The organism is uncultured Alsobacter sp. (genome assembly GCF_945952055.1).
Taxonomy (GTDB): Bacteria; Pseudomonadota; Alphaproteobacteria; order Rhizobiales; family Beijerinckiaceae; genus Alsobacter.
Window position 1 is genome coordinate 1 of record NZ_CAMFHB010000029.1, and the last position, 57,671, is coordinate 57,671.

General features: G+C 68.6%; 44 protein-coding genes and 1 pseudogene (1 of these 45 running past the window's edge). 21 read left to right on the forward strand and 24 right to left on the reverse strand.

Going from position 1 to position 57,671, the window contains the following annotated elements:
* The first annotated feature begins 8 nt into the window (after positions 1-8).
* The 3 genes and pseudogenes from Q0Q47_RS19675 (at position 9) to Q0Q47_RS19680 (ending at position 15,477) form a co-directional block, all read left to right on the forward strand.
* Positions 9-6,659, forward strand: coding sequence for an autotransporter-associated beta strand repeat-containing protein (locus tag Q0Q47_RS19675; protein WP_293863654.1), 6,651 nt, complete (start codon positions 9-11; stop codon positions 6,657-6,659).
* A 1,033-nt stretch (positions 6,660-7,692) separates the two neighbouring features.
* Positions 7,693-8,055: pseudogene (locus tag Q0Q47_RS31185) on the forward strand (hypothetical protein); the annotation flags it as partial.
* A 477-nt stretch (positions 8,056-8,532) separates the two neighbouring features.
* The gene (locus Q0Q47_RS19680) at positions 8,533-15,477 is read left to right on the forward strand and encodes an autotransporter-associated beta strand repeat-containing protein (RefSeq protein ID WP_293863513.1); all 6,945 of its coding nucleotides are present in this window, start codon (positions 8,533-8,535) and stop codon (positions 15,475-15,477) included.
* A 54-nt stretch (positions 15,478-15,531) separates the two neighbouring features.
* Here the strand turns inward: Q0Q47_RS19680 and Q0Q47_RS19685 are convergent, their stop codons facing one another.
* Both Q0Q47_RS19685 and Q0Q47_RS19690 read right to left on the reverse strand, forming a co-directional pair.
* Complete coding sequence (locus Q0Q47_RS19685) at positions 15,532-17,133, reverse strand: DHA2 family efflux MFS transporter permease subunit (RefSeq protein ID WP_293863515.1); 1,602 nt, start codon at positions 17,131-17,133, stop codon at positions 15,532-15,534.
* A 25-nt stretch (positions 17,134-17,158) separates the two neighbouring features.
* Positions 17,159-18,442 (reverse strand): HlyD family secretion protein, encoded by a 1,284-nt coding sequence (locus tag Q0Q47_RS19690; protein ID WP_293863517.1) that lies wholly within the window; start codon positions 18,440-18,442, stop codon positions 17,159-17,161.
* A gap of 181 nt (positions 18,443-18,623) precedes the next feature.
* Between Q0Q47_RS19690 and Q0Q47_RS19695 the strand changes: the two genes are divergently transcribed.
* A complete protein-coding gene (locus Q0Q47_RS19695) occupies positions 18,624-19,301 on the forward strand; it encodes a TetR/AcrR family transcriptional regulator (protein ID WP_293863519.1) in 678 nt (225 codons plus the stop codon).
* Positions 19,302-19,336: 35 nt separating this feature from the next.
* Here Q0Q47_RS19695 and Q0Q47_RS19700 read toward each other — a convergent pair whose 3' ends face one another.
* From Q0Q47_RS19700 to Q0Q47_RS19715, 4 genes are all read right to left on the reverse strand, one after another.
* Complete coding sequence (locus tag Q0Q47_RS19700; protein ID WP_293863521.1) at positions 19,337-20,920, reverse strand: CopD family protein; 1,584 nt, start codon at positions 20,918-20,920, stop codon at positions 19,337-19,339.
* 10 nt (positions 20,921-20,930) lie between these two features.
* The gene (locus Q0Q47_RS19705) at positions 20,931-21,461 is read right to left on the reverse strand and encodes a YcnI family protein (protein ID WP_293863523.1); all 531 of its coding nucleotides are present in this window, start codon (positions 21,459-21,461) and stop codon (positions 20,931-20,933) included.
* Between the two features lie 89 nt (positions 21,462-21,550).
* The gene (locus tag Q0Q47_RS19710) at positions 21,551-21,922 is read right to left on the reverse strand and encodes a hypothetical protein (protein WP_293863525.1); all 372 of its coding nucleotides are present in this window, start codon (positions 21,920-21,922) and stop codon (positions 21,551-21,553) included.
* A gap of 91 nt (positions 21,923-22,013) precedes the next feature.
* A complete protein-coding gene (locus Q0Q47_RS19715; protein ID WP_293863527.1) occupies positions 22,014-22,331 on the reverse strand; it encodes a hypothetical protein in 318 nt (105 codons plus the stop codon).
* A 372-nt stretch (positions 22,332-22,703) separates the two neighbouring features.
* Here Q0Q47_RS19715 and Q0Q47_RS19720 point away from each other — a divergent pair, with 372 nt between their 5' ends.
* The 5 genes from Q0Q47_RS19720 to Q0Q47_RS19740 all read left to right on the forward strand — a co-directional run bounded on the left by Q0Q47_RS19720 (position 22,704) and on the right by Q0Q47_RS19740 (position 28,194).
* Positions 22,704-23,504, forward strand: coding sequence for an MBL fold metallo-hydrolase (locus tag Q0Q47_RS19720; RefSeq protein ID WP_293863529.1), 801 nt, complete (start codon positions 22,704-22,706; stop codon positions 23,502-23,504).
* Positions 23,505-23,604: 100 nt separating this feature from the next.
* Positions 23,605-25,884, forward strand: coding sequence for a beta-glucosidase BglX (gene bglX / locus Q0Q47_RS19725; protein WP_293863531.1), 2,280 nt, complete (start codon positions 23,605-23,607; stop codon positions 25,882-25,884).
* A gap of 226 nt (positions 25,885-26,110) precedes the next feature.
* A complete protein-coding gene (locus tag Q0Q47_RS19730; protein WP_293863533.1) occupies positions 26,111-26,641 on the forward strand; it encodes a ferritin-like domain-containing protein in 531 nt (176 codons plus the stop codon).
* 132 nt (positions 26,642-26,773) lie between these two features.
* Complete coding sequence (locus tag Q0Q47_RS19735) at positions 26,774-27,103, forward strand: hypothetical protein (RefSeq protein ID WP_293863535.1); 330 nt, start codon at positions 26,774-26,776, stop codon at positions 27,101-27,103.
* 59 nt (positions 27,104-27,162) lie between these two features.
* Positions 27,163-28,194, forward strand: coding sequence for a cysteine synthase A (locus Q0Q47_RS19740; protein WP_293863537.1), 1,032 nt, complete (start codon positions 27,163-27,165; stop codon positions 28,192-28,194).
* A 111-nt stretch (positions 28,195-28,305) separates the two neighbouring features.
* Here the strand turns inward: Q0Q47_RS19740 and Q0Q47_RS19745 are convergent, their stop codons facing one another.
* On the reverse strand, positions 28,306-28,656 hold the full coding sequence (locus Q0Q47_RS19745; protein WP_293863657.1) for a DUF2794 domain-containing protein: 351 nt from the start codon (positions 28,654-28,656) through the stop codon (positions 28,306-28,308).
* A 482-nt stretch (positions 28,657-29,138) separates the two neighbouring features.
* On the opposite strand from Q0Q47_RS19745, the gene htpG reads away from it, so the two are divergent.
* Positions 29,139-31,040 carry a molecular chaperone HtpG gene (htpG, locus tag Q0Q47_RS19750; RefSeq protein ID WP_293863539.1) on the forward strand — a complete coding sequence of 634 codons (1,902 nt, stop codon included), beginning with the start codon at positions 29,139-29,141 and terminating at the stop codon, positions 31,038-31,040.
* Positions 31,041-31,091: 51 nt separating this feature from the next.
* On the opposite strand, the gene Q0Q47_RS19755 is transcribed toward htpG, so the two are convergent.
* The 9 genes from Q0Q47_RS19755 to Q0Q47_RS19795 form a co-directional block, all read right to left on the reverse strand.
* Positions 31,092-31,598, reverse strand: a complete 507-nt coding sequence (locus Q0Q47_RS19755) for a DUF934 domain-containing protein (RefSeq protein ID WP_293863541.1) — start codon at positions 31,596-31,598, stop codon at positions 31,092-31,094.
* Positions 31,598-32,326 carry a phosphoadenylyl-sulfate reductase gene (locus Q0Q47_RS19760; RefSeq protein WP_293863543.1) on the reverse strand — a complete coding sequence of 243 codons (729 nt, stop codon included), beginning with the start codon at positions 32,324-32,326 and terminating at the stop codon, positions 31,598-31,600. Before Q0Q47_RS19760 ends, Q0Q47_RS19755 begins: the two co-directional genes overlap by 1 nt.
* Entirely contained in the window at positions 32,310-33,977 is a 1,668-nt protein-coding gene (locus tag Q0Q47_RS19765; protein ID WP_293863545.1) for a nitrite/sulfite reductase, read from the reverse strand. The genes Q0Q47_RS19760 and Q0Q47_RS19765 overlap by 17 nt, the downstream gene beginning before the upstream one ends.
* A gap of 24 nt (positions 33,978-34,001) precedes the next feature.
* Positions 34,002-34,325 (reverse strand): DUF2849 domain-containing protein, encoded by a 324-nt coding sequence (locus Q0Q47_RS19770; RefSeq protein WP_293863547.1) that lies wholly within the window; start codon positions 34,323-34,325, stop codon positions 34,002-34,004.
* Between the two features lie 13 nt (positions 34,326-34,338).
* Positions 34,339-35,145: a uroporphyrinogen-III C-methyltransferase gene (gene cobA, locus Q0Q47_RS19775; RefSeq protein ID WP_293863549.1), complete on the reverse strand. Its 807-nt coding sequence runs from the start codon at positions 35,143-35,145 to the stop codon at positions 34,339-34,341.
* A 147-nt stretch (positions 35,146-35,292) separates the two neighbouring features.
* A complete protein-coding gene (locus Q0Q47_RS19780; RefSeq protein ID WP_293863551.1) occupies positions 35,293-35,808 on the reverse strand; it encodes an isoprenylcysteine carboxylmethyltransferase family protein in 516 nt (171 codons plus the stop codon).
* Entirely contained in the window at positions 35,805-36,860 is a 1,056-nt protein-coding gene (locus tag Q0Q47_RS19785) for a type III polyketide synthase (RefSeq protein ID WP_293863553.1), read from the reverse strand. The genes Q0Q47_RS19780 and Q0Q47_RS19785 overlap by 4 nt, the downstream gene beginning before the upstream one ends.
* A 174-nt stretch (positions 36,861-37,034) precedes the next feature.
* A complete protein-coding gene (locus Q0Q47_RS19790; protein ID WP_293863555.1) occupies positions 37,035-37,607 on the reverse strand; it encodes a sigma-70 family RNA polymerase sigma factor in 573 nt (190 codons plus the stop codon).
* Positions 37,604-37,789 (reverse strand): NepR family anti-sigma factor, encoded by a 186-nt coding sequence (locus Q0Q47_RS19795; protein ID WP_293863660.1) that lies wholly within the window; start codon positions 37,787-37,789, stop codon positions 37,604-37,606. The genes Q0Q47_RS19790 and Q0Q47_RS19795 overlap by 4 nt, the downstream gene beginning before the upstream one ends.
* Positions 37,790-38,067: 278 nt before the next feature.
* On the opposite strand from Q0Q47_RS19795, the gene Q0Q47_RS19800 reads away from it, so the two are divergent.
* Positions 38,068-38,868: a response regulator gene (locus tag Q0Q47_RS19800; protein WP_293863557.1), complete on the forward strand. Its 801-nt coding sequence runs from the start codon at positions 38,068-38,070 to the stop codon at positions 38,866-38,868.
* A gap of 182 nt (positions 38,869-39,050) precedes the next feature.
* Here Q0Q47_RS19800 and Q0Q47_RS19805 read toward each other — a convergent pair whose 3' ends face one another.
* The 3 genes from Q0Q47_RS19805 to Q0Q47_RS19815 form a co-directional block, all read right to left on the reverse strand.
* The gene (locus tag Q0Q47_RS19805; RefSeq protein WP_293863559.1) at positions 39,051-39,482 is read right to left on the reverse strand and encodes a hypothetical protein; all 432 of its coding nucleotides are present in this window, start codon (positions 39,480-39,482) and stop codon (positions 39,051-39,053) included.
* Entirely contained in the window at positions 39,482-39,820 is a 339-nt protein-coding gene (locus Q0Q47_RS19810; RefSeq protein WP_293863561.1) for a hypothetical protein, read from the reverse strand. The genes Q0Q47_RS19805 and Q0Q47_RS19810 overlap by 1 nt, the downstream gene beginning before the upstream one ends.
* A 266-nt stretch (positions 39,821-40,086) precedes the next feature.
* Positions 40,087-40,311: a hypothetical protein gene (locus Q0Q47_RS19815; protein ID WP_293863563.1), complete on the reverse strand. Its 225-nt coding sequence runs from the start codon at positions 40,309-40,311 to the stop codon at positions 40,087-40,089.
* A gap of 133 nt (positions 40,312-40,444) precedes the next feature.
* On the opposite strand from Q0Q47_RS19815, the gene Q0Q47_RS19820 reads away from it, so the two are divergent.
* The 3 genes from Q0Q47_RS19820 (at position 40,445) to Q0Q47_RS19830 (ending at position 43,813) form a co-directional block, all read left to right on the forward strand.
* Positions 40,445-40,675, forward strand: coding sequence for a hypothetical protein (locus Q0Q47_RS19820; protein ID WP_293863565.1), 231 nt, complete (start codon positions 40,445-40,447; stop codon positions 40,673-40,675).
* A gap of 195 nt (positions 40,676-40,870) precedes the next feature.
* On the forward strand, positions 40,871-42,991 hold the full coding sequence (locus Q0Q47_RS19825) for a hybrid sensor histidine kinase/response regulator (RefSeq protein WP_293863567.1): 2,121 nt from the start codon (positions 40,871-40,873) through the stop codon (positions 42,989-42,991).
* A gap of 321 nt (positions 42,992-43,312) precedes the next feature.
* Positions 43,313-43,813, forward strand: coding sequence for a response regulator (locus Q0Q47_RS19830; RefSeq protein WP_293863569.1), 501 nt, complete (start codon positions 43,313-43,315; stop codon positions 43,811-43,813).
* A gap of 99 nt (positions 43,814-43,912) precedes the next feature.
* On the opposite strand, the gene Q0Q47_RS19835 is transcribed toward Q0Q47_RS19830, so the two are convergent.
* On the reverse strand, positions 43,913-44,611 hold the full coding sequence (locus tag Q0Q47_RS19835) for an outer membrane protein (protein ID WP_293863571.1): 699 nt from the start codon (positions 44,609-44,611) through the stop codon (positions 43,913-43,915).
* A gap of 338 nt (positions 44,612-44,949) precedes the next feature.
* Between Q0Q47_RS19835 and Q0Q47_RS19840 the strand changes: the two genes are divergently transcribed.
* The 3 genes from Q0Q47_RS19840 (at position 44,950) to Q0Q47_RS19850 (ending at position 48,872) form a co-directional block, all read left to right on the forward strand.
* Positions 44,950-45,981, forward strand: a complete 1,032-nt coding sequence (locus Q0Q47_RS19840) for a Ku protein (RefSeq protein ID WP_293863573.1) — start codon at positions 44,950-44,952, stop codon at positions 45,979-45,981.
* An 87-nt stretch (positions 45,982-46,068) separates the two neighbouring features.
* Positions 46,069-46,224, forward strand: a complete 156-nt coding sequence (locus tag Q0Q47_RS19845) for a hypothetical protein (RefSeq protein WP_293863575.1) — start codon at positions 46,069-46,071, stop codon at positions 46,222-46,224.
* 110 nt (positions 46,225-46,334) lie between these two features.
* Positions 46,335-48,872, forward strand: a complete 2,538-nt coding sequence (locus tag Q0Q47_RS19850) for a PAS domain-containing protein (RefSeq protein ID WP_293863577.1) — start codon at positions 46,335-46,337, stop codon at positions 48,870-48,872.
* Between the two features lie 43 nt (positions 48,873-48,915).
* Here Q0Q47_RS19850 and Q0Q47_RS19855 read toward each other — a convergent pair whose 3' ends face one another.
* The gene (locus Q0Q47_RS19855; RefSeq protein WP_293863579.1) at positions 48,916-50,223 is read right to left on the reverse strand and encodes a family 1 glycosylhydrolase; all 1,308 of its coding nucleotides are present in this window, start codon (positions 50,221-50,223) and stop codon (positions 48,916-48,918) included.
* A gap of 131 nt (positions 50,224-50,354) precedes the next feature.
* Between Q0Q47_RS19855 and Q0Q47_RS19860 the strand changes: the two genes are divergently transcribed.
* Positions 50,355-50,678: a hypothetical protein gene (locus Q0Q47_RS19860; protein ID WP_293863581.1), complete on the forward strand. Its 324-nt coding sequence runs from the start codon at positions 50,355-50,357 to the stop codon at positions 50,676-50,678.
* 36 nt (positions 50,679-50,714) lie between these two features.
* Here Q0Q47_RS19860 and Q0Q47_RS19865 read toward each other — a convergent pair whose 3' ends face one another.
* On the reverse strand, positions 50,715-53,459 hold the full coding sequence (locus Q0Q47_RS19865; protein WP_293863583.1) for a glycoside hydrolase family 2 protein: 2,745 nt from the start codon (positions 53,457-53,459) through the stop codon (positions 50,715-50,717).
* A gap of 41 nt (positions 53,460-53,500) precedes the next feature.
* Positions 53,501-53,872 (reverse strand): hypothetical protein, encoded by a 372-nt coding sequence (locus Q0Q47_RS19870; RefSeq protein ID WP_293863585.1) that lies wholly within the window; start codon positions 53,870-53,872, stop codon positions 53,501-53,503.
* A gap of 189 nt (positions 53,873-54,061) precedes the next feature.
* Between Q0Q47_RS19870 and Q0Q47_RS19875 the strand changes: the two genes are divergently transcribed.
* The 3 genes from Q0Q47_RS19875 (at position 54,062) to glf (ending at position 57,498) form a co-directional block, all read left to right on the forward strand.
* Entirely contained in the window at positions 54,062-54,910 is an 849-nt protein-coding gene (locus Q0Q47_RS19875) for an SDR family oxidoreductase (RefSeq protein WP_293863587.1), read from the forward strand.
* Positions 54,911-55,115: 205 nt separating this feature from the next.
* Positions 55,116-56,375 carry a glycosyltransferase gene (locus tag Q0Q47_RS19880; protein ID WP_293863589.1) on the forward strand — a complete coding sequence of 420 codons (1,260 nt, stop codon included), beginning with the start codon at positions 55,116-55,118 and terminating at the stop codon, positions 56,373-56,375.
* A complete protein-coding gene (glf, locus tag Q0Q47_RS19885; RefSeq protein WP_293863591.1) occupies positions 56,368-57,498 on the forward strand; it encodes a UDP-galactopyranose mutase in 1,131 nt (376 codons plus the stop codon). The genes Q0Q47_RS19880 and glf overlap by 8 nt, the downstream gene beginning before the upstream one ends.
* 124 nt (positions 57,499-57,622) lie before the next feature.
* On the opposite strand, the gene Q0Q47_RS19890 is transcribed toward glf, so the two are convergent.
* On the reverse strand, positions 57,623-57,671 hold the 3' portion of the coding sequence (locus tag Q0Q47_RS19890; RefSeq protein WP_293863593.1) for a chemotaxis protein CheW. The gene runs 416 nt beyond the window's last position; only the last 49 of its 465 coding nucleotides appear in the window; its start codon lies beyond the right edge, outside the window — the gene reads right to left on this strand; its stop codon occupies positions 57,623-57,625.

Genomic DNA, 57,671 nt, shown 5'->3' on the forward strand with positions numbered 1-57,671 from the left:
TCCTGACGCTGACCGGTACGAACACTTACGAAGGCGCGACCACCGTGAATGGCGGTATCCTGCGTCTGGGCACCAATGGATCTCTGGCGAGCGCGACTTCGCTCGTGATGGGCACGGCCACCGGAGCGGCTTTCGATCTTAACGGCCGTAGCCAGGAGGTGGCTTCGCTGAGCGGTGGCGGCGCAACGGGCGGCAACGTGACGCTCGGTTCGGGCACGCTGACGGTCAACCTGGGCAGCGCGGCCAGCTACGCCGGCGCGATCTCGGGAGGTGGGGGGCTCACCAAGACCGGTTCGGCCATCCTGACGCTGACCGGTACGAACACTTACGAAGGCGCGACCACCGTGAATGGCGGTATCCTGCGTCTGGGCACCAATGGATCTCTGGCGAGCGCGACTTCGCTCGTGATGGGCACGGCCACCGGAGCGGCTTTCGATCTTAACGGCCGTAGCCAGGAGGTGGCTTCGCTGAGCGGTGGCGGCGCAACGGGCGGCAACGTGACGCTCGGTTCGGGCACGCTGACGGTCAACCTGGGCAGCGCGGCCAGCTACGCCGGCGCGATCTCGGGAGGTGGGGGGCTCACCAAGACCGGTTCGGCCATCCTGACGCTGACCGGTACGAACACTTACGAAGGCGCGACCACCGTGAACGGCGGTATCCTGCGTCTGGGCACCAATGGATCTCTGGCGAGCGCGACCTCGCTCGTCCTGGGGACCGCGTCCGGCGCGGCTTTCGATCTCAACGGCCGTAGCCAGACCGTGGCCTCGCTCAACGGCGGCGGCACATCGGGCGGCAACGTAGCCCTCGGCACGGGCAGGCTGACCGTCAACGGCGGCGGCACGTTCGGTGGCGTGATCTCCGGGCAGGGGGGCCTGACCAAGACCGGGACGGGCGTCCTGACACTGACCGCTGCCAACACCTACCAGAACACGACCAACATCGACGGCGGCGTCCTGCAACTTGGTGCCGGCGGCTCGCTTCTCAGCACGGCGACGGTGCTTCTCGGCACCGCATCGGGGGCGGCATTCGATCTCAATGGCCAGAACCAGACGGTTGCTCAGTTGAGCGGTGGTGGGACCACGGGCGGCAACGTGACGCTCGGCTCGGGCACGCTGACGGTCAACCTGTCCGGCAGCGCCAGCTTCGGCGGCGTGATGTCCGGGACGGACGGGAAGCTGGTGAAGACGGGCGGCGGCACCTTCACGCTCACCAACGCCAACACCTACACGGGCACGACGACGATCTCGGACGGTGTCCTCAATCTGGGTGTCGGCGGCTCCATCAACAATTCGTCCCGGGTGATCCTGGCCGGCGGCTCGCTCTCCATCGACGGGAATAACACCACCGCCAACACCAACAACGTCGAACTCGGTTCGGGCACATCGACCCTCACCGTGGCGGCCGGCCAGGTGCTGTCCTGGACGACGGCGCTGACAGGCTCCGGGGACCTCCAAATCGGCAACTCGGCCGGCGGCGCGGCTGGCCGGTTCAACCTGGGGAGTTCCACGTCGAACTGGTCCAGCTACACCGGCACGATCGTTGCGACGAACGTGGTCGTCGATATCAAGGGCGGCACGATCGGCGGCAGCGGATCGGAGCTCAGCATTGGCCAAGGCGCCACCCTGCAGGGCACGGGAACGTTCGGTGGTGACGTCGCCATCGGCACCGGCGGCACGCTGTCGGTGGGCAACAGCCCGGGCACGCAGACCTACGGATCCCTCAGCCTCACCGGCACGTCAAAATTCGAACTGGGCGCCGCGAACAAGGTCGGCAATGACGGTGCGGGGTCTGGAAACGACCTCGTGGTGGTGACCGGTGCCCTCACCCTCGGCGGGACACTCCAACTCCTGCCAAGCGGCTCCGACACCATTGCGAACGGCTACTATCGGCTGTTCAACTATGGATCGCTCACCGCGAGCAGCTTCGCCAGCGTCATCGACAAGGACGGGAACCCCTATGCGTCCGGCATCGTGACCGTCCTGTCCAACATTTCCAACCAGATCAACATCCGCTTCAACGCCCAGCAGCAGACCCAGTATTGGACCGGCACCGATTTGACCGGCAACACCGGCACGTCGCCCGTCGACCAGGCACTGGGCGGTGGCGGGACGTGGACGGCCGGAACCAGCCAGACGAATTGGTCGGACAGCTCCGGGGCTGAAATCCACAATGCGTGGCTCGGCGGAGTCGCAGCCTTCGGCGGAACGACCGCCGGTACGGTCGCGGTCGACAGTTCCGGTGGGGCGGTCGACGTGCAGGGTCTGTCGTTCACGACGACCGGATATGCGATCAACGGCGCCACGCCGGCGGACGCCCTGACGCTCACCGGCAATGCGAGCGCAGGCCACGTCAACCTGACGACCATGTCCACCCTGGCGGGGATCACCGCGACCCTCGGCGTCAAGCTGGTTGGCTCGACGGTGGACAAGGGCCTCGTCAAGACGGGTGACGGCACTCTCGTGCTGAGCGGGGCCAACACGTACACCGGGATGACCAAGGTCGAGGCCGGGACCCTGCAGGTCAATGCTTCCGGTTCGATCAGCAACAGCAGCGGCCTGGCGCTGGCCAAGGACACGACGTTCAAGGCCGGCGGCACCATTGCCTATGGCAACGCCGTCACGCTCGGCATCGCCGCCGGTTCCGGCTCCGTGACCCTGGACGTCGGCTCCACCGCGGGTCTCACGTTCAACGGAACGATCGGCCAGTTCGCCAGTGCGACGATGGCGCTGACCAAGACGGGAGGCGGGACACTCACGCTCAACGGGGCGTCCACCGCCAGCGGCGGTTTCTCCCTGGCGGAGGGAACGGTCGAGGTCGGCCACAACGCGGCGCTCGGCATGGGGACCGTCTCGCTTGCGGCCGCTACGACCCTCAAGGCGCGGATTGGCGGCCTGACCTTGGGCAACGCCATCGGTGTCTCCGGCAACGCCAGCGTGGATACCAATGCCGTCACCTTGACGCTCGGCGGCGCCGTCACCGGCACGGGCCGGCTCAAGGCGACAGGCGGCGGCACGTTGTCGCTGACCAACATGTCCACGGACCGTCCCAACACCTTCGCCGGCGGCCTGACGGTCGACGGCGGGACGACGGTCCTCAACCAGGGTGCGCTGATTGGAGCGATCACACTCGACAACGGCACGCTGAAGGCTGCGACGGACCAGACCCGGACCAACGCCCTGACGATCGGTTCTGGCGGCGGCACGCTCGACGGCACGGCCGGGCGTCTCACCTTTGCGGGAACGATGGACGGGAGTGGTGTTCTCACCACCAAGGGTAACGTCGTCCTCTCGGGAACCGCGCTGACCGGCTACACCGGCGCGCTCACCGTCTCCGGCGCGTTGTCCGTCGCGTCCGGCGCGACCGTCGGGACCGATGGTCAGACCGTCACGGTCGCGAATGGCGGCACACTGGGCGGCACGGGCATCGTGAGGGGCGCCGTCGTCGTGCAGGGCGGAGGTAAGCTCGCAGCCGGGAACAGCCCGGGCACGATCACAGTCGCGGGCAGCCTCGCCCTGGGCAACAACTCCTCGCTCGACGTCGATCTCACGGGCGCAGGCATCGTGGGCGGATCCGCCAACGACCTGACGACCATCAAGAAGGTCGGCGGCAGCGGTGGCACGCTGACCATCGGGTCCAACGTGACGGTCAATCTCAGTTCGTCATCGACGACCGGCTACTACCGCCTGATCAACTACGAGGGAACGCGCTCGGGAACCTTCGCCACCGTCACGAAGAACGGTTCGGCCCTCACGGGCGGCACAACCGGGACGGTATACTACATCGAGCAGGCCGGGTCGGCGGGCCAGGCGAACCTGCTGTACAAGTCGGCCAATCAGTCCTTGCTGTTCTTCACCGGCGCCAACCTCACCGGAAACACCGGCGACGGACCGTCCAGTTCCGCCATGACACCGGCCGGTGGCGCGGGCGTGTGGACGGCAAACCAGACCAACTGGACCACGGCCCCGGCCGTCGGCACCTCGGGGTCGTCCCCCGGCAGCGAGATCAACGGCAACTGGCAGCAAGGCGTCGCGGTGTTCATGGACAGTCTTGCGGCAAGCGCCGACCGGACCGTCACGGTCGCCAACAATGCCGCCAGCGTCGAAGGCCTGCAGTTCGTCACGAGCGGCTATACGCTCACGGGCGGCAGCCTGACCCTGTTCGGCGACTCGGCTCCCAGCGGCAACCCCGATGCCACCTTCATCCGCACGGAAGCCGGGGTGACAGCCACGATCGGCACTGTCCTCCAGGATGGCGGCGCGGGGATCGGCCTCGACAAGACCGGAACGGGCACCTTGATCCTCACCGGCGCCAACACCTTCACCGGTGCGGTCACGGTCCAGACCGGCACGCTCGTGGTCGGGAACAACGACGCGCTCGGCAGTGCCGGCGGAGCGGTCGCCACGGACAACACGGTCACCTTGATGACCAACACGACACTCAAGTCACAAGGATCGGCCGACCTGGCTCTGCGGCAGTCGATCACGATCGATGGCAGCACGACCGTCGACACGAACGGAAAGACCCTCACTCTCAGCGGCGCACTGTCCAAGACGAGCACGGGCGACACCCTGACCAAGGCCGGCGCCGGCAATCTCCGGCTGTCCGGCGACAGCTCCGGCTTCGGCGGCATCATGCAGGTCTCGACGGGCAGCCTCACGCTGGTCTCGGGCGGAAAGCTCACGGTATCGTCGCTGACCGTCGGCTCCGGCACGCGCCTCACGGTCGAGAGCGGTGCAACGCTGCGGGGCACCGGCAACACGATCACCAACAACGACACCGTCGTGACCGCCGGCGCCCTGCTCGACGACACGATGATCGTCAACAACGCCACCATCCAGGCGAGCGGCGTCCTCTACGCTCCGACGGTCGACAACAAGGGCACCTTCACGGTCACGGGCGCTCTCTCCGGCGCTGCTCCGGTCGGTTCGGGCGGGACGGCGATGACCTTCAACAACGCCGCCGGCAAGACCCTCGACCTCGGCGGCGCGGGCAGGAGCTTCACCGGCATCGGCACCCTGAACAACAGCGGCACGGTGGTGATGACCGGCGGCACGCTGGGTGCCGCCACCTTCAACAACAACGCCACGGCGAACCTCGCCGGCACGCTCAACGTCACCCAGTTCAACAACGCGGCGACCCTCACGCTCAACGGCAACATCACCGGCGCCACGACGAACCTCGCCAACCTCTCGGGCGCCACGATCACGCTGAACAACAACAGCTTCGGCGGCATCGGCACGCTCACCAACGCCGGCACCATTGTCGGCAGCGGCACCCTCACCGGGGCGCTGGCCGGAACGGGCACCATCGACCTGCGGCCGAGCGGTCCCACGAACCTGATGCAGGACACCACGCAGGTCCTCACCGTCGGCCAGCTCACGGGCAACCAGACCGTGCTGATCGCGCTGGATCCGGGCTCCGGCAAGGCCGGCAAGATCGTGTCCACCGGCGGCAGCACGGCGGGGTCCTCGCTCACCTTCCTCATCCAGCAGACCACGCTGCGGCCCACGGCCTCGGCCGTCACGCTGGCGCAGGGGCTGGGTGCGGGTACCACGGTGACCGCCAAGGCGCAGGGCTTCTCCTTCGACGTGGGCTTCGTCAACACGAAGCTCGTGAACCCCTCCACCGGCCTGTGGCAGGTCACGACCACGGTCAGCCCCAACGCCGGTGCGCCGGCCGCGAGCATCGGCTCGGTCATCACCTCGCTGTCGACCGGCTTCTTCTCGTCGACGAACGCCTTCGTCACCAGCCCCTCCGACACGGCGGCCAACGCCACCCACGGCGGACCCTGGGTGCGCATCCAGGCCGGCCAATACGACACGCAGAGCGCCACCACCGTCAGTTTCGGCTCGCTGTCGGCGACCGCGCAGACCAAGGTGCGTACGTCCTTCTCCGGCTTCCAGGTCGGTGCGGACTACGGCGTGCTCAACGTCGGCGGGTCGGGGGTCAACCTCCATGCGGGCGTGATGGCCGGCAGCGTGAGCGCCAACGGGGCCCAGCAGAACTCGGCGGCGCCCACCAAGGGGTCGTTCTCGGTGCCGTTCGTCGGCGGATACACCGCGCTCGTCGCGGGCGCCTTCTCGGCCGACCTGCAGTACCGGCGCGACTTCTACTCCATGGACATCTCGAATGCCGTGGGATTCACGGGCACGTTCCAGAACCACAAGGCGGACGGGCAGAGCGTCAACGGCTCGGCCACCTATCGTATCAGCCTCAGCGACACGATGTTCCTCGAGCCTGGGGTCGGGTTCAACTACACCCGGGTGGACGTCGATCCGTTCAAGGCGGGCAAGCCCGGCACGGCCGGCGTCGTGGCGGGCAGCATCACCATGCAAACGGTCGAGAGCCTGCTCGGTCGCGCCAGCCTGCGGGCCGGCTACACCACAGTCATCGACGACAAGCTCATCGTGCAGCCGTTCGTCACGGCGGCGGTGTGGCACGAGTTCGCCAAGGACCAGCTCTCCACCTTCACGTTCAGCGAGACGGGGGAGAACGTGAAGATCACCGCGGGCCGCGTCGGCACCTTCGGCCAGGCGGGCCTGGGCGTCACGGGGCAGGTCATCGGCACCAACCTGCTCGGCTACATCCGCACCGACGCCCGCTTCGGCGACCGCATCCGCGGCGGCTCGATCAACATGGGCATCCGTTACGACTTCTGAGGCAAGGTTGGGCCGTACGGGCAGTCGCCCGCACGGCCCAATGCGTCGGGCCGGAGTCCGCTCGACCCTTCGGACGGTAGCGGGGAGCGCCCAGCGTCGGATGGACAAGGAGAGTCGCGACCCAGGTCACGCGCCTGTGCTCGATCCGCCGTTTGCCCTCTTCGCCACCTTGAACGGCTCCTCCCAAGATCCACGACGTTGACGAATCGGTCCCGAACTCGCGGACGCTGGGCGGTGCTTCGCTCCTGCGTGAGTAAAGAGCCACGGATTGGACGAGCAGAGTGTCAAAACGAATGGGCTGGTCGAACCACCTGAATGCGCGCGACGTTCATGTGCAGCCTAAATCCTACGCTGTGTGAACACAAAGGCACGATCGGATTTATATATCGTCGCGATTATAACGATTGAACTTCAATCCAGGATTGAATAGTTCATGTCTCCGACGAAAATTATCGCGACGATATTGTATTATTATTTTTTCCGAACAATATTTTGAGATAGATAGGCCTAGCTTCCTTTTTCAGGCGCTCGCACTGCGGGTGTGACGACCTTTTTCGAAGAGTTCATGATGCCGCTTGCTCACGTGTTGATGCGCCGCCTGCTGCTCTCTTCCACTTTCCTTGCCCGGATCGGAAGGGTCGCTGCCGCCGGTGGGGTCGCGCTGGGCTTCGCGGTGTCTCCAGTCAAGTCGGGGGGCATCTCGAACGTCTTCTCCATTTCGAGCGACGGCTCGTTGATCACATTTTCCGGTTCCACCGATTTCAAGTTGAACGCAATCATACAGGTCGGGGAGGGCCGTTTTTACACAAGCGATGGTTCCTACATCGCATCTAAAACTTATTTCGCGCCGTATCCGACCAGTCACACGCTGAAACTCACCGCTGACGCGTCTGGAACCGCCAGTATTGGTGAAATATACATTGATATGAAGCCGACTTCCTCGCCGTCGACCGATCGGTCCATGACGGTCGAAGTCTCGTCGGGCGTTTCGGTGGGCGTGACGCCGTACTCTCAGGGCATAACGTTCTCAGGAATGGGAAGTGGGTCTGCCCGCCTTTCGATCCTGAATGGCGGGTCCGTCACCGTCGCCCAGGCCGGCATCATCGGCACAAACGTCGTGGCTGTGTCAGGTGCGCTCAACCTCGATACCTCGTCACCCGTGATTGACGGCACCATTTTGCTGTCGGGAGGTACAATTGCGTCGCTGAAGTCGGGAACTACGGTCTCGAACGCCCTCACTCTCGCGTCAATAGGGACAATCGACACCAAGGCAAACACCCTGACGCTGTCGGGTGCCGTGACCGGTTCGGGGGCACTCACGAAGCTGGGCGACGGAACCTTGACGCTTTCAAACAGCGGAAACGCGCTTGCTGGTGGCCTCACCCTGAATGCTGGTTCGCTGACGCTCTCGGGGGGCAGAATTTCTGGAGAGACCTTTGCTTCTCAGGGCTTCAACGGAGGCGCTGGCCTGTCCATTGCTTCGAGTGCGGTCAACCCGACGATCACCATCGAGAGTGGCAGCACTCTTTCCGGTGGAGATGGTGCCGCTTCGAACTCGAACAACCAGTACTCTGGCGCCGGGGGCGTCGGCATCTCGGCGGGCGCTGCCAGCACCATCGACATCAAGGCAGATGCCGTTGTGAGGGGGGGTGCAGGCGGATTTTCCTCCTACAACCTCAACAGATTTGGCGGCGCGGCGATCGTTGGTTCCGGTCTCACCATCAACCTCGCCGGCCGAGTCTCCGGAGGGACGGCGAGCGGAACTAGCTATCGATCGAATGCCTTCACGTTTGGCAATGCCGCCGGCTCCAACAAGCTCGTCATTTCGGATGGCGCGGAAATTCAAGGTGGGATCGGCGTCGCCTCGGCCGCCATGTTGACGATCGAGAATGCCACGAACTTCCTGCTCGCCAGCGCGATTCAGAACGGTGGCACGCTCAACAAGGCGGGCGATGGCACGCTGACGCTCAGCGGCGCCATGACGGGATCAGGCACGGTCAACGTCCAAAAGGGAATCCTCAGGGCGGCCACCAACGCCTCCTCCGCGTTCGGTGCCAATCAATTCTATGTTCTGAGCGACGACACCACGCTCGATCTGAATGGTACAAACGGGACCATTGGCGCTCTTTCGGGCACGGGCCTCGTCGACAACAGCGCCGCAACGGACGCCACCCTGACGGTGGGCGGATCCGGCGCAAGCACAACCTTCACCGGCGTCATCGGCAACAGCGGAGCGGGCAAGCTCACGTTGAAGAAGACCGGCGCCGGGACGCTGGAACTCGCACCTGCTGTGCCAGGTGGCAACACGTTCTCGGGGGACGTGCTCGTCACGGATGGCACCTTGGCGATCTCCAGCGTCTCGGCGCTGGGGACCGGTTCGACGCTCACGCTGGGCGGCACGAGCGGAGGCAACACCGCCGGTGCGCTGTCCTACACCGGCACGGACACGGCCACCTCGTCTCGCGCAACGGTCGTGCAGGGGAGCGGAGGCAAGATTTCGATCGCCGAGACAGCCGCTTCGCTCACGTTCACGGGTGCCGTCACGGGTTCCGTTCTTCTGGCCAAGGACGGACAGGGAACCTTGACCCTGTCCAGCCAGAACAACGCCCTCACTGGCGGTGTTTCCTTGCGCGGCGGTTCTCTCGTGCTCTCAGCCGGCAACTATAGGGGGGAGGACAGACCCCTGGTGTCGGGGGGCGCGGATGGGCTGACCGGTGGTTCGGGCGTTACCGCCAGCTCCTACGCCTCACTGACCGTTGGCGGTACGGTGAGGGGCGGTAAGGGCGGGGACTCTGCCGGTTGGGGGGACAGCGGCCGCGGAGGGGTCGGCATCGACGCGACCGGTGGTTCGATCACGGTGTCGGCTGGCGGCCGGGTCGAAGGCGGAGATGCTGGAGCAGTCAGCGAAGGTGGCACGCTCGGGGGCGGCGTCGGCATCTCCGGCCAAGCGGTCGCCGTCGATCTCTCCGGAACCGTCTCGGGCGGACTTTTCGGAGCGATCCGGGCCAACGCCTTCTCGTTCCAGGGGGGCGGCAATTCACTCACCATCAGGTCCGGCGCCGTCATCAACGGCGGCATCGGGCTTCAGAGCGGTGCGAGTCTGACCGTCACCAATGCCGGGGCTTTCACGCTGTCGTCGATCGATGGCGGCGGCGCCTTGACCAAGACCGGAGCAGGCAACTTGGTCCTGTCCGGGGCCAACACGTTCTTCTCGGGCACTGTCAGGGTGACTGAGGGCACGCTCACGGCCGGCAACGCAGGCGCACTCGGTGCATCCAACGCCGTCACTCTCGAGACGGCCAGCACCCTCGACCTCAACGGCAATGCGCTCACCGTGGCAAGCCTGGCAGGCGCCGGTACCGTGACCAACAGCGGGACGGCCGACAAGGTGCTCACCCTGGCAGGCTCTGCCAGCACGGACTTCGCGGGGTCCATCAACGATGGCATCAGCGGCAAGACGGGGTTCACAAAGTCCGGGACGGGCACGCTCACGCTGAAGGGCGTCAACACCTATACCGGTGCAACCACCGTCGCCAACGGCACCCTGGAACTCGCCACCGGCGGCTCCATCGCCGCGGCAAGCACGGTCACGCTGACCGGTGGCACGTTGCGGATCGCGGCCGACAACACCACTGCCTCCCTCGCCAATGTGAGGATCGGCAACGGGGGCGGAACGGCCACCGTCGACCTGCAGGCGGCCCGTGCGTTCACCTGGAGCGGCCCGCTCGGCCCCGACTCGAAAAGCCTGACGATCACGGGCGCCGCGACCGGCGCCGCGAGCCGGATCGTCAGCTTCGGTGATTCATCCACAAACTGGAGCGCCTATGGCGGAACGCTGCGGGTCGGGAACACGACCCTGCAACTGAAGGGTGGGACCGTCGGGGCCGCGGGCATGTCGACGGTCATCGACGACGGGGGGACGCTCGGCGGCGTCGGGCGGCTCGGCGGTTCCGTCGAGATCAAGGCCGGCGGCACGCTCGCCGCCGCTTCCACAGGGGGCCCACTGGCCCTGGGTGGATCGCTCACGCTCACCCAGGATTCCAGGTCGCTCTTCACGCTGGGCGCCCCCGGCTTCGTTGGAAGCGACGGGCAGAAGTCCAACACTCTCGTCACCGTCGGCGGCGATCTGAACCTGGCGGGCACGCTGGTCCTGCGCAGCGCGATCGACACCGATCTTCTCGCGCCGGGCTACTACCGCCTGTTCAACTATGGTGGCACGCGGACCGGCACGTTCGGCATCATTTCGGTCGAGGGCGGCGCCACCGGGGATACGGCGGTCGTCTATTACTCCGTCAACAATCAGGTCAACCTGCTGTACACGCGCGGCGGGGACTCGGTGCTGTTCTTCACCGGCGGCGACAAGCAAGGCAACACCTCCACCCAGCCGGGCTCGGGGCCGCCTTCCGGCGGAAGCGGCACCTGGTCGAACAAGGATACGAACTGGACGACCGCGCCCCTCGACGCCACGACCGGGAGCCCCGGCAGCGACATCCGCACCGGCTGGCGGCCTGGCTTCGCGGTGTTCGGAGGTGGTGGCACCGGCACCAAGACGGTCACGATGACCAGCAATGCTGGCTTGCAGGTCAAGGGTCTGCACTTCGTGACGGATGGCTATGTCATCGAGAGCGAGGACGAAACGTCTCTCAACCTCATCAGCGACGGTCTCAGCCTGTCCGCTCCCGTCGGCGTCGTCACCGTCGACACCGGCCTCACGGCGACGATCAATGCGGTCTTGGCCAACGACCCGGGCGACAGGGTCGGGCTGCGCAAGGCCGGTGAAGGCACGCTGATCCTGGGGGGATATGGCGGCTATGCGGGAGTCACCCGGCTCGAGAAGGGCATCCTCGCCATCAACAGCGCGAGTGCGCTGGTCGGCACCAGCGGCATCACCTTCGCCGGCGGAACCCTGCGGATCGACGCGGGCGCTGCCGGCAGCACCTTCGATCGCCCAATCACGCTGGCGTCGGCGGGCACCATCGACACCAACGGCCGGGACTTTGGTCTGTCAGGCACCCTGGGCGGTCTCCGCACGCTGACCAAGACCGGTGACGGCACCCTGTCGCTGGCCGGTTCGAGCGCCGATTTCGCCGGCGGCATCGTCATCGCTCGCGGCACCCTCTCGGCCGCTTCGGCGGGCGCGCTGGGCAAGGGAACCGGCGAGAGCGCAGGGCGCAACACGATCACGCTGGCCGGCGGGCAGTTCTCGGCCACGGCCTCCTTCGACACAGGCGTCAACGTCTTCGTCGCCGCCGCGGACACGCAGGCTCCGCAGCGCCGGATCGCCGTGTCCAACGGCATCACGCTGGGCCTCACCGGGACGGTGTCGGGCGCGGGCACGCTGGAAAAGACCGGCGCCGGCACGCTGGCGCTGTCGGGCGGCAACGGCACCTTTGCCGGCGGCTTCCTCATCACCCAGGGCACGGTGTCGGCAAGCTCGGCCGCGGCGCTGGGCAACGGGTCGGCGACCGACCTCGCCAGCCGCAACGTCCTGACGTTGAATGGAGGACGCCTGCTGGCGACCGACACCATCACCTCCGGCGTCGGGGTGGTCATGCAGGCGGCGAGCATCATCGAGGCAGCATCCGGCAAGACGCTCACCCTGACCGGGTCGTTCACGGGGGCGGGCCAATTGACGATCAAGGGCGACGTGGTCCTGTCGGGCACCGCCCTCACCAACTATGAGGGCAACTTCAGCGTCACCGGCATGACGCAGGTGGCGGCCGGCTCGCGCTACGGCTCCGGCAGCCAGACCGTCACGGTGGATACGGGCGCCTCGTTGAACGTCAACGGCACGGTCGATGCTGCCGTGAACGTGTCGGGCACGCTGTCGGGCGCGGGCACGATCACCAAGGCCGTTGCCATCGGGGCCGGCGGTGGGCTGTCGGCCGGCAACAGCCCCGGCACCTTGCGGTTCGAGAGCACGCTGTCCCTGGATGCGGGAGCGACGACGACCTTCGAGCTCGGGTCGCCCGGTTCCGTGGGCACGTCGGGCACCGTCAGGAACGACCTCGTCGCGGTGGCGGGCGCGCTGACGCTCGGCGGGGCACTCGTGCTGAAGGGCGACGGCACGAACCAGCCCACGTCGGGCTACTACCGGCTGTTCAACTACGGCACGCTGACCGCGGGAAGCTCCTTCTCGTCGGTGAAGGACGGCGCTGGCGCCGACCTGTCCCCGGCGACCGCCAAGGTGCTGACCAACGTGGCCAACCAGGTCAACCTCCTGTACCGCGCGGGCGGCCAGTCGGTGCTGTTCTTCACCGGGGCGAACAACACGCTGGGCAACACCGGCAGCGCGCCGGGCAGCGTCGCCCCGGCCGGCGGCAGCGGCACGTGGTCGACGGCGGCGACGCAGTGGACCACCGCGCCGGTCGGGCCCGACGGCAAGGCGCCCGCGGCCGGCGCCACGGGCACCTCGCCCGGCAGCGACATCAACGACGGCTGGAACCAGGGCGTCGCGGTCTTCTCCGGCACGACGGGCGGCACCGTCACCGTGACCGGCCCCGTCTCGTTCGAGGGCATCCAGTTCGTCACCTCGGGCTACACGATCAGCGGCGGCGCGCTGTCGCTCGCCGGCAACGCGCCGGGCGGCCGTCCGCAGGCCAGCTTCGTCCGCACGGATGCCTCCGTCACGGCCACCATCGGCTCGGTGCTGCAGGAGAACTTCGGCCTCGACAAGACCGGCGGCGGCACCCTCATCCTCACGGCGGCCAACACCTTCACGGGCGCGGTCACCGTGGAGGGCGGCACGCTGGTGGCGGCCAACAACGCCGCGCTGGGCAACGCGGCCAACGCCGTGACGCTGAAGGCCGGCACCACGCTGAAGGCCGGCGACGGCCTTACGGCGCTGGCGCTCGGCCAGTCCATCACCCTCGACGGGGCGGCGACCCTCGACACCAACGGCAAGACCGTCACGCTCAGCGGTGCCCTCGCCAAGGGCGGCTCGGGCGGCACGCTCACCGTGACGGGCGGCGGCACGCTCACGCTCACCGGCAACAGTTCCGGCTTCGGCGGCCTCGTGGACGTGTCGGGCGCCAACCTCACCTTGCAGGCCGGCAGCCGGTTGCAGGTGGACAGGATCGCGGTCGCGCAGGGCCGGCAGCTTCTGAACGCCGGGCGGCTCACCGGCACGGGCGCATCCATCGTCAACGGCGGCACGCTGACGACGATCGGGTCGCTCGTGGATGCGACCGACATCGTCAACACGGCCGGCGCCGTGCTGAACGCCAGCGGCGTGCTGAGCGCGCCGCTGGTCGACAACCAGGGTACGTTCAACGTCACGGGCGCGCTGTCGGGCCGCGACACCGCGGCCGGCTCGCCCTACACCGGCCCGATCGCGTCCTTCCTCAACGGCGGCACGCTGAACCTCGGCGGCAACACCGTCACGGATGTCGGCGTCCTCACCAACACCGGCATCGTCCGCGGCGGAGGTGCTCTGCCCGGCACCACCCTGGCCGGCACCGGCATCGTCGACCTGCGCCCCGGCGGAACGGCGGGCCTCGCGCAGGACGCCACGCTGTCGCTGACCATCGGCCAGCTCACCGGCAACCAGACGGTCAAGGTTGCCCTGGATCCGGCGGCCGGCACCGCCGGCAAGATCATCGCGACGGGCAGCACGGCGGGCTCCTCGCTCACCTTCCTGATCGTCCAGTCCAGCCTCCGGCCCACCTCGGCCCCGGTCACCCTGGCCCAGGGGCTGGGCTCGGGCACCACCGTCACGGCCAGCGCCGACACGGGCGCCACGCTCGACAGCGGCTTCGTGCAGACGACGCTGCGCAATCCCTCGCCCGGCCTTTGGCAGCTCACCACAACGGTGAGCCCCAATGCCGGTGCCCCGGCCGCCAGCATCGGCTCGGTCATCACCTCGCTGTCGACCGGCTTCTTCTCATCGACCAACGCCTTCGTGGCGAGCCCCACCGACAAGGCGCCCAACACGCGCCATGGCGGACCCTGGGTTCGCATCCAGGCGGGCCAGTACGACAGCCAGGCGGACACCGCCGTGAGCTACGGCTCGCTGTCGGCCCGCTCGGTCACCAAGGTGCGGACCTCGTTCAGCGGGTTCCAGGTGGGCGCCGACTACGGCGTGCTCAACATCGCGGGCACCGGCTTCAACCTGCATGGCGGCGTCACGGCCGGCAGCGTCACGGCCAATGCCGGCCAGCAGGCGTCCGCCACGCCGACCAAGGGCGCGTTCAGCGTGCCGTTCGTGGGCGCCTATGCGGCCCTGATCAAGGGCGCCTTCTCGGCCGACCTCCAGTACCGCCACGACTTCTACACGATGGACGTGACGAACCCGGTCGGCTTCACGGGGACCCTCTCGCGCCAGAAGGCGGAAGGCGACAGCGTCAACGGCTCCGCCGCATACCGGTTCGCCATGAGCGAGACGGCATTCGTGGAGCCTTCGGTCGGGTTCAACTACACGCGGGTGGACGTCGATCCGTTCAAGGCGGCGCAGGGCGGCGCGGCCGGCGTGAAGGCCGGCAGCATCACCCTCGACAGGATCGACAGCCTGCTGGGCCGGGCGAGCCTGCGCGTGGGGTTCACGACCGTCGTCGACGACAAGGTCGTGCTGCAGCCGTTCGCGACCGCGGCCGTCTGGCGCGAGTTCGCCGACGACGCGAAGTCGGCCTTCACGTTCAGCGGGTCCGGCGAAAAGGTGACCATCAAGACCGGCCGCGTCGGCACCTTCGGCCAGGCGGGCCTCGGCGTCACCGGGCAGGTCATCGGCACCAACCTGCTCGGATACATCCGCACCGATGCCCGCTTCGGCGACCGCATCCGCGGCGGCTCGATCAACATGGGCATCCGCTACGACTTCTGAGCGGGGAGAGGGAGGGGGAGCGGCCCGCCGGTGCGGCGGGAGCTCTCCCTTGGTTCAGTGCCCTCCGGCCGCGCCGGGCTTGGGGGGAGCGGGCTTCTTCAGGAGCACGACGAGGCAGGCGGTCGCCAGGAACATGACCGTCAGGATCACGAAGGCGTCGCCGAAGGCCATGACCTGGGCCTGCTGGCGGACGATGCCGGACAGCTTCTTCAGGGCGCCGAGCTCGGCGTCCGAGCCGAGGCGCGACAGGGCGCCCTGGAGCGACTGGAGGGTCTCCAGCGCCTTCTGGTTCGACCAGGTAACATGCTCGCGCAGACGCACCAGGTGCAGGTCCATGCGGTCGTTCATGATCGTGTTGATGAGCGCCAGGCCCACCGCACCGCCGAGATTGCGGGTCAGGTTGTAGAGGCCGGAGGCGTTCTTCAGGCGCTGCGGCGGCAGAGTGCCCAGTGCCACGTTGTTGATCGGCACCATGCAGATCATCAGCGAGCAGCCGCGCAGCACCTGCGGCAGCAGGAGCTCCCAGAAGTCCCAGTCCTTGGTGATGCCCGAGGCGATCCACGTGCCCGCGGCAAAGCCCGCCAGGCCCATGGCCAGCATGACGCGCGGGTCCAGCGCGCGCATCAGGCGGCCGGCCAGCGGCGCCGTCAGGAACATGGCGACGCCGGTGACGAACATCGTCTCGCCGATCTGCAGGGCGGAGAACCCGCGCACCCGCCCGAGATACAGCGGGTAGAGATAGGTGAGCCCGTAAAGCCCGATGCCCAGCACGAAGGAGAAGAAGGAGCCGGTCGCGAAGTTGCGGTCGCGATAGGCATAGAGGTCGACGATCGGCTCCCTGGCGGTCAGCGCCCGCCAGAAGAAGGCGATGCCGGTCACCACCATCACCACGGCCGCCAGCAGGATGGCCTGGTCGTCGAACCAGTCGTTGGTGGGGCCTTCCTCCAGCACGTATTCGAGCGTGCCGAGGAAGGTGCCCATGAAGGCCAGGCCGAACCAGTCGAACCGGTCCAGCAGCTTCAGGTCGGGCTTGTCGAAATCGATCAGCGCGATCGCGGCGACGGTCACCGCGATGCCGGGCACGATGTTGACCAGGAACAGCCAGTGCCACGAGAACAGTTCGGTCAGGTAGCCGCCGACGGTGGGCCCGATCGTCGGGGCCAGCGTCGCCACGAGGCCGATCATCGGCGAGATCACCGGCAGTTTCGAGCGCGGGAAGATGGTAAAGGCCGTGGCGAAGACGCTCGGAATCATGCCCCCGCCGATGAAACCCTGGATCGCGCGGTAGACGATCATCTGCTCGAGCGAGGTCGCCGTCGCGCACAACGCGCTGGCGGCGGTGAAGCCGGCGGCGGAGACGGCGAAGAGCCAGCGCGTCGAGAAGGCCCGCCCCAGGAAGCCCGAGAGCGGGATCATGATCACTTCGGCGATGAGATAGGCGGTCTGCACCCACGAGATCTCGTCGGCCGAGGCCGACAGGCCTGCCTGGATCTCCGACAGCGACGCCGAGACGATCTGGATGTCCAGGATGGCCATGAACATCCCGAAGACCATGGCCAGGAACGCGAAGATGCGCCTCGCGGGGATGTGGTCGGCCGCCGGCGCTGCTGCCGGGGCGCGGCCCGCCGCGGGGAGGGTATTGGCGGGGGCTGACATGAACGGTGCTCCGGAGCGGCGCGCCTCAGCGCGCCACGTTCTGCGCGTTGGCCTCGGCGGTCGCGATGGCGGACAGGCCGACGACGCCGCGAAGCGTCGCCAGCGCGTGGTCCACCCAGGTTTCCAGCGCGGACTTCGGCGCGTCGGGATCGCGGGTGCGAACGGCCGCGACCACCGACAGGCCCGGCCGCAGCACGCCGGAGCGGGCGACGTCCTCGGGCACCGCGACGCGCACGGGAACGCGCTGCACGATCTTGGTGAAGTTGCCGGTGGCGTTCTCCGGCGGCAGCAGGCTGAACACCGAGCCCGAGGCCGGGGCGAAGCTCTGCACCGTGCCGTGGATCGTGCGGCCCGGCAGCGCGTCGACCTCGATGTCGACGGGCTGGCCCGGCTTCAGCCGGCCGAGCTGCGTCTCCTTGAAGTTCGCCTCCACATAGGTCGTGGCGAGCGGCACAAGGGCGGCGAGGCGCGTGCCGGCCTGCACGTAGTTGCCGACCTCCGCGGCGCGATTGCCGAGGATGCCGTCGACCGGGGCCGTCACCACGGTGAACGACAGGTCGCGCTCGGCCCGCGCCAGCGTGGTGCGCAGCTCGCCCAGCGTCTGGCGGGCCTCGGTCTCCTGGGCGCGCGTCACCGCGATGTTGGCCTGCGCCGCCGCCAGCGCCGCGCGGGCGGAGTCGACCGCCGCGACGGCCCGCTCGCGGTCCGCGCGCGCCGCGTCGAGCCGCTGCTTGGAACCGAAGTCGCTCTGCGCCAGGGCCTGGGCGCGCTGGAAGTCCGCCTCCGCCCGGGCCTGGTCGGCTTCGGCCGAGGTGACCTGGGCGCGGCTCTGCCCAAGGGCGGCCGTCTGGGCCTCGATCTGCTGGCCGATCCGCTGGATGGTCGCCGCCTGCGTGGCGATCCGGGCCTTCGCCGCATCGACCGCGTTGCGGTAGTCGCCGTCGTCGATGCGGGCCACGACCTCGCCGGCCTTCACGGCGGTGTTGTTGGCCACGGGCACCGCCACGACGTAGCCGGGCACCTTGGCCGCGATGGTGGTCACGTCGGCCTTCACGTAGGCATCGTCCGTCGAGACCAGGAACCGGCCCTCGGTGAACCAGCCATAGCCCTTCCAGCCGCCGAACGACGCCGCGGCGAGGAGCACGAGCAGCAGGACGCGGCCCTTGCGGGAGCGCTTGCGCGGAGGCAGCACCTCGCCGTTCAGGCCCTGCGCCGCCGGCTGGCCGCCGCTCACCGAAACCATGCCCTGGGAAGGGGGCGGGGCCGCCACCGGGTTCGTGGTGCGGTCGGTCTGTGTCACGTCGCTCATTGCATCACCATGCTCGCCGGCCGGGCCGGCGTGAGTTCATCGAACCGAACGGTTCGGTCAATGTCCTTGCAATATGCCCTCGCGTACGCAATATCAAGATCGAACCGAACGGTTCGGTCATTAATGTGTTGCGGTGCACAGGCAGTCACGAGGTTGTGTGCACGGGCCACAAGGATGCGGAATGAGCGGCAACGGCATCGATAGTCTCCCCGACGCGCTCGACGACGACCAGCCGTCGGGCGAGGCGAGGGGGGCCGGCACCGATCCGGCCAAGCATCGCCAGATCGTCGAGGGCGCGCGCGCCGTCTTCCTGGAGCGCGGCTTCGAGGGCGCGAGCATGGGCGAAATCGCCCGTGTCGCGGGCGTCTCCAAGGGCACCCTCTACGTCTATTTCCAGAACAAGGAAGAGCTGTTCTGCGCCATCATGGACGCGGAGCGCCGCGCCCATCAGGCCGTGCTCCGGACGCTGGACACCACGGCCCCCACCGATCGCGTGCTGACGGAATTCGGCGAGGCGCTCGGGCGCTTCCTGTCCGATCCGGTGAAGATCGCCGGCATGCGGACCGCCATGGGCATCGCCGAGCGCATGCCGGAGGTCGGCCGGGCCTTCTATCAGCGCGGACCCGCCACGACGATCCGCATGCTCGCCGCCTTCCTTGATGCCAAGGTGGCGGCCGGCGAGCTCGCCGTGCCCGACACCACGCTGGCCTCGGCCCAGTTCCTCGACATGTGCCAATCGACGCTGCTGCGCCCGGCCCTGTTCGGCTGCGAGATGCCGGCGGAGATCTTGCCGGCGCGCATCCGCACCGTCGTCGCCGCCGCGGTCGACATGTTCCTGCGCGCCTACACGGTCCGCTAGGATCCAGGCGCGCGTCGGCTCTCCAGCCGATCGCCTCACGGCTCCAGCGTCAGCGTGCCGTCCAGCCTCAGCTTGTCGAAATCGTCGATCAGCACCTCCACCGTCACCGTCCATTCGCCCGCCACGGGCGTGGTGAAGCCGTGGGCCTCCCAACGTCCGTCGGGCATGCGGGTGGCCCGGCGCTCGATGGCCTCGATCTTCGCCGCCGGGTTGGAGAGGACGAGCGTCACCTCCTTCGCCGGAAGGACGTCGAAGTCCACGCCGAGCAGCACGATCTCCGCCCGGTTGCTGCCGCGCCCGCCGGGCAGGAGGCGGATGTCGGCCATGGCGCGATCGGAATGGACGTGGACGCTCGTGGCCACCGTCTCGACCGCGACGAGGCTGCGGGGCGGCGGCGTGAAGCGCCACACGGCGACCAGCCCCGCCACGGCGAGCATCAGTACCATCTCCACGGCCACGCTCCGACCCAGGGTCCGCGCGGCGGTCCCGTCGCCGGACAGGATCCTGGGCGTCAGGCTGCGGCGGTTCCAGGCGGCAAGGGCCAGGAGGGCCGCCACGGTCGCGAGCTTGGCAAGGAGCACCCGGCCGTAAGCCGTGTCGGTCAGGTCGGACACGGTGCGCAACTGCAAGGCCGCCAGCACGCCTCCCGCCGCCGTCAGCAGGCCGACGCAGGCGAGAGCAGGGACCGAGAAGCGCAGGAGGGCGGCGCCGAGGTCCTGCCGAGCCCGCATGGCCAGGACGGCGAGGGGAATCAGGGCTCCGCCCCAGAGCATGGCCGTCGCGCCGTGCAGGGCCAGGGCCGGGCGTGACAGCCACGCCGGTTCGGCCGTCGCGGCATGGCCGGTGACCGCCAAGCCCGTGGCGGCCAGGGCCGTGGCCAGTCCGGACAGCGGCAGGGAGCGCCCGCGACCCAGGCCTGCCGTGAGCAAGCCGCCGAGGATCAGGGCCAGGCTGGGGCCGAGCGAGGTCGAGGCGGCCATCTGCCAGGGGCCGGGCCCGGCCAGGGACTCCCAGGTTCCACCCAGGAGGTCGATGCCCGCCAGGCCGAGCCCTCCGATCGCCCCGGCCGCGCCGGCCCACAAGGCGACCGACGCGAGGCGCCAGGGCGCGGCGCCGACGCTGCGTCCCGGCGTCAGCCAGGAGAGACCGAAGGCCGATCCGATGCCGAAGACGAGGCCGGCATAGAGCAGCACGCGAAAGGCCCACAGGCCGGCGACGAGGCTGGGATCGGTCGCCGACACCGTGCTCCTCGCCGCCGGAGCGGCCGCTCCGATCGAGAAGGAGACGGTGCCGGCCACCGGATGCCCGTCGGCGGAGACGACCCGCCAGCTGAGGAGGTAGGCCCCGTCCGCGAGCGGCGGCAGAGGCACTTCCACGAACTCGCCGCGCGGGCGCGGGACGAGGTCGGCAGCGGTCCCGTCCGGCGCGGTGAGCCGCAGCACGAGGGGTCGGACCGGCTCGCTGAAGCGGAGCCCCGCGACCGGCAGGCCGCGCGGCATCGCGGTACCGTCCTCCGGCATGCTGCCGACGAGGGAGGCGTGGGCTCGCGCCTCCTGGTGCGGCCAGGCAAGGCCGCAGGCGAGGGCCGCCAGGAGCAGCAGGAGGCGCAACGGGCGCATGCCGCGCGACTCAGTTCGTCGCGGGCAGCAGCTTCACGCTGGGCGCCGGCTCCTTGTAGTCGTCGGCCGACTTGCCGGGCGCCGGGATCTCGATCCAACGGTGCGTCCCGGTCTCGCACTCCTGCACCACGGGGATGTAGAGGCGGGATCCAGGCTCGAGGGCGTCGGAGAGATAGCCGCGGACGACGAACTCGTCGTAGTGCTCGTCGAGCAGCTTTCCGGTCCAGATCACCTCCCGCACGCCCTCCTTGAGCGTCTCGTCGTAATATTTGACGGGCTGCGGGTAAGGCGCGCGGATGGTCTCCAGCGCCCAGCCGGCCTTGGGCATGGGCTTCACCGCGATGTAGCCCTCCGGAATGCGGACCCGGACCTTCAGCGTCGCGCTGCCCTGGCAGCCGTGCCCGACCCGGATCGTGGCCTTGTAGCTCGACTTGATGGGCGCCTGCGTGACCTCCAGGGTCGCATGGGCCAGGGCCGGTGCCGCCTGGAAGGGGGCGAGGATGGTGATGCCGGCCAGCGCCAGCAGGGTGCGGAGTGTCATGGTGGAATCCTGAGGTCAGCGGAGGCGCCTGCGCCAGGGGCAGGCACCGCTCTCGAATGGCGATCGGGGAACGTGTTGACGGCTCGGGTCTAGGACGCCGGCGGGCCGCGCTGGGCGCGCCCATGCCACCACGCCGCCGGGCTGATGCCGTGGCGCTGGTCCTGCCTCCAGACGATCCCGTGGACCCGGCGCTGCAGGGGCTGCACCGTTGACACGCTGTCGTCGGGGACCGGGCCGAGGACGCCCACGACGCGGCTCAAGGTACAATCGTCGCAAACCTCGGCCCCATGCGAGCCCGGGTGATCGGGGAAGGGGGCATGGGTGCCGACGTCGGTGAGGCACAGGGCCGACCAGGGGTCGCTGCCCGGCACCATCACGCCCGCGATCGCGGATGCGAACACCACCTTCACGATCAGCGCATAGGCGATCGCGAGCGCGACGAGCCCGCGCGACCTCCCCATCCGGATCGTCCACCGCAATGTCATGGGCGGGACGTTAGGGGAGCGTGACCGTCACTGCAATACGAGGGATCGTCGTTGTGGTTAGTCCCGATCAGCCGCCGGGCAGCCCGCGCCGGGCGTCGTAGTCGAGCAGGCCGCGGTCCTGTGGCGCCTGCGCCGGGGTCGTGTCCGTCCGCCCGGGGGCGATGGCCTCGCAGGAGCCCGCCACGAAGGCCATCTGGTGCGCGGCCAGAACGAGCCAGACCCGCATCATGGCCCAGAAGCTGTCGTCGGGTGAGAGCAGGGCGCTCCATTCGGTGGCGCAGGCCGTGAGCAGGACGAGCATCGAACTCATCAGGAGCATCGCCGCCCTGCAGCGGAAGCCCAGGAGAAGGCCGACGATCGATGCCAGTGCGAGACTCGTAATCATGGCTGCGGGGCCCGGTGCGCGACAATGTGATCCCTGTCGCGGCCATCTGACGCTCTCGCTTCTGGATCAATGATGAACGCAATTGCCGAAATTCGGGGGTATTGGCGGTATTCAAGCTTCGGCTCTGCAGTTCGCACCTTCTACTTGTGAATACTCGCTTTTTACGTGTGGACCTTTTCGCGAATCGCGCTTCCGTTCTGGCTTATGCGCGCCAAAGATGCACCGCGTTCGCCGGCCTCGCGGGGCCCCTGTTTCAGGCTCGGCTGCGGCGGCCATCGCGGATTGCCAAGCCTGGCCCTCGCCGCCACGCTGGCGTGCGCTAGATCGGATGCGGGAACGAGGTCGCAGCGCTGCACACAGCAGGAGGGGCTCATGGGTCGTTGGTTCGGTCTGTCTCTTGTCGCCGCCGTGATGGCCGCCGTCGTGGGGGCACCGGGACGCGCGGTCGCGGCGGACAGCCAGGCGTGCATGGGCCTGGTGTCGCAGAGGGACCTGCCCATCCAGCGCGTCGCGGTGGGGCCGGGCGAGGTGGGCCTGACCTTCGTCGGCCATGCCACCTTCCTCATCGAGACGCCGGGCGGCATCCTCGCCGCCACCGACTACAACGACTATGTGCGCCCGTCGGCGATCCCCGACCTGGTCACCATGAACCACGCCCACGGCACGCATTTCACTAACGCTCCCGACCCGCGCATCAAGCACGTGCTGCGCGGATGGAACGTGCCGGGCGTCCCGGCCCGCCACGACGTCACCGTCGGTGACCTGCAGGTCCGCAACGTTCCCACGAGTATCAGGAACTGGAACGGCGGCACCGAGCACGACGGCAATTCCATCTTCGTGTTCCAGGCGGCGGGCCTGTGCATCGCCCATCTGGGGCACCTGCATCACACGCTCAACGCGTCCCACCTGAAGCTTCTCGGGCACATCGACGTCCTGCTGGTGCCGGTCGACGGCAACTACACGCTCGACATGGACGGGATGCTCGAGGTGCTGCGGTCGATCAACGCCCCTTTGATGATCCCGATGCACTATTTCGGCTCCAGCACCCTGAACCGGTTCCTGGCCCGGGTGCAGGAAAACTGGACGGTCGAGCGCTCGCCGACGGCATCGATCACCCTGTCGCGCGCGAGCCTTCCGCCCACGCCCAAGGTGCTCGTGCTGCCGGGGAATTGAGCTAACCACTTCCGCGTGCCGCCGTTGCTGGCCAGGCCTTGGCCGCGTATGAGAGAAGCTGGCCGTCAAGGCCAAGCCCCCTCGATCCGCGAGCCTTCCCGTGTCTCCTGTGTCCCGTGTCCGTTCCCTGGTGCGCCGCCGCCTCGCGCCCCTCGCCGGCCTCGCCATCGCCGTCCTGTGCGCCGGGCAGGCTCCGGCCGGATCCCGCGTCGAGGATCTCCTGGCCAAGATGACGCTCGAGGAGAAGATCGGGCAGTTGAACCTGGTCTCGGGGCATCATGCGGTCACGGGGCCCTACACGCGCTCTGACGTGCGCAGCGCCATCCTGAAGGGTGAAGCGGGCGCGCTCTTCAACGTGTACGGCGCCGAGTACACGCGCGGGCTCCAGGAAATGGCCGTGTGGCAAACGCGGCTCGGCATTCCCCTGCTGCTCGGCTTCGACGTGCTTCACGGCTATCGCACCATCTTCCCGGTGCCCCTGGCGCAGGCGGCGAGCTGGGATCTCGAAGCGATCGAGCAGTCCGAGCGCATCTCGGCCACCGAGGCGTCGGCCGCCGGGGTGAACTGGATCTTCTCCCCCATGGTCGACATGTCCCGCGATCCGCGCTGGGGACGGGTCGTCGAGGGGGCCGGCGAATCCGCCTGGCTGGGGTCGCGCATCGCCGAGGCCCGGGTGCGGGGGCTGCAGGGCAAGTCGCTCGCCGCCGCCGACAGCGTGGCCGCGTGCGTCAAGCATTTCGCCGCCAACGGCGCCACCGAGGGCGGCCGCGAATACAGTGGCGGGGACATCTCGGAACGGGCGCTGCGCGAAACCCAGCTTCCGCCCTTCAAGGCGTCCGTCGAGTCGGGCGCCCGCTGCATCATGTCCGCGTTCAACGCGGTGGACGGCGTCCCCGGCGTCGCCAACGATCGCCTTCTGCGCGACATCCTCAGGCGCGAATGGGGCTTCCGCGGCATCGTGGTCAGCGACTTCGGAGCCGTCGAGGAGCTCACGGTGCACGGCGTGGCCGACACCGCCACGGACGCAGCGCGACAGGCGTTCCGGGCCGGTACCGACATCGACATGGAGAGCCGCACCTACGTGTCGCAGCTCGCCGCGCTGGTGCGCAGCAATGCCGTGCCGATCAGCGAGATCGACGACGCGGTGCGCCGCATCCTCCAGCTGAAGGAGGACCTCGGCCTGTTCGAGGATCCCTACCGCCGGTCCGTTCCGGCCCGCGAAGCCTCCCTGGTGGGCAACGGCTCGCACTTCGACGCGGCGAGGACGCTCGCGGAGAAGTCCATGGTGCTGCTCAAGAACGAGCGCAACACGCTGCCCTTTCCCATCGCCGTCAAGCGCGTGGCGGTGATCGGGCCGCTCGCCGACGCAAAGGCCGACACGCTGGGGCCCTGGGCCGCCAACGGCCAGCCGGAGGATGCGGTGACGCTCCTCGGCGGCATCCGGCGGGTCCTGAAGGTCATGGCGGAGGATGCCGACATCGCGTTCTCCTCCGGCGGCAGCATCGACCGGTCGTCGCCGGCGGACATCGCGGCCGCGGTGAAGATCGCGGCGCGCGCCGACGTCGTCGTGCTCGCGCTCGGCGAACGCTCGACCATGAGCGGTGAATCGGCGAGCCGCGCCTCGCTCGACTTGCCCGGCGACCAGATGGCGCTGGCGCGCGCGGTGCTCGCGCTCGGCAAGCCGACCGCCGTGGTCCTGTTCAACGGGCGCCCGCTCACCATCGAGGACCTGGACAAAGAGGCTCCGGCCATCCTGGAGGCCTGGTATCCCGGCAGTGCGGGCGGGCTCGCCGCCGCGCGTATCCTGTTCGGCCTGGCCGAGCCGCAGGGGCGGCTGCCGATGACGTTCCCGCGCTCCGTCGGCCAGATCCCGATCTATTTCGACCAGCGGCCCACGGGCCGTCCGGCGGGCGACCAGCCCAAGCCCTACACCACCGGATACCAGGACGTCGGGCCGCGCCCGCTCTATTCCTTCGGCCACGGGCTCACCTACACGTCCTTCTTCCTGGGTGCGCCCAGGCTCGACCAGCCGGTGCTCAAGCAGGGCGGGGCGGTGACCGTCTCGGTGGACGTGATGAACACCGGGCCACGCACCGGAACGGCGGTGGTGCAGCTCTACATCCGGCACAAGGTCGCCAAGGTCTCCCGGCCGGTGAAGGAGCTGAAGGGTTTCGCGCGCGTCACGCTGCCCCCGGGCGGTGTCGGCGTCGCCAAGATCCCCCTCGCGGAAGGCGACCTCGCGTTCTGGCAGCCGGAGGGCCGTTTCGCGCCCCCGGAGGGCGGACAGATCTCGGTGATGACCGGTCTCGATTCCGACCAGCTGAAGGCCACCGTGCTGGAGTACCAGCCCCGGGACGTCACGCGCCAGGCCAGCAACTGACCAGCGGATGACGCTCCTGGGGAGCCAGGAGGCCGCTCTCAACCTCCATCCGTCTCCGCCGCCCTGCCCGGGCCGAGCCCGGCCGGGGCAGGGGGAGGGCGGGCAAGCTCGACCGGTGGCGCCGTTCAACGCCTCCGCGCCGCAAAGGCCCGGATTTACGGATGAATCGCCCGGAACATCCGGTGTCAGGCGTCGTTGGGACGGCCATGAACCGATGGAGATGGCCATGACATTCACCGACACCGGACCCGCGGGCGCTGCCCGCCAGCTGTTCCTCGACGGCGCGCGCAACGCCCACGCCCTGGAGAAGGAGGCCGAGCAGCTGATCAAGCGGCAGCTCGACCGCGTCGAAAGCTATCCGCAGGTCGCCCAGCGGCTGCGCCAGCACCTGGACGAGACCAAGCGGCAGGAGGAGCGCCTCGAGCGCATTCTCGAGGGCCAGGACGACTCCACCTCCACCATCAAAGACACGATGATGTCCCTGATGGGCAATCTGGGCGCTCTGGCCCATGCGCCGGCCGACGACGAGATCCTCAAGAACACCTTCGCCAACCTGGCCTTCGAGAACTACGAGATCGCGGCCTACAAGTCGCTGATCACGATGGGCGAGGCGGCTGGCCTGACGCGGGAGGTCGAGCTGCTCCGCCAGTCGCTCAGCGAGGAGCAGGACATGGCGCGCTGGATTGACGACAACGTCGAGACGGTGACGCGGGAGCATCTCGCGCTGCGCGCCAGTGGCCGACAGGCCGATCGGTAAGGGATATTGCACATTATAAAAATGTGGAAACTAAATAATTCCACGTTGTAATGTGTAATCTTGTAAAACGCATCGCTTGCGGTATGATCTTCGAACGGAGCCCCCCGTGAGGGCTCGGTTCGGAGGCCTTCCATGGCGCAGGTTCACGACGCGGCGGTCATCAGCCTCTACCGAGCCGGCTCCGCGCGCGGCCATGGGCTGCGCCGGGGCCTCGAGGCCGCCGGCCGCTGGGTGCGTGGCCTGCTGACGGACGGCCTGACGGCGGATGCCTTCCTGGTCCTCGCCGGCCACGAGTCCGTCGCGGTGCTTCTGCGGCGGCCGGACGGCTACGTCCTGGTGGCCCGCAATGCCGGGATTTCGGGCCTCGACGGGCAGGTCTATGCCGAGGCTGAGTTCGCCCGCGATGCCGTGACCAGGGCGCTCGCGCGGACTGTATCCCTGTCCCCCGTCTGGTATAGCTGAGCGATCAGCAAGCCGGGCGGTTGGTCGTGGCCGCTCCGTACCCCCGTGAGACACCGCGCATGCCCATCAGAAACGGTATCGTCGAGGCGATCGGCAACACGCCGCTCATCACCCTGAAGCGCGCCTCCGAAAGGACGGGCTGCAGGATCCTGGGCAAGGCCGAGTTCATGAATCCGGGCCAGTCGGTCAAGGATCGCGCCGCGCTCTTCATCATCCAGGACGCCGTGCGTCGCGGCGAACTGCGGCCCGGCGGCACCATCGTCGAGGGCACGGCCGGCAACACCGGCATCGGTCTCGCGCTGGTGGGCAATGCGCTCGGCTTCCGCACGGTCATCGTCATTCCCGATACGCAGTCGCAGGAAAAGAAGGACATGCTGCGCCTGGCGGGTGCGGAGCTGGTCGAAGTCCCGGCCGTGCCCTACGCCAACCCCAACAACTACGTGAAGGTCTCCGGCCGCCTGGCGGACGAACTCGCCCGCACCGATCCCAACGGGGCCGTCTGGGCCAACCAGTTCGACAACGTCGCGAACCGGCAGGCCCACATCGAATCGACCGGGCCCGAGATCTTCGAGCAGACCGGCGGCAAGGTCGACGGCTTCATCTGCGCCGTCGGCACGGGGGGCACGCTGGCCGGCACCGCGATGGCGCTGAAGGAGCGCAACCCTGCGATCACGATCGGTCTCGCCGACCCCATGGGCGCGGCGCTCTACAGCTGGGTGACCACGGGCGAACTGAAATCGAGCGGCTCGTCCATCACGGAAGGCATCGGGCAGGGGAGGATCACCCGCAACCTGGAAGGGGCGCCGATCGACGTCGCCTTCCAGATCCCCGACGAGGAAGCCATTCCGGTCGTCTTCGATCTTCTCGAACACGAAGGCCTGTGCCTGGGCGGATCCTCGGGCATCAACGTCGCAGGGGCGATCCGGCTCGCCGAGACGCTCGGGCCGGGACACACCATCGTGACGATCCTGTGCGACTACGGCACCCGCTACCAGTCGAAGCTCTTCAACCCGGACTTCCTGCGGTCCAAGGGCCTGCCGGTTCCCGGCTGGCTCGAGGCGAGCCGCGGCGTGAAGGCCCCGCTGGTCTGACGGTGCGTGCCGGGAGCACGCGAGCGCTCCCGGGCCTCACGCCGCCCGACGGGATCGGGCGGGCGCAGGCGAGGGGACCGCGACGGTCGAACCCGAAGGACCCGCGGCGCCTCAGAGCACGACGAGTTTCATCGGCTTGTCGAGAACCTTCAGGACCCGGGCGAGCTCGTGGCCGCGCTTGAGCACCAGTCCGCTCTGCGTGATCACCGCATAGGCGCCCTGGCGGCGCGCCAGCTTCGGGGTCTTTTCCACGCGGTACAGCGGATACTCGTTGCTGCGGCGGTAGATGCTGAAGACGGCCCGGTCCTTCAGGAAGTCCATGGCGTAGTCGCGCCACTCGCCCTCGGCGACCTTGCGCCCGTAAAGATCGAACAGTTCGCGCAATTCCACGCGGTCGAAGGCGACCTGTGCGGGAGCCGGTGATGAGAAACCGGCTGGAGCCGTTTCGCGGGGCCAAGCCATCCGCTGCGTCTCCGACGCGTCCGTCTCGCTCATCGCACCTCCTTCACGAGACTGTCACTTCCGCCACTGTGGCACGGTTGTTCAGGCGTCGGGAAGGGGCGCCGGGCGCTTTTTCGCGCCCGCCCAAAGGGCAGAAAAGGCGTGTGGATTCGCCTTGAATTTGCCTTGGACCGGCCCTTGGGCGGCCCTACTGGCCCGGCACTCTCTCATCGTTGCCTCGGGTCCGGGACTTGCCCACCGGAATGATCAGCCCCCCAGCCCCCCGGAGGGCAGGGACCGGACCCACCAAAGACCTCGATTCCCTGTCCTGACGGGCCGGTCCCCCAGCCGGCCCGTTTTTCCGTTCTGGCGCCGCGTGCTTCCGTCTTGAAAAGCGCGACCGGCGCGGCGATATGCGCCACGGCGGCGCGTGCAGGGTCTTCAGACTCGCTTGGGCGCGCCGCAGCGGCCTGATGGCGAATCGACAAGAAGACGAGGCAACCGTGACGACACAGGACGACACCTTGACGGCGGCTCCTGCCGCCGAAAATCGCCCCTTCGAGGCAGACGTTTCCCGCCTTCTGCACCTCATGGTGCACTCGGTCTATTCCGACCCAGACATCTTCCTGCGCGAGCTCGTCGCCAACGGCGCCGATGCCTGCGAGAAGCTGCGGACCCTGGCTCTCCAGGATCCCGCGCTCCTGGGCGACAGGCCCGACCTGGCGATCACGATCGAGACCGATCCCGATGCCCGGACGCTGACGGTGGCCGACAGCGGCATCGGCATGACGCGCGAGGAGCTCGTCGAGGCGCTGGGCACCATCGCCCGCTCCGGCACCCGCGCCTTCATGGAAGCGCTCGGCGAGCAGGGCGACGGGTCGCGGCTGATCGGACAGTTCGGCGTGGGCTTCTACTCGGCCTTCATGGTGGCGTCGCGGGTCGACGTGCTGTCGCGCCGAGCTGGCGCCGCCGAGGCCTGGCGCTGGTCGTCGGACGGGCAGGGCACCTATTCGGTCGAGGCCCTGGCGGACGAGGACGCGCCGGCCCGCGGCACGCGCGTCGTCCTGCATCTCGCCGAGGGCAAGGAGACCTATGCCGAGGAGGCGACGCTCGAGCGCATCGTGCGCGAACACGGCAGCGCCGTCCCGATCCCGGTCGACCTCGTGGCCAAGCCCGGCGCCGAGCCCCGCCGCATCGCCGATGGCACCGCCATCTGGACGAAGCCGCGCAGCGCCGTGAGCCAGGAGGACTACACCTCCTTCTACCAGTCGCTCGGCGGCCAGTTCGACGATCCGGCGCTCACCCTGCACTGGAAGGCGGAGGGGAGGCACGAGTTCTCCGTGCTCGCCTTCGTGCCGCAGACGCGTCCGCTCGCCCTGTTCGATCCGCTGCGCAAGGGCCGCATGAAGCTCTACGTGCGGCGCATGTTCATCGCCGACGACATCGACCTCGTTCCGGCCTGGCTGCGCTTCGTCACCGGCGTCGTGGACAGTGCCGACCTGCCGCTCAACCTGTCCCGCGAGACCATCCAGGAGAGCCCCATCTTGGCGGCGATCCGCAAAGCCGTGACGAACCGGATCCTGTCCGAACTCGAGAAGACGGCGGAGAGCAACGCCGAACTCTACGGAAAGATCTGGGATGCGTTCGGCCCGGTGATCAAGGAGGGCCTCTACGAGGACTTCGAACGCCGTGACGCCCTGTACAAGCTGGCGCGCTTCTCGACTTCGACCCATCCCGACGGCAAGCGATCCCTGAAGGATTACGTCGAGGCGCTGCGCCCCCACCAGACCTCGATCTGGTACCTGGCCGGCGACGACGCGGCTCGGCTCGCCGCAAGTCCACACCTGGAGGGCTTCCGGGCGCGCGGCATCGAGGTCCTGCTGCTCTCCGATCCGGTCGACAGCTTCTGGGTGCGCACCGCGCTGGGCTTCGAGGGCAAGCCCTTCAAGTCCGTGACGCAGGGGACCGCCGACATCGAGGCGGTGCCCGTCGCGGACGGTCAGACGGCGCCGGCTTCCGACGTCTCCGCGCGGGCGGCCACCTTCATGGCCTTCGCCAAGGACACCCTGTCGGAGCTGGTGACGGACGTCCGGGCCTCCACGCGCCTGGCCGAGAGCCCGTCCTGCCTCGTGGCCGGCGATTACGGCCCCGACCTCGCCCTTGAGCGCTTCCTGGCCTCACAGGGCCAGAAAGCATCGAGCAAGCCCGTGCTGGAGATCAATCCCGGCCATCCGCTCGTGGCGCGCCTGGCCGAACGCCTGGCCGACGGGGACGACAAGGAGCTGCTGCGCGACGCGGCCGCGCTCCTCCTCGACCAGGCCCGGGCCGCGGAAGGCCTGCCGCCGCTCGACGCCACCGCCTACGTCAAGCGGCTGACGCGGCTGATGGAGAAGGCCGTCGGGTGAGAGAGGGGAGAGAGGCCCGTCCGCGCGCGGATCCGGGTCTCTCCCGCAACTTCAACCGGCGGAGACCCGGCGCCAGCGCAGGCCCGCGGTTCGCTCGGGGACCGCTGAGGGCTGGTAGTGGTGCGAGACCCCACGCACCCGGCCTTCGGCCAGGGCCCGCACCGTCGGCTCGTGGGTGATCTCGAAGCTGTCGAAGCCGCAGCGGCGCATGTACGGGATCTGGTCACGCAGCACGTCGCCGGTGGCGCGCAGCTCCCCGGTGAAGCCGTGACGCTCGCGCAGCAGGCGCGCCAGCGAGTAGCCGCGGCCATCCGTGTATTTCGGGAAGCGCACCACCACCAGGGCGAAGCGGCCGATGTCGGCTTCCAGGCCGTCGAGATCCTCGCCGGCCTCGAGCCTCAGGCCCAGCGGGGCATTGCGGCTGGCCAGGCTGTCGCGCTCGGCGAGAAAGCGTGCCTTGCCCACGATGACCGGCCGGTCCGCCGGGATCGGGCCATCCGCGGGGGCGGGGGTCCAGGCGTCCTCGCCGACGAGGGCTCCGTTCACGAAGAGTGCCATCACAGGGCTCCGCTGGCTCGAGATCCAAGGGGGGCGACATGCAGCCCGCATTCCGTCTTGGCGGTGCCGCGCCAGCGCCCGGCCCGCTCGTCCTCTCCCTCCGCCACCGGCGTGGTGCAGGGCTGGCATCCGATGGACCGGTAGCCCTGGGCCACGAGGGTGTGCCGGGGCAGTCCCGCGGTCGCGAGGTAGGCGAGGACGTCGCTGGACGTCCACGCGGCCAGCGGGTTGACCCGGATGTGGCTGCCTTCGGCGTCGAACACGGCGAGGGCCGCGCGGGTGGCGCCCTGGAAGCGCTTGCGGCCGGTGATCCAGGCGTCGAAGGGCTTCGTCGCGGCCGCCATGGGCCGGACCTTGCGCAGGTCGCAGCAACGGTCGGGGTCGACCGCGAAGAGTGCGCCGAGGGGATCCTCGGCCGCTTCGTCGGCGGCCGTCGGCGACACCGTCCTGACTTCGGTCAGGCCGAGATGGTCGACGAGCGCATCGCGGTAGGCGAGCGTCTGCGGGAACAGCCGGCGCGTGTCGGCGAAGAGAACCGGCAGCGCCCGATCGACCTTGGCCACGAGGTCGAGAAGAACGGCCGATTCCGCGCCGAAGCTCGTCATCAGAGCGAGCCTGCCGGGAAACACGACCTCGGCCGCCACGGCGACGAGGTCCGCTGCCGCCATGGTTCCGAAGCGCGCGTCGAGCTCGCGGGCTCGCTCCTGCGCGTCAGACGGCCTCGGCATACAGGGCCTCCCGGAACGGCGCCTCGCCCAGGCGCCTGAAGGCCTCGATGAAGGTCTCCTGCGGGCTCGTCCGCAGTCGGATGTAGGTGTCGACGACCGTCTCGACGGCGTCCACGATCTCGTCGCTCGAGAAGCCCTTGCCGACGATCTCGCCGATCGAGCAGCTCTGGTCGGCGGAGCCGCCGAGGGTGATCTGGTAGAACTCCTCGCCCTTGCGCTCCACCCCGAGGATGCCGATGTGGCCGACGTGGTGGTGGCCGCAGGCGTTGATGCAGCCGGAGATCTTGAGCTTCAGGTCGCCGATCTCGCGCTGCCGGGCGGGACTGCCGAACCGCTCGGAGAGACGCTGGGCCACCGGGATCGAGCGGGCATTGGCGAGTGCGCAGAAATCCAGGCCGGGGCAGGCGATGATGTCGGTCACGAGGCCCGCATTGGCGGTGCCGAGCCCTGCCGCCTTCAGGGCGGCGAAGACGGCAGGAACGTCGTCCAGCCGCACGTGCGGAAGCACCAGGTTCTGCTCGTGGCTGACCCGCGCCTCGTCGAAGCTGTAGCGCTCCGCCAGGTCGGCCACGACCTCCATCTGCTCGGCGGTGGCGTCGCCGGGCGGCAGGCCGATGCCCTTGAGCGAGATCGTCAGGGCGGCATAGCCGGGCTGCTTGTGGGCCGTGAGGTTGCGTTCCACGAAAGCGGCGAGGTCGGGATCGAGCAGGCGCGCGCGCTCCAGGACGGTGGAGACCGCCGGGCGCGTCTCGAAGGCCGGGGGCGCGAAGTAACGGCCGATCCGCTCGACCTCCTCGGCCGGGACGGCGAGTTCCAGATTCTCGGCCCGCAAGGCCTCGTACTCGGCCTCGATGTCGCGCTTTAGTTCTTCAATTCCAGTCTCGTGAACCAGGATCTTGATGCGTGCTTTGAACTTGTTGTCGCGCCGTCCGTAGAGGTTGTAGACCCGCAGGATGGCGGTGCAGTAGGCCAGAAGCTCCGACTCCGGCAGGAAGTCGCGCACCTTCTTGGCGATCATCGGCGTGCGGCCCTGGCCACCGCCGACCCAGACTGCGAAGCCCGTGGCCCCCGCTGCGTCGCGCTTCAGCTCGAGCCCGATGTCATGGACCTGGATGGCGGCCCGGTCGTTGGGAGCCCCGGTCACCGCGAGCTTGAACTTTCGCGGCAGGAAGGTGAATTCGGGGTGCAGCGACGACCACTGCCGGAGAATCTCGGCATAGGGGCGGGGGTCCGCCACTTCGTCCGCCGCGGCGCCGGCGAAGTGATCCGCCGTCACGTTCCTGATGCAGTTGCCCGACGTCTGGATGGCATGCATCTCGACGTCGGCGAGGTGCTGGAGGATCTCCGGCACGTCCTTCAGCGAGATCCAGTTGAACTGGAGATTCTGCCGCGTCGTGAAGTGCCCCCAGCCCCGGTCATAGGTGCGGGCGATGAAGGAGAGCTTGCGCAACTGCCGGGACGAGAGCGTGCCGTAGGGGATCGCGATGCGCAGCATGTAGGCATGAAGCTGCAGGTAGACGCCGTTCATGAGCCGCAGCGGCTTGAACTGGTCTTCGCTGAGCTCGCCCGAGAGGCGGCGCGACACCTGGTCGCTGAACTCGGCGACCCGCTCGTTCACGAAGGCGCGGTCGAATTCGTCGTAGCGGTACATGGCGGACCTCGATGGCGGCTTCGCTCAGGCGGCGTCGCGGGAGGAAAGCAGGTCGGTCAGGGGATCGACCGTCGGACCCTCGACGCGGATCAGCTCGCGGTAGCGAACCGGGCGGACGTGGCCGTCCTGGATGACGACCTCGACCAGATAGGGATCGACGACCCGGACGGCCGAGTCGGCGGTGCAGATGGCGAGCAGCGCTTCCGCGCCGGCCTGGGACGTCTCGATCCGGGCCTCGGCGATGTCGCGGGTCCAGCGCGAGTCGGCTGTCCGGTAAACCGTGCGGCCGTCGCCGGCGTCGTTGGCCGAGATCACCAGCTGCGTGGCGGAGCGGGGCTTCTTCATCATGGCTCTGGTTCCGTCAGGCTGCCGTCTGGTGGGAGAGGGCGCGCGGCTCCGCCACGGCCATGGCCGGTCCGGCGAGAATGACGACCGGCCCGTCGAGATCCGACCGCTCGCTGATCGAGGGCAGGTCGGCCACGTGTCCGGCGATGATGCGCCGCTGCTCGCGGCCGGCGTTCTCCACCGCGATCACCGGCGTGGCCAGGTCCATGCCGGTCGCCACGAGGCGATCCCGGACCAGCGCGCCGGCGCTCTTGCCCATGTAGATCGCCAGGGTCCCGCCTTCGCTGGCCAGTCCTGACCATCCCCGGGCGGAACTCCCGTCGGCGCCATGGGCCGAGATGAAGGTGACCGTAGGCGCCACGCCGCGCAGCGTCAGCGGAACGCCGGCATCGGCGGCGGCCGCGACAGCGGCGGTGATGCCCGGGATCACCTCGAAGGCGACGCCCGCATCGGTGAGTGCCGCGATCTCCTCTCCGACCCGGCCGAACACGCCGGGATCGCCGGCCTTCAGCCGGACCACGATGCGGCCGGCGCGGGCCTGCGACACGATGAGGGCGTTGATCTCCGCCTGCGTCGCGCTGTGACGGCCCTTGCGCTTGCCGACGTCGATCCGGCGGGCGCGTGCCGGGGCGAGGGCGACGATGTCGCCGGGCACCAGCTGGTCATGGACGACGACGTCGGCTGCCTGGAGGGCCGCCACCGCGCGGACCGTGAGCAGGTCGGGAGAGCCCGGGCCCGCCCCGACGAGGAGCACACGGCCAGGACCCGGAACCTTGCGCCACCGGGCCGTGGCCCTGTCGAGAAGCTCGAGAAACGAGAGCACTGTGTCCTCACGCGCGGCGGGGCCGGCGGATCACTCCGCCCGGGCGATGCCAGCACCATGAGCCAGTCCGTGGGGGAAATCAACATTCTGATCTGGAAAATTTATTATTCTACATATTAATAACGTATAAATGAGGTTCCCGGCCAGTCAGGCAGAGACCTCGGCCCGCGCCGGGATCGCCTGCGCCAGGGCGGCCTCCTCGGCCCGGATGCGGATCCACAGGACACCGGCATGGACGATCGTGGCCACGACGGCATAGGCGGGCAGACCCAGGATCAACGGGACCGTGAGAATTTCGCCCGCCACGATCCAGTAGTTGGGGTGCCTCACGAAGCGGAAGGGGCCGGTCGCGGCGAGCCGTTCCCCGGGAACGACGATGATGCGGGTGGTCCAGCGTCGCCCCAGCGTGGCGAGCACCCACAGCCGGGCGGCCTGGAGGAGAACGAAGACCGGGAGAGCGGGGAGCCACAGAGGCCGGTCCCACCCCGCGATCCAGAGCCCGGCCAGCCACAGCGTGTGGAAGGCGACGATCAACGGATAGTGCCCGCGACCGTGCTCCACCGCTCCTCGCGCCAGGAGGCGGGCCGTGTTGGCGCGGGCGATGGCCAGTTCCGCCAGGCGCTGAAGCGTCAGGAAGGCGAGCAGGAACGGCGCGCCGGTCATGCCGCGCGGTCCAGGATCGCGGCGCTGGCGGTGAAGCCCGGGCCCATCGCCGTGACCAGCGATCGCGCCGGCAGGCCCGCGGCGATGCATCGTTCGAGGACGAAGAGGACCGTGGGAGCCGACATGTTGCCGTGGGCCCTCAGGACCTCGCGTTCCTCGACCAGGCGACCCTGGCCGAGAGCGAGCCCCGTTTCCAGAGCCTCGATCACCTTGGCGCCGCCGGGGTGGCAGACGAAGCGGCCGATGTCTCGACGCTGGCCGTCGAGGCGTCTGAGGATCCCGTCCACCGCCGGGCCGATGTTCTCCTCGGCGAAGGGAGGGATGGACCGGTCGAAGATGACCCCCAGGCCCTCGTCCTCGATATCCCATCCCATGATGCCGAGCGTGTCCGGCCAGCGGTGCTCGCCCGCGCCACGGACCGTGAGGGGGCCGGGCTTTCCGTCGGCCCGCAGCACCGCCGCGGCCGCGCCGTCGCCGAACAGCGCCGTGGCGACGATGTTGGCCTTGGTCGGCGCGTCGCCGCGAAACGACAGCGTGCACAGTTCGACCGTCACCATGAGCACCGTGCGGCCGGGCTCGGCACGGGCCAGCCGGGCGGCCAAAGCCAGGCCCGTGACCCCGCCGGCACAGCCGAGGCCAAACACCGGTACCCGCGCCACGTCGGGACGAAGGCCGAGCTCGTCGGCAACGCGCGCCTCGAGGCTGGGCGTGGCGATGCCGGTCGACGACACCGTGACCACGATGTCGACGTCGCAGGGCCGGCAGTTCGCCTTCTCCAGCGCGGCCAGTGCCGCCGACCTGAACAGCGTGCACGCCCCGTCCAGATAGGCCTGCGTCCGTTCGGGCCAGCCACGGGGCTGCTCGTACCAGTCGATCGGTCGCACGGCTTGCCGCGTGTCGATCCCCGCTGTCTCGAAGACCTGGGCCAGGCGCTCGAACGCTGGCATTCGCCCCGCAAAGATGGAGCGTGCGCGCTCCACCACGTCGCTCTGCTTCAGGATGTGAGGAGGAACGGCTGTCGCGAGCCCGAGCAGCGTGACGGGCTTGTCCATGGGAAACTCCCTGACCGGATGACGGTGCCGGATTGGCCATCGCAACGGCCTCGCCGGTCGGCAGGTCGGCCGGGTCGTGCTTCCGTCACCATGCCCAATGATTGCGGACATGGCGCGGTTTCATGAGGTGCGACGAACGGCCGCGGGCTCCGCCATGCGGCCCGCTGCTCGTGTTCAGCGCTGGTCGTCGCCGCTCGCCATGGCTCCGAGCGCCGGCTTCCACCGCGACTCCGGGCCGAATTCCGAGGTCGAGCGGACGGCCAGCAATTCGGCGAGGCGAGTCCGCGCCCGATTGACGCGGCTCTTGATGGTGCCGACGGCGCAACCGCAGATCTGGGCCGCCTCCTCGTAGGACAGGCCCGATCCACCGATCAGGATCAGCGCTTCGCGCTGGTCTGGAAGCAGCTGGTTCAGGGCTTCCTGGAAGTCGACGAGGTCCATGTGCCCGTCCTGCGCCGGGTGCGTGGCCAGCCGGGCCGCCATCTGGCCATCGGCGTCTTCGACCTCGCGGCGCCGCTTCCGGTGCTCGGAATAGAAGACGTTTCGCAGGATCGTGAACAGCCAGGCCGACACGTTGGTCCCCGGCGTGAAACTGTCACGGTTGGCCCATGCCTTCAGCATGGTCTCCTGGACGAGATCGTCGGCGCGATCGGGGTTGCCGGACAACGACATCGCGAACGCGCGCAGGGCCGGAACCGCCGCAAGGATGTCCTCCTTCATGCGGCGGCCGGCGGGATCTTCCGTCATTCCGGTTCCTTTTCGTCCCCGGTCTTGGCGTCCAGCTGGTTCAACAGTTCCAGAAACCGATCGGGCACGGGCTGATTGACGACCGTGTCGTACATCGCCCGAAGCTGCCGGCCGATATGGGCCTGCATGTCGTTGTCGAGCGGATTACCGGCATTGGCCTTGGCCTGCGGGACAATGTCCATGTGGTGATTCATGCTTGTGCCTGTACGGCGCCGCTGCCGCTGCTTTTCGCTCACGAACTCCTCCATACCTTCCCGACGGACGCCCCGGGGGGTGACGGCGCGGCGGCAGGCATGGACCTTCCGCCTACCCAACGCCGCGTTCACTGACAGGTTCCTGACAACCCCATGGAACTTTAATGCTCCCTGTACGTTACTCCGGTCATCCCCCCGCGTCAGCTTTGCGAAATACCGCTTGCGGTCGCGGCCTCTCCAACGGACCTCAGACGGAGCACTTCTCCATGTCCATTGCCCAGGCCATCGCGCCGCACCTTCCCTACCTGCGCCGGTTCGCACGCGCGCTCACCGGCACGCAGCAGAGCGGGGACGCCTACGCCGTCGCGACGCTGGAAGCCCTGGTTGCGGATGCGGCCACCTTCGACGATCGCCTGGATCCCCGCATCGCGCTGTATCGGGCCTTTCTCAAGGTCTGGAGCTCGATCGACGTCAACCGGCGCACCGACCCGGGCATGGAGACCGACCCTGTCCGTCGCAACCTCTCCCTCATGACGCCGCCGGCCCGGGTTGCGTTCCTTCTGACCACCGTCGAAGGCTTTTCGCCCGACCAGGCCGCCCAGGCCATGGACCGGACGCCTGAGGACCTCCAGGACCTTCTCGGGCGCGCGGGCCGCGAGATCGCGGAGCAGATGTCGACCGACGTCCTCATCATCGAGGACGAGCCGATCATCGCCATGGACATCGAGAACGTGGTCCAGAACCTCGGCCACCGCGTCATCGACATCGCCCGCACGCGGACCGAAGCCGTGAAGGCCATCGAGAACCGCGAACCCGGCCTGGTGCTCGCCGACATCCAGCTCGCCGACGGAAGCTCCGGGCTCGACGCCGTCAACGACATCCTGTCGGACATGGAAGTGCCGGTGATCTTCATCACCGCCTATCCGGAGCGCTTCCTCACGGGCATTCGTCCCGAGCCGGCCTTCCTGATCACGAAGCCGTTCCGCACGGAGACGGTGAAGGCGGTTATCAGCCAGGCGCTGTTCTTCAACCAGAAATCCCGCAAGCCGGTCCGCGCCGCGTCCTGAGCGGGCAGGGGGCGATCCGCGCATCGCGATTGCCCCCGCCCGCCTTCCAGGCCGCGCCGTCCAGCACGGTCCATCGATACACAATGGCTCGGACCGGTGTCGCCCACCGGTCCGAGCCATTTTTGCGTCAGCCATGTTTCGTCTGAGTGCGGTCTGGACCTTCGTGACGACGAAGGCTCCGTTCACCGAACCTTCTGGACACCCACGAAGCCGGCCGCCAGGGCGGCGGCGACGAGAAGCCAGGGGTTGGCGCGCTTGGCCGCGGTTCCCAGGTCCGCTGCGAGAGCGGCTGCCTGGGTGACGGATGCCATGGCGGCCCTGGCGCGGTTGCTCTCCAGCAGCCGGCGACGCCGCCTGGCCCGGGCTCTCGCCACCCGCACCAGCAGCGCGAGCAGCGTGAGGGCCAGGAACAGCCCGCCCATCACCAGGGTCGCGGTGAGCGCGCCGTGCTGCAGGGCGAGCCAGATGGTGGCGGCCACCAGGCCGAACACCAGAGCGATCATCGCGAAGACCAGGATCACCGCCCGCTCGACGAGATCCTGCACGAGATCCGTGCCGATATGCCGAGCGGGGGCGGTCAGCGCGGTCGCGATGCCACGCAGCTGGTTCAGCATCACGAGCGGCCGCGCGACATCAGACCCAGGACGAAACCGATTCCTGCCGCGACCATGACGGAGGCGAGAGGACGCTCCTCGATCCTGCTCTCCAGACGGGCGTTGGCGTCGTACATGCGATCGCGGGCGGCCCCGGCCATGCGCGTGCCGGTCTCGCCGAAGTCCGACACGCGTGAGCCCAGCGAGTTGCGCAGCGAATCGAGCGTCGACCTCAACTCCGAGCCGGACTGGTCGCGCAGCGACTGGGAGAGCGAGTCGGCCAATCGCGTGACGTCGCGCCGCAGATTGGCGAGATCGGTCGCGATGTCGGCCTTGGGATCCGACGAAACACCGAACATGGGACAACTCCTTGCGTGGGGGATGGGGGAGGTGGGGCCGCTGGGGCCGCTCGCGAAGGCAACGCTGCAGGTTGCCGGCGGTTCCGTTCGCCACGCGAAACCCATCAAACAAAAGACCCGCAACGGTTGCCCGCTGCGGGTCGAATGGTCGGCTCGTCCGTTGGAGGAGGAGGGGGCGTTCCGCCGTCCTGTCCGTGCCGATGCGCCCCTAACGCGCGAGCGCGACGCGAGTTCCATCGTTCACGCTTTCGTGATCGCTCATCGTCTCATGCCCGCGTCGGCGGCTGCATCGGATCGGCCGGCGTCGGCATGTCGGGAATGGGCTGCGTGTCCGGCAATTCCTGCGGCCGCTGGTCGGGCAGATCGGGCGACAGGGGCGGGATCCCCGGCGTCGGCCCCGGCTGGGGGCTGGGGGAGGGTTGGGGCGCAGGAGACGGCTGCGGTGAAGGCACCGGGTCGGTCGGGTTCATCGGGCCTGCTTGGCTGATCATCGGGTTCCTCCGCGGGGTGTCGATGCCCCGGCAACGTGCCGGGGGCGTGACCGTTCCGATGGCGCGGAACGATCCATGCATGGGTGCGTTTGCGGCCCGGTCGCAGTGCATCGGCGATGGACGAGAAGAAGCGATGATCCGACGTCACCTCCTGAATCCAGCCTCGGCGGCTTCCATCCTCGCGTCGAAGGCGGGTCGCGACGACGCGATCCTGTCCGACCTGCGGGATTTCGCGCGCGACATCGGGCTCGGCGGCGCGGCGGCGATGTCGAAGGACGAACTGGTCGAGGGACTTCGGCAGCACTACCAGCTACAGACCCTGCTCGCCGCGCGGCTCCCCTCCGACGCGCGGTCCCTGCGCTGAGCGGGGCGGCCGCCATTCGCCCCCGAACCGCTCCCCACTGAGGGGTATAACCGACTTGGACGGGCGCTCTCTTCATGGGAGAGTGCCGGCCATGACGCATCGTTCCCCCGCCGGTGTCGCCGTCCGGGCATGACCCATCTGGCCGCCTCGACCGCTCACGACCATCGCCTCGGGCATGGCGTGGGGCACTGACCGATGCGCCAGCTCCGCGTCCTCGTCTACCTGTCCGTCATCCTGCCGATCCTCGTCTTCGGCGTGGCCGCCACGTTTGCGTGGTTCGACAAGAACGCGGCCATGCATGCGGCCGTGCAGCACACGCTGGATCTCGTCGCCGAACACGCGCTCAAGACGTTCGACACGTATGCGCTGGTGGCCGAACAGGCCGGCGAGATCGTGAGGGACATGAGCGATGACGAGATCCGGGCCAACGAGCCCCTCGTCAGCAGCCGCCTCGCGCGGCTGGAACGCAGCCTGCCCCAGCTCCAGGACATCTGGCTGATCGACGCCGTGGGCCGGCCGCTGGCGACGGCGCAGGTCTATCCCGTCCCGGTCATGGACCTCGCGGATCGAACCTATTTCAAGGTCCATCGCGACGCGCCGCGCGCCGCCTATGTCAGCGAACTCCTGCGTGGGCGCGCCATGGACGTCGTCTTCTTCCAGGTGAGCTGGCGGCGGTCCTCGTCGCAGGGGGACTTCGCCGGTGTCACCGCGGTGTCGGTCCAGCCCGACTACTTCCGCGAGTTTCACGGGCGGGTGGCGAGCGCCGAGGGCATCGTCGTGGCCATGCTGCGTGAGGACGGCACGGTCCTCGTGCAGCATCCGGAGCGCTCGAACGACCTGCAGGTCGAGTCTCGTGTGTGGGCCGACATGGCGGCCCTGTTCAAGCGCTCGCCCCGGGGCACCGCCACCACCCACTCGGCCCGGGAGGACGAGGAGCGCTACACGGCCTACCGCAAGCTGGGCGACTACCCGGTCTACGTGTCGGCGAGCGTGGCCACCTCGTCGGTCGTTCTCGCCTGGCTGCACACGCTGGCGGGCTATCTGTTGGTCGGGATCCCGGCCACCGCGGCTCTCTTCCTGCTCAGCCTCAAGGCGCTTGGCCACATGCAGAGCGAAGTGCACTCCAACCGCCGGTTCCAGGAGGAGGCGGCCCGGCGCGAGGCGGCGGAGGCGACGCTGCGCCAGATCCAGAAGATGGAGGCGGTGGGGCGCATCACGGGCGGGGTTGCCCACGATTTCAACAATCTCCTCACCGTCGTCATCGGCAATCTCGACATCCTGATCCGCCGGCTCGGCCCCGACGACGCGCGGGCCCGCCGGTCGGCCTCGCTGGCCAAGGAGGGGGCGGTGAGGGCATCGCTCCTGACGCAGCGGCTCCTCGCCTTCTCCCGGCAGCAGCCGCTCGAGCCGCGCCGCGTGGAGATCAATGCCCTCGTGACGGGCATGTCCGACCTGACCCGGCGCACGCTGGGCGAGTCGATCACGGTCGTCAGCCGCACGGAGCCCGGTGTCTGGCCGGTCGACATCGACCCGAACCAGCTCGAGAACGCCATCCTCAACCTGGCCGTCAATGCGCGCGACGCGATGCCCGATGGGGGCATCCTCACGATCGCGACGCGCAACGAGCATGTCGGGCAGCAGGGCCCGCATCCCGACGATCCCGCGCCGGGCGACCATGTCGTGATCAGCGTGTCGGACACGGGCATGGGGATCGCCGAGGAGACCCTGCCGAAGGTCTTCGAACCCTTCTTCACGACCAAGCCCCACGGCAAGGGAACCGGGCTCGGGCTCTCCCAGGTCTACGGCTTCATCAAGCAGTCGGGCGGGCAGGTCCGCATGGCCAGCGTGCAGGGCGCTGGAACGACCGTGTCGCTGTTCCTGCCCAGGGCGCACGGGGAGGCGCCGGCCACGGACGACCCGGGCCCGGCGGCGACCGGTGGCGCGCTGGCGAGGCGCGACGACCGGCGGGTCGTGCTGGTGGTGGAAGACGAGGTCGCGGTGCGCGCCTTCAGCGTGGAGGCGCTGCGCGAGCTCGGCTTCGAGGTGGTCGAGGCCGGCGACGCCGCCAGCGCTCTCGCCGTCCTCGGGCAGCGTCCGGACGTCCACCTCGTCTTTTCCGACATCGGCCTGCCCGGGACCGACGGCCGTACGCTGGCGGGCTCGATCCTGGCGGCCCGGCCTCACATCCGTGTGCTCCTGACGTCGGGCTACGAGAACCAGATCGCCGATGCGGCCGCGTCCGGGGACTTCATGCTCCTGCCCAAGCCGTTCACGGTCGAGGAACTCGCCCAGAAGATCGCCGAGGTCCTTGCCTGAAGCGTGGCGTGGCGGCGGGAACCCGCCCGCAAGAGGTAGCGTTGCCGTGGCGACACCCTTGCGGAGGACTTCGCCGATGCAACAGAAGACGCCCAGCAGGACGAGCGAGCCCGGATCGATGCCGGCACGCCGCCCCGGACAGCCCGGTGCCGAACAGGATGTCGACGACGGTCCGGGAGCATCCCCGCACGTGCCGTCCCACGCGCCGAAGGCTCCGACGCCTCGACAGGACGGTGCAGACGACCGCCCGGCCCCCAAGCCTGACCGTCGCTAGAGCCTGCTGCGAAAAGGCGGAATCCTGTTTTTCGCCGAAAGTATGCGATGACGACCGATCCGGGGACATGCGGCGTTTCCGTCGAAACGCACCTTGCTCTAGAGTGCAACCGCCACGTCCGAACCAGAGGCCGACGCGTGTCGCGTCGGAAAACCCCCTTGAGCCCTCAACGGCCCTATGTCGTCCTTCTCGTCGAAGACGAGCCTTTGATCGCGCTGACGCTGGTCGACCTCATCGAGGAACTCGGCCACACGGCCATCGAGGCCATGACGGCCGGCGACGCCTTGCAAATCTTCAGGTCGCGTGACGACATCGACCTTCTCGTCACCGACATCGGCCTGCCCGATCTGGCCGGCGATGCGCTCGCCGCCGAATGCCGGTCGGCGATGCCGATGCTGCCCGTGATCTTCGCCACGGGGCACAATGCCGGTGCGGCGCCCGACGGGCCGCTGCCCGCGCCGCCGACGCTGCGGCTGGCCAAGCCGTTCCAGATTCAGGAACTCGAGGCGGCCATCAATCGTGTGATGGCGAACGTCGTTCCCAACTGACCTCTCCAGAACGAAGAAAAGCCCGGCCGCAGAGCGGCCGGGCTTTTCCGTTCGGTGGGCGAAGCGGGATCCGGTGGATCCCGCTTGCGGCCCCTGGGCTCAGAACTTGTAGTTCAGGCCCACGCGCACGACACCGAAGTCGTTGTTCTTGCCCTGCGTCACAGCGAACGGAACGCCGCCCACGGCCACGACGCCGGCGCGGTTGCCACGGTCGATGTTGACGTAGAGGCCTTCGAGCTTGGCCGTCCAGTTGTTGGTGAAGGCGTATTCCACACCGCCGCCGACCGTCCACCCGACGCGGGTGTCGTTGCCGCCGAAGATGCTGTCGCTGACGTCGCCGTAAGCGAGACCGCCGGTCACGTAGAACAGGGTACGGTCCATGGCCCAGCCGAGACGGCCGCGCACGGTGCCGAAGTAGTTGCCGCTATTGCCGTAGGTGCCGAAAACGCCGAAGTTCCGGTTGCCGCCGAAGTCGGCGTACTGGATATCGGTCTCGACGCCGAACACGAACGCGCCCGACTGCCAGTTGTAGCCGAGCTGGCCACCGCCGACGAACCCGCCGTTGTCGCCGTTGCTGAAGACCGTCGTCGCACCGGTGACGGTGTTGACGAAACCGACGTCCTTCGTGTTCCGCCAGCCGTAGCCCGCGTTCAGACCGACGTAGAAGCCGGTCCAGGTGAACGCCGGAGCGTAGGCGATGGGGGCGGCGGGGGCCATCTGCCGGCTCGGCAGATCTGCGGCGAACGCCGGGGCCGACAGGGCCGTCAGAGCCGTCGCGGCCAGGAGAGTCTTACGCATGTCATCCATTCCTTTATGTCGGGAGTCGACGTGAGGAGTACGCAAGCTAACGTTCGAGGCGCCAATCGGCAACAGCGGGAAGCTGGAGCTATAGTAATCGTCGTCGTCGCTGTTGTTATAGGGTCACATTCGGTGGTCGGCAATGGTCGCGTGATCGATCAAATGTGATCAAAATTGAAGACGATTCTGGCTTTGCCGTGGCAATTCGAAGGCGAAGACTCGAGCTTGGCCGTAAGCGGGCGGCTTTCGGTTTGTCCGGAGTGGCACGGAACGCGGCGTGGGCGGCGGCATTGACTCGGGCTGTCGCCGGCCGTCCGCCGGCTTGTCTGGAGGCGTCGATGGCTCCGCGTGCCAACTGGAAGGGCTACCTCAAACTCTCCCTCGTCTCCTGTGCGGTGGCCCTCTATCCGGCCTCGACCGCCTCGGCGCGGATCGCGTTCCACACGCTCAACCGAGCCACGGGGCATCGCCTGCGTCGCCAGATGATCGACGAGGTCACGGGCGAGGCGATCCCCAACGAGGAGCAGGTGAGGGGATACGAGGTGTCGAAGGACGACTACGTGGTGGTCGAGGACGAGGAACTCGACGCCGTCGCGCTGGAAAGCACCCACACGATCGCCATCGAGCGCTTCGTCGACCGCGACGAGATCGACACCCTCTACATCGATTCACCCTATTACCTTGCGCCCGACGATCGCGTGGCCCAGGAGGCCTTCGCGGTGATCCGCGAAGCCATGCGCGAGAAGAACGTCGTCGGTTTGGCGCGCGTGGTGATGTATCGGCGCGAACGCATCGTGATGCTGGAGCCGCGCGGCAAGGGCCTTTTCGCCTGCCTGCTGCGCTACCCCTACGAGGTGCGCCAGGACGAGCCCTATTTCGAGGAGATCCCCCAGGTGGACCTGGCGCCTGACATGATCGCGCTGGCCGCCCACATCATCGACACCATGAAGGGCGAGTTCGAGCCGCAGAGCTTCCAGGATCGCTACGAAGACGCGCTGACGGAACTGGTGCAGGCCAAGCAGGCCGGGCGCGCCGTGCCGACGGCCGCCGCGCCGCGCCAGACCGGCAACGTCATCAGCCTGATGGACGCCCTGCGGCGCAGCATCGCCGAAGACAAGGGCGGCGACGGCGCGCCGGGCAAGGCCCCCGGCGCGAAGTCCCCGCCGAAGTCCGCCAGCAAGTCCTCGTCGAACTCCACCTCGACGTCCTCGGCCAAGCCTGCCGCCGCGACCAAGCCCGCCGCCGCGCCCAAGGCCGCGTCGAGTCCCCGCCGCGCGCCCGCGGCGCAGGCCGCCAAGACGGCCAAGAAGACGGCGAGCGGTAAGGCTCCGGCGCCCGCCAAGGCACCGCCGCGGCGCAAGGCGGGCTGACGACCACGCGGCGCCGCACGAGGGATCTCCGGAACCCTACGGCACGGCTGGCGTTGCACCCCACCAAGTGGAACAGCGGACGATGGGATGGACATGGACAGGAACGAGACGGGAGCGACCAGGATCAATCCGGTCGAGGCGCGTCAGGCGGTCACCGGCCACAACGTCATCCGGGTGTTGACCATGGGTGTCGGACTGGCAGTCGTCGCGGGGATCATCCTGTATTTCACAGTCGGCGTCTGAGCGCCGCGCCTTTGAAGTCAACAGCCGTGGAACTCGGCCGCGGGCGTGCGCGTTCTTGACTGGAGAGGGCGGTCGCGTCCTGCGCGGGCGGCGCCGCAACGGACAGGCAGGTGGAAATCAATCTTCGCGAGCGGTTCGGTAGACTTCTGCCGGGCCGAGGGTCCGGCAGCGCGCCGGGCTTGTCGTTCGAGCAGCGCTTCGCAACGGGCATTGCCGTGCTGGGCGTCAGCATCCTGCTGGCTGCCACGCTGGCGGGGGTCCTTGCCGTCCTGAACACCGAGAGGGTGGCCGGGCTGCAGACGCGCGCTCTGCAGGTCCGTGTCGGCGCCTATGGCATCGAGACGATCCTCGCCAAGGCGGAGGCGGCCGAGCGCGGCTGGTTCCTCACCGGCGACGACACCTACGCGGCCGCGCTGGACGAAACCGCCCGGGAACTCGACGTGGCGGCCGCGGGTCTGGCCACTGTCGCGGGTCCGCAGCAGCGCCCCGACCTCGAACAGATCCGCTCGGCCGTGCGCACCCGCATCTCGGCCGGCGTGCGCGCGATCGCGACGGCCCGGTCGGGCAATCGCGACGAGGCCCTGGCAGCCCTGCGCGCGCTCGCCCCCGGCGACAGCGAAGCCCACGCCATGATCCGCCGGTTCACCGACGCCAATCTCGCGATGCTCGATCGCTTCGGCGATCGCTATCGCCAGTCCACGCGACGCCTCCTGCTCGTGCTGCTCTCGGCGTCGCTGGCACTCGTGTTCTTCGGCCTGCACCAGGTCGGCAGCATGCGCCGTCTGCTGGCCGAGGCGACACGGTCGCGGCGCGAGCTGCGCATCGCCAACACGGAGCTGGAGAGCCTCGTGTCGGAGAGGACCGAGGAACTCGCGGGCACCGTCGCCCGCTTCGAGCTCGCCCTGCGCGCGGCGAGCGTGGTCGTGTTCTCGCAGGATGACCGCAGGCGCTTCACGTTCCTGAGCAGGCCGATCCTGGGCGTCGAACCCGCCGATGCTCTCGGCAAGACCGAGGAGGAGATCTTCCCCGCGCATGTGGCGGCCCTGGCCGTGCCGCACTCGACCGCCGTCCTCAAGACGGCGATCTCGCGCGACTACGAATACGGGACCCAGGCGGACGGCGAGGACGGCCGGTGGTTCCGCGTGCGGGCGGAACCCATCAAGGGGCCGGACGGGCAGGTGTCCGGCCTGATCGGCGCCATCATCGACGTGACGGCGGAGGCCATGGCGCAGGGCCGCCTGATGGCCGTGACCGACGAGCTCTCGGCGGTGGTGCAGCGCTTCGATGCGGCGCTGCGCGGCGCGGAGGTGTTCGTGTTCACCCAGGACCGCGCGCTGCGCTTCACCTTCGCCAGCCACGGCCTGCTCGGGATCGCCCCGGACCGGCTGCTGGGCAAGTCGGATTCCGACGTCCTGCCGCCCGACATCAGTGCCCCGCTGACCGCCAGCAAGAGGCGGGTCATGGAGACCGGTGTCCCCGTGGTCGAGGACATGCACTTCCCCGACAGCCGGGGTGTGGTGCGTCCGGTGCGGATGCGGCTCGAACCGCTGCGCGACAGCTTGACCATCGCCGGCGTCATCGGTTGCGCCGTGGACGTGTCCCGGGAAGCGGACGCGCAAAAGCGGCTCGAGAGCGTCACCGACGTCCTGCGCACCACTGTCCAGCGCTTCGAGATCGCCCTGCGCAGCGCCGAGATCACCGTGTTCGCGCAGGATCCAGACCTTCGCTACACCTGGGCGAGCGCGGCGCTGTTTGGTCGTGCGGCCAATACCATCGGTGGGCTCACCGACCCCGACCTGCTGCCGGCCGAGGCGGCGCGGCGCTTCGAGGACCTCAAGCGCGAGGCCCTGGCGTCCGGCGAACTGCGCAGCGCGGAGTTGCGCAGCCCGGCGCCGGAGGGCGACCGCTGGTTCGCGGTCAGCGTGCAGCCCCAGCGCAACGCCGCCGGGATCGTCGACGGTCTTCTCGGCTCCGCCCTCGACGTCACCGATCGCAGGGCGCGCGAGACGCACAACCGCATCCTGCTGCGCGAGCTGACGCATCGCACCAAGAACCTGCTGGCCGTCGTGCAGGCCATCGGCCGCCAGACGCTGCTCACGACCAGTTCGGCGCAGGACTTCGAGCACCGGTTTTCAGGCCGGCTCCAGGGGCTGGCCATGTCGCTCGACATCCTGTTCGACGAGAACTGGGAAGGGGCCTCGATCGCCGAACTCGTCCGCTCCCAGCTCAGCCACTATCGGGACTTGGTGGGCTGGCGCATCCGGTTCTCGGGGCCCGACATGCGGCTGGAGCCCGAGGCCGCGCAGAACCTGGGACTCGCCCTGCACGAGCTGTGCACCAATGCCGCCAAGTTCGGCGCCCTGTCCGGCGACGAGGGGACGGTCGACGTGCGCTGGGGCCTCACCGAGTCGGACGACGATCCGAAGTTCCGCATCACCTGGACCGAGCAGGGCGGGCCGGCGGTGCAGCCGGCCGCGCGCAAGGGCTTCGGCCATGCCGTGCTGGAACGCCTGGTGCCGCGGGCGGTGAGCGGTCGCGGCGTGCTGAACATGCGCCCGGACGGGATCGAGTGGGTGCTCGAGATGCCGGCCCGCTTCGTCCACAGCCTGGCCGAGGCCGGGCCGCCGCTGAAGATCTGGACGGGCTGAGCAGGCCGCGCTTGCGTCGAAACGCGGCCTGTCGTCCTTCGACTCAGGTTGGGTTCGAGGGTTCGGCCGAGCGCTTCATGCGCTGCTGCCGCAGGGAGTCCCGCCGCTCCACCGCCCAGCGTTCCGTATAGGCGTCGGGGGTCACCAGCGGCACCGACAGGCACACGCTCTGGGCCGGCAGCACGTCGCGCCAGTCGGCGATCAGCTTCCGGTAGGCGGCCCCCACCGGCCGGATCTTGCGGTCGAGATCATAGAGGCCCAGCGGATTGACGCGGCCGTTGCGCTCGCGCAGCGCCGTATCCCAGTCGACCTGGTCGGTCAGCGAATACCAGGTGAAGCCGACGATCGGCACGCCGCTGTTGCGCACGCGCAGGACGTTGGCCCATTCCTTCCAGAGCCAGTTCACGGCCTCGTCGCCGCGCGGACCCTGCGCGATGTTCGTCTCGGTGTGCATCACGGGCAGGCGGTAGCGGTCGTAGTACTGCCGCGTGATCTCGTTGTAGCCGAACACCTCGTGGGCGGAGCGGCTGCTGCCGTCCTGGCTCACCCGGTGCTCGTTGGTGACGTAGTAGTCGTTCCCCATGATGCAGTGGTGCTTCAGGGAGTTGTCCATGAAGAAGGCGTACTCGGCCCGCGTCATGCCGTTGTCCATGAGGAACTCGTACATCGCCGAGTTCACGCGCAGGCCGTAGTTCAGGTCGAGCGACAGGAAGCGGCGCGCGTTCAAGGTCTCGGCCACGGCGATGGCGCTGGGGTCCTCCGCGTGGAAGTACTCAGAGGACTCGCTCTGGACGAAGATCGCGTCCGGCCGGACGTCCAGGATGGCGTGCATCGCCAGCACGTTGGCCCGCACGATGTGCTTCAAGGCCGTGACGAAGCTGCGGTCGTCCGACGCCTGCTCGTTCCACCAGCCATAGGCCGCCGAGAACGTCGCGCAGATGAACATCTCGTTCACCGGCGTGTAGAGCTGCACCCACGGGAAGCGCTCGGCGAAGGCGCGCGCGTAACCGGCGAAGAGGTGCGGAAAGTCAGGGTTCTGGAAGTTGCCGATCCAGTCCGGCACCCCGAAGTGGCACAGGTCCGCGACCGGGATCAGACCCAGGCGGCGGAGTTCGGTGAAACTCTCGTCGGCGAAGCTCCAGTCGAACCGTCCCTCGCCGAGGAACGTGCGGTGGAGCGGCGGGCCGTAGCGCAGGACCGAGGTCCCGATCTCCACGGCGAGCGCGAGATCCTCTCGCCAGCGGGCGTAGTGGTTGCTCGCCTCCATCTGGTCGACGCGCGTCTTCCCGCCGTCGATCGTCGGGGCGCTGTTCTCGATACCGGTGGCGAAAAGGAAAAAGGGCGCAGCCATCGTGTCCAGGCAAGGCCTCAAGCGGCCGCGATCACGATCAACGGAACGGGGGCTTTTTTCGTTCCATGCCGGGAACAGGAGACAGAGCCGCGCCATTGAGCAGCGTTGTCCCGGCGGTTCCGGAGAAGGTCATGCCTCCCAGCGCAGACGCCCGCAGGGCGACGATCGATCCGGCGAACCGGTCCATGCTCGCCCATGCCGCCGCCGGCATCGTCCTCGGCTTCGCGGTGGCGGCCGCGATCATCCTGTTCGACATGCACGGCATCGGGACGTTGCTGAAAACGTCCGACAAGGGCGTGGTGGCGGTCGTGCTGCTCACCGCGGGCTTCGCGAGCCTGGCGGCCGCCGGCTCGTTCTCCACCGCCATGGCGTGGCGGGCACCCCCGTCCTGCGGCCGCAGCGGCGGCACCGGGAGCCTGGCGCCGGCCTTCGTCTCGGCCCGGCGCCAGAGGTGACGCGCGCGGCCGGGCGACCTCGTCCGGGCCGCCCGGTCAGGCCGCCGCTTCCTCGTCGTCGGACCGGGGTTCCTTGTGACCCTTGGCTGCTGCCTGCTCGACGAGGCTCTTGAGCAGCAGCGTCGCCGTCGGGTCCTCGCCGGGAGGATCGCGGTTGAGACGGAACGTCGAGACGACGAAATGGCCGCGTCCGTAGGTGCGCTCGACCGACAGCGCCACCGGCTTGTGCAGCCACCCGATCGCCAGGCCTGCCTGCACGCGCGACTGGAAATCGTGGAGATTGCAGCCCGCGATCACGTGGGTCGGGATCACCCGGTCGAACGGTTCATCGATCAGCGGGCCACCGGGAATGTCGTCGAAGCCACGGCCGCGCACGAGCCAGGCGAAGGTCGAGGCCCAGTCGCCGGCCCACAGCGTCCCGCCGCGCGCCAGCACCCGCACGTTCTGCCAATGCGGGAATAGCGGGTTGAGCGACATCTCCGTCGCCGGCAGCAGCAGCAGCCGCGTGCCGTCCCGAACCTGGCCCAGCAGCGTCTTGTCGATCTCGTGGGACACGACGACGTCGGCCTCCGCCGCGTCGCCCGCCATGGCGTAGCCCAAGGCCGCGAGCCGCTCGCTCATGGCCGCGTCGTTGGACCAGACCTTGGTGGCGGCGAAGCCCTCGGGGGCGGGACGGTGGTGGATCGACACGTCGAGATGGTTGCGCGCCAGGACCGTCCCGCCGTCGTCACGCAGCACGAAGTTGACGCGGACACGGCGCGAACGCTTGGGGGAGGGCAGGGGAATGTCCACCACCCCGAGATCGGCCACCGCGCCGGAGGGCAGCCGCGCCACGGGATAGCGGCTGGCGACGGCGCCGTCGACCGAGGCCTCGACGGTGCATCCCTCCAGCGTCGGACCGGCGCCGTTGGAGACCGTCAGGTCCACCCTCAAGGCCTCGCCCACCCAGTAGGCCAGGCGTTCCCAGCGCGGAATGACGAGGAGGTCGGCGTTGATGGCCGCAAAGTCCTGATGGAACACGCGGACGTTGCGCCGCATGTCGAGCAGCCCGTTGCACTCCCAGTGGGCATCGGTGAATTCCGTGATCACGTAGCCGGCCAGCGCGGGACGCCGGCGCATGACCTCGATCTCGTATTTCAGGGCCCGGTACTGCTGCCACTGCGCGGCCTCGACGAAGCCGCGCAGGTCGCCGAAGACTCTGTCCAGCGACCAGTCGACGAACCGGTTCTCGATGCCGTGGGGGTACATGACCCCTTCGCCCCAGTCGTGGCCGGTTTCGAACCACCAGGGCTCCTTGCCATCCGCGTCCTTGAGATCTTCGGGGTGCGGCAGGCCCCAGTTGCCGAACTCGGAGCACATCAAGGGTTCATCGCCCTTGATGACGGCGTCGCCCTCCGGGCTGAAGAGCCAGGCGGCCCGGCTGGAGAGCTCGTCGACGAAGGCGTCCCAGGACCGGCGATTGTCGGGATAGGCGGCGTAGAAGTGGTAGTCGGCGATGTCCGTCTCGACGTGGAAGCTCGGTGCCAGCGGCGAGTTGTCGACGACGAGGCGGGTGGGATCGTACCCCTTCAGCCAGTGATAGGTCCGCTTGAGCCAGGCGCGGTGGTCGGCGTCGTGGACGAGGTCCACGCCCCAGTTCTCGTTGATGATCGTCCAGATGATGATCGAGGGGTGGTTGCCGTCGCGGTCGACGATGCCTTTCAGGAGCCGCTCCTTGCGGACGCGCGAGCGCTCGGTCGACACGCCGCCATTGGGCAGTTCCGTCCAGATCAGGAGACCCAGCCGGTCGGCGACCTCGTAGTAGCGCGGGTCGGCCGCCTTGATGTGGCAGCGCAGGCAGTTCAGGCCGAGCTCCTTGGCCTTTCGGAACTGATCCTCCAGGAAGTCGACGGAGGGCACCGAGCAGATCGTGTCGGGGTAGTAGTCCTGGTCGAGGGCGGCGCGCAGGAAGATGGGCTCGCCGTTGAGCCACAGGCGGCCGTTTCGCGTCTCGATGGTGCGGAAGCCGAACGTGTCGGCCTTGGTGTCGATGGCGGTGCCGGCCTGGTCGAGGGTGGCCTCGAGCCGGTAGAGGTTGGGCTTCTCGGGCGACCACGGTCGCACGTCCTGGATTCTCAGGCTGACGGTCATCTCCTCGTCGCCCGGGGCGATCTTCTCGCTGGCCGTCGCGACGGGCTGGCCATCGGGCCCGGTCACGGTCACCGTGAGGCCGGTTGCCCCTTCGATCGGCGTGTGGAAGAAGACCGTCGCGCGAACCTTGCCGGTGGCGAGGTCGGGCAGGATGCGGATCCGGACCATGTGGTCCCGGTTGCGCCGCTCGACGAGCACGCCCTGCCAGATCCCCGACAGTGGCCCGTACCAGCTCTGCTTGCCGAAGGGGATCTCGCCCAGAGGGGCGTCGGGATACAGCGTCGGATTGTCCGTCGGACTTTCGACGCGCAGCTTCAACTGGTTGCGCCCCTCGACCAGGTACTCGGTGATGTCGAAGGAGAAGGGCAGGAAGCCGCCCTGGTGCTCGCCGATCGGCACGTCGTTGAGCCAGGCGCGCGTGTGGTGGAAGACCGCCCCGAAGCGCACGAAGATGCGGCCGTTCTTGAACCCGACGGGCACGTCGAAGTCCCGGGCGTAGATCGCCGTGCCGGCGCGCATGCGCAGGTCGGCGAACTGCGCCTGCCAGGGGCCCGGCACCTGGATCGTGCGCACGGTGGCCGGCTCCATCTGCCGGTCGTCCGCCACGTAGAGGAATTCCCAGGAACCATCGAGCGACAGGCTGGATGACATGGCCTCGTCCGGATTGTGTTGAGCGGGAGGGGAGAAGCGCGTCACGCGCAACGGCGGAAATGGTCCTCGACGCGGTGCCAGAAGCCCGGGTCGCCGCAGCAGGTGCCGGCCACGAAAATCGGGGCGCTGCGGATGGCATCGGCCGGAAGGTGGACGATGCAGTCGTTGCCCTGCGTCTCGACGAGCGCCCAAGGCACGACTCGCGCGTCCTCGCCCAGCCGCGAGACGCTGGCGAAGCAGACCACAGCAAACTGGACCTCGTCCGCGCCGTCCTCGACGACGACGCTGGAGATGCGGCCCAGCACCACGCCGTCCTGCGAGCGCAGGACCATGTCCGCGCCCGTCTGGATGGCGGGAACCGCACCGGCGCAGGCGACGCGCCGGATCCCATGGTCGACTGCTGGCTGGTTCATCGCGTGCACCCTTCCTGGCGGGAAACGCGGCGGTCCCGTTGAAGTTCCGTCCGGATGACCGGAATTGGCGGGAACCGGCTCGTGTCGCCGACGTTGCGCCGACTTGCCATGTCCTCGTCGGCGATGTGGCGCCGACCTGCCATGCTCGTGTCGGCGACGCGGCGTCGACTTGCCATCCAGGAGCCCACCATGCCCCAGACGCTCCCGCCGCAGGTCCAGGACCGCCAGCCCGGGCTCGAGACCGAGATGCATCCGCGGCCGGACTGCATGCCCCGCTATCCCGGCTCCGGCCGCATGCGTGGCAAGTCCGTGGTCGTCACCGGCGGCGACAGCGGCATCGGCCGTGCGGTCGCGGTGCTGATGGCGCGCGAAGGTGCCAGCGTGACGATCGCCTACAAGGACGAGCACGAGGACGCCCGCGAGACGGTGCGCCTGTGCGAGGAGGAGGGCGCGAAGGCCCTGTGCGTGGCCGGCGACATCGGCGAGGAGGCCTTCTGCTTCGAGGTCGTGAAGCGCGCCGTGGACGCCTTCGGCGGGCTCGACCTGCTCGTCAACAACGCCGCCGAGCAGCACACGTGCGACGACATCAAGGACATCCCGGCCGAGCAGGTGGAGCGGACGTTCCGCACCAACATCTTCGGCTACATCTTCATGGCCAAGGCCGCCCGGCCGCATTTGCGGCGTGGCTCCAGCATCGTCAACACGGCGTCGGTGACCGCCTACAAGGGCAGTCCCCAGCTGCTCGACTACAGCGCGACCAAGGGGGCGATCGTCGCCTTCACGCGCTCGCTCGCGGTAGCCCTCGCCGAGGACGGGATCCGCGTCAACGCGGTGGCGCCGGGTCCCATCTGGACACCGCTCATCCCGGCCTCCTTCGACGAGAAACGCGTGTCGGAACACGGCGCCAGTTCGGGGATGGGCCGGCCGGGCCAACCCAACGAGGTGGCGCCGAGCTACCTGTTCCTCGCCTGCGAGGACGGCTCCTACATCAGCGGGCAGGTGATCCATCCCAACGGCGGAAGCGTCGTGAACGGCTGAGCGACATCGTCGCGCCGGGCGCCGCGAGCCTGACAACTCCCTGACACCGGGGTGTGGTGAACGGGAACCTTCGCCGCTACCGGCACGTTAGGTCCGCAAGCCCGGATCGGGCTCCTGGCGTCCCCGGACACATCTCCCGGTTAATACCGACCCACGTGGGCACGGAAGGACGGCCGTCACGCAAGCGCAGGGAAATTTTCCTACAATGACAAAGCTCGTCCGTACGGCTCGCGATTCCGTCGTCGTCTTCCCGGCGTCTCGCCGGCCTACCCGGACGTCTGCGAATACGAAGCCTCTCCTCCTGTGCTTCTCGCATCTGCGCTGGGACTTCGTGTGGCAGCGGCCGCAGCACCTTCTCAGTCGCGCCGCTCGCCGCTACGCGGTCGTGGTCTTCGAGGAGCCGATCTTCGATGCCGCGGAGCCTCGCCTCGACGTCAGCGAGCGGCCGGGCGGGATCGTGGTGGCCGTGCCCCATCTTCCGCAGGGCCTTGCCGAGCGTGGCGTCACCACGGCGTTGCGCAACCTTCTGGACGGGTTCCTGTCCGGCCGGTCCGCGCCCGCGGTGCTCTGGTACTACTCGCCGATGATGCTGTCGTTCAGCAGCCATGTCCGCGCTCCCGTGCGGATCTACGACTGCATGGACGAACTGTCGGCCTTCAAGAACGCGCCGCGCATGCTGCCCTCCCTCGAGCGACGGCTGTTCGCCCGGGCCGACCTCGTGTTCACCGGCGGACGCAGCCTGTACGAGGCCAAGAAGGGCCGCCACCACAGCGTCCACGCCTTTCCCTCGAGCATCGACGTCGGGCACTTCGCCTCCGCCCGCAGCGGCGACCGCAACGAGCCCGCCGACCAGGCCGGCATTCCGGGGCCGCGCTTCGGCTTCTTCGGCGTGATCGACGAACGGATGGACATCGACCTCGTCGGCCAGGTGGCCGCGCTGCGGCCGCAGTGGCAGTTCGTGATGCTCGGGCCGGTAGTCAAGATCGACCCCGCTTCCCTGCCGCGTGCGGCCAACATCCACTGGCTGGGCGGCAAGGCCTACAAGGATCTGCCCGACTATCTAGGGGGCTGGGACGCCGGGTTCATGCCCTTCGCCATCAACGAGGCGACCCGCTACATCAGCCCCACCAAGACGCCGGAGTTCCTGGCGGCGGGCGTTCCCGTGGTGTCGACGCCGGTGACCGACGTCGTGACGCCGTGGGGCGACGACGGGCTCGTCTCCATCGCCGCCGACGCGGCTTCGGCCGTCGCGGCGGGCGAGGCCCTGCTGAAGCGCGCCAGGGAGCCGTGGCTGGAGAAGGTTGACCGACGCCTCGCCACCATGTCGTGGGATCGCACCTGGGCGGACATGACCCGGCTCATCGATGCCGTGAGCGCCGCCAAGGCGCGCTTCGAGCAGCGCTCCGGGACGGCCCTTCAGGCGGTCGCCGGCGGCACGATCGCCGAGGGTGCTGCCCATGTTTGATTGGCTGATCGTCGGCGCCGGCTTCGCCGGCAGCGTTCTGGCCGAGCGCATCGCGAGCCAGCGCGGCGAGAGCGTGCTCATCGTCGACCGGCGCAACCACGTGGGTGGCAACGCCTACGACCGCTTCGACAAGGCGGGCCTGCTGATGCACCAGTACGGCCCGCACATCTTCCACACTAACGCCAAGTCGATCTTCGACCACCTGTCGAAGTTCACGGCCTGGCGTCCCTACGAGCACCGCGTGCTGGCCGAGGTCGATGGGCAGCTCCTGCCCATCCCGATCAACCTCGACACGGTGAACAAGCTCTACGGGCTGTCGCTGCAGGAGGAGGACGTCGAAGCCTTCTTCGCCTCCAAGGCCGAGACGGTGCCCGAGATCCGCACGTCGGAGGACGTGGTGGTCAGCCGCGTCGGGCGCGAGCTCTATGAGAAGTTCTTCCAGGGCTACACCCGCAAGCAGTGGGGGGTGGACCCCTCGCAGCTCGACAAGTCGGTCACGGCGCGCGTGCCCGTGCGGACGAACAGGGACGACCGCTATTTCGGCGACACGTTCCAGTTCATGCCGCTCGACGGCTACACGCGGATGTTCGAGACCATGCTCGCCCATCCCCGCATCAAGGTGATGCTGCAGACGGACTACCGTGACGTCCGCGACATCATTCCCCACAAGCGACTGATCTTCACCGGGCCGGTCGACGAGTATTTCGACTATCGCTTCGGACGCTTGCCCTATCGTTCGCTCGCCTTCGAGCACGTGACGCTCGAGCGGGAGTGGCACCAGCCCGTCGCGGTGGTGAACTATCCCCAGACGCAGGCCTATACCCGCGTCACGGAATACAAGCATCTCACCGGGCAGGTGCACCCGCACACGACACTGACCTACGAGTATCCGCGGGCCTCGGGCGATCCCTACTACCCGATCCCGATGGAAGCCAACGCCCAGCTCTACAAGCGCTACGAGGCCCTGGCGCGGGCCACGCCGGACGTGTGGTTCGTCGGCCGGCTCGCGACCTATCGCTACTACAACATGGACCAGGTCGTCGGTCAGGCGCTTGCCACCTTCGAGCGGATCCAGTCGGGCGTGCCGTCGACGGCGAGGCAGCCGGAGATGGTCGTGGCGTGAGCCGTCGGTCGTCCTGGTCAGCGTCCTGAAACTGCGACAGGGCCATTGACGGCATTCCGTCAATGGCCCTGTTCGCGTCGTGGGCCGGGAGCCTCGCGGTGCGAGCCGCGGGCTCGGGTCGGGCTCAGTTGACGACGGCCTCGATGTTGAGGAGCGAGATGACCGTCTCGCCC

Bases quoted from the DNA above. Each gene is read 5' to 3' on its own strand.
- Q0Q47_RS19680 (WP_293863513.1), top strand. From the start codon at position 8,533: ATGTTGACGATCGAGAATGCCACGAACTTCCTGCTCGCCAGCGCGATT.
- Q0Q47_RS19685 (WP_293863515.1), bottom strand. From the start codon at position 17,133: ATGTCAGCCCCCGCCAATACCCTCCCCGCGGCGGGCCGCGCCCCGGCA.
- Q0Q47_RS19690 (WP_293863517.1), bottom strand. From the start codon at position 18,442: ATGAGCGACGTGACACAGACCGACCGCACCACGAACCCGGTGGCGGCC.
- Q0Q47_RS19695 (WP_293863519.1), top strand. From the start codon at position 18,624: ATGAGCGGCAACGGCATCGATAGTCTCCCCGACGCGCTCGACGACGAC.
- Q0Q47_RS19700 (WP_293863521.1), bottom strand. From the start codon at position 20,920: ATGCGCCCGTTGCGCCTCCTGCTGCTCCTGGCGGCCCTCGCCTGCGGC.
- Q0Q47_RS19705 (WP_293863523.1), bottom strand. From the start codon at position 21,461: ATGACACTCCGCACCCTGCTGGCGCTGGCCGGCATCACCATCCTCGCC.
- Q0Q47_RS19710 (WP_293863525.1), bottom strand. From the start codon at position 21,922: ATGGGGAGGTCGCGCGGGCTCGTCGCGCTCGCGATCGCCTATGCGCTG.
- Q0Q47_RS19715 (WP_293863527.1), bottom strand. From the start codon at position 22,331: ATGATTACGAGTCTCGCACTGGCATCGATCGTCGGCCTTCTCCTGGGC.
- Q0Q47_RS19720 (WP_293863529.1), top strand. From the start codon at position 22,704: ATGGGTCGTTGGTTCGGTCTGTCTCTTGTCGCCGCCGTGATGGCCGCC.
- Q0Q47_RS19730 (WP_293863533.1), top strand. From the start codon at position 26,111: ATGACATTCACCGACACCGGACCCGCGGGCGCTGCCCGCCAGCTGTTC.
- Q0Q47_RS19735 (WP_293863535.1), top strand. From the start codon at position 26,774: ATGGCGCAGGTTCACGACGCGGCGGTCATCAGCCTCTACCGAGCCGGC.
- Q0Q47_RS19740 (WP_293863537.1), top strand. From the start codon at position 27,163: ATGCCCATCAGAAACGGTATCGTCGAGGCGATCGGCAACACGCCGCTC.
- Q0Q47_RS19745 (WP_293863657.1), bottom strand. From the start codon at position 28,656: ATGGCTTGGCCCCGCGAAACGGCTCCAGCCGGTTTCTCATCACCGGCT.
- Q0Q47_RS19755 (WP_293863541.1), bottom strand. From the start codon at position 31,598: ATGGCACTCTTCGTGAACGGAGCCCTCGTCGGCGAGGACGCCTGGACC.
- Q0Q47_RS19760 (WP_293863543.1), bottom strand. From the start codon at position 32,326: ATGCCGAGGCCGTCTGACGCGCAGGAGCGAGCCCGCGAGCTCGACGCG.
- Q0Q47_RS19765 (WP_293863545.1), bottom strand. From the start codon at position 33,977: ATGTACCGCTACGACGAATTCGACCGCGCCTTCGTGAACGAGCGGGTC.
- Q0Q47_RS19770 (WP_293863547.1), bottom strand. From the start codon at position 34,325: ATGATGAAGAAGCCCCGCTCCGCCACGCAGCTGGTGATCTCGGCCAAC.
- Q0Q47_RS19780 (WP_293863551.1), bottom strand. From the start codon at position 35,808: ATGACCGGCGCGCCGTTCCTGCTCGCCTTCCTGACGCTTCAGCGCCTG.
- Q0Q47_RS19785 (WP_293863553.1), bottom strand. From the start codon at position 36,860: ATGGACAAGCCCGTCACGCTGCTCGGGCTCGCGACAGCCGTTCCTCCT.
- Q0Q47_RS19790 (WP_293863555.1), bottom strand. From the start codon at position 37,607: ATGACGGAAGATCCCGCCGGCCGCCGCATGAAGGAGGACATCCTTGCG.
- Q0Q47_RS19795 (WP_293863660.1), bottom strand. From the start codon at position 37,789: ATGGACATTGTCCCGCAGGCCAAGGCCAATGCCGGTAATCCGCTCGAC.
- Q0Q47_RS19800 (WP_293863557.1), top strand. From the start codon at position 38,068: ATGTCCATTGCCCAGGCCATCGCGCCGCACCTTCCCTACCTGCGCCGG.
- Q0Q47_RS19805 (WP_293863559.1), bottom strand. From the start codon at position 39,482: ATGCTGAACCAGCTGCGTGGCATCGCGACCGCGCTGACCGCCCCCGCT.
- Q0Q47_RS19810 (WP_293863561.1), bottom strand. From the start codon at position 39,820: ATGTTCGGTGTTTCGTCGGATCCCAAGGCCGACATCGCGACCGATCTC.
- Q0Q47_RS19815 (WP_293863563.1), bottom strand. From the start codon at position 40,311: ATGATCAGCCAAGCAGGCCCGATGAACCCGACCGACCCGGTGCCTTCA.
- Q0Q47_RS19820 (WP_293863565.1), top strand. From the start codon at position 40,445: ATGATCCGACGTCACCTCCTGAATCCAGCCTCGGCGGCTTCCATCCTC.
- Q0Q47_RS19825 (WP_293863567.1), top strand. From the start codon at position 40,871: ATGCGCCAGCTCCGCGTCCTCGTCTACCTGTCCGTCATCCTGCCGATC.
- Q0Q47_RS19830 (WP_293863569.1), top strand. From the start codon at position 43,313: ATGACGACCGATCCGGGGACATGCGGCGTTTCCGTCGAAACGCACCTT.
- Q0Q47_RS19835 (WP_293863571.1), bottom strand. From the start codon at position 44,611: ATGCGTAAGACTCTCCTGGCCGCGACGGCTCTGACGGCCCTGTCGGCC.
- Q0Q47_RS19840 (WP_293863573.1), top strand. From the start codon at position 44,950: ATGGCTCCGCGTGCCAACTGGAAGGGCTACCTCAAACTCTCCCTCGTC.
- Q0Q47_RS19845 (WP_293863575.1), top strand. From the start codon at position 46,069: ATGGACATGGACAGGAACGAGACGGGAGCGACCAGGATCAATCCGGTC.
- Q0Q47_RS19855 (WP_293863579.1), bottom strand. From the start codon at position 50,223: ATGGCTGCGCCCTTTTTCCTTTTCGCCACCGGTATCGAGAACAGCGCC.
- Q0Q47_RS19860 (WP_293863581.1), top strand. From the start codon at position 50,355: ATGCCTCCCAGCGCAGACGCCCGCAGGGCGACGATCGATCCGGCGAAC.
- Q0Q47_RS19865 (WP_293863583.1), bottom strand. From the start codon at position 53,459: ATGTCATCCAGCCTGTCGCTCGATGGTTCCTGGGAATTCCTCTACGTG.
- Q0Q47_RS19870 (WP_293863585.1), bottom strand. From the start codon at position 53,872: ATGAACCAGCCAGCAGTCGACCATGGGATCCGGCGCGTCGCCTGCGCC.
- Q0Q47_RS19875 (WP_293863587.1), top strand. From the start codon at position 54,062: ATGCCCCAGACGCTCCCGCCGCAGGTCCAGGACCGCCAGCCCGGGCTC.
- Q0Q47_RS19880 (WP_293863589.1), top strand. From the start codon at position 55,116: ATGACAAAGCTCGTCCGTACGGCTCGCGATTCCGTCGTCGTCTTCCCG.
- glf (WP_293863591.1), top strand. From the start codon at position 56,368: ATGTTTGATTGGCTGATCGTCGGCGCCGGCTTCGCCGGCAGCGTTCTG.